This is a genomic window from Bacillus sp. ES1-5, from assembly GCF_022487605.1.
GTDB classification, from domain to species: domain Bacteria; phylum Bacillota; class Bacilli; order Bacillales; family Bacillaceae_G; genus Bacillus_A; species Bacillus_A wiedmannii.
The window spans coordinates 57,672-115,342 of record NZ_JAKVPU010000004.1 but is presented as its reverse complement, the minus strand read 5'-3'; the positions used below and the strand labels follow the sequence as shown (position 1 = coordinate 115,342).

Genomic DNA, 57,671 nt, shown 5'->3' with positions numbered 1-57,671 from the left:
CTGTAATAAAACAAGGGGTATTCAGTTTTGACTTAAACGGTGAAGTGCAAGAAATTAAAACAGGAGAAGATATTCCAACAGACATATTAGATGCCTTGTGGCAAGACCATAAACTCAATGCGATGGACAACCCTTATGGAACGTGTCACGCTCGTTTGAACGGAAATTGTCCTCATATGGAAGCCCCGCCTTGTCTAACTTGTGGTGATTATCAAACTCCATGTAAAGACTTAGCGGTGGGTTTTTCAGAGTTAGATAAACAAAAATATGAACTTCACATTAAAACCACTACGAAAGCAATTGAAATAGCAAAACAACGTGGTAGAGAGGATATTGCGGAGAGGAACCAAAAGAATCTACAACGTTACCAAAATATTTTAAATACCCTCCAAGATGGCAATGTTATCTTTGGTAGACAAGATCGGATGAAACGAAAGTTAGGTGTTAAAAATGGCTGAATATGACCGTTCTACACATTTGAAAGAGATTCATGTCAACCGTAAGGCTAACACCTATCAGAAGGTAGATGAAGCCATTAAAAGGCTTATAAAAGCTAATGAAAAGATAAACTTTAACAGTGTATCCAGTGAAGCTAATGTATCAAAAGCAACACTCTATAACAACAAGGACTTCCGTTCCAGGATCGAAACATTACGAGAACAGCAATCACAAGTACCTACACCCAAACAAGTAAAACGAGAAATGAACGAAAGCAATAAGGATGCCCTTATCGCCTCTCTAAAAAGGAAGAACAAAAAATTGGAGGAAGCAAACAAGCAACTTAGAGAACAGCTGAAAGTTGCTTATGCAGATGTTTACAAAAAGTTATGAAGGAGAACGTTGTTCTTCATAACTACCGAAGCATAGTCGAAGAGTCCTGATTGATTTTTGTTCCACAAAAGGGCCAGATTGTTGAGTAACGTTTTCAAGCAATTAGATTATTCGAGTTTGAATATATCATTGAGATTGTGAAGGTTATTTACTTAAACTGACGAGCAATAATGATCAATTAAAAAGAATGGTAAAGTTAGCGAAAAGAACAAGGATTGAAGATCGTATTGATTCATTCATTGTAATATATTTTAAGGTTTTGCGTGGCATGTTATTTGAGAAGTAAGAATGATTTCATCAAAAAAATCCATTGAGGCTCCAATGGATTTATATATAACATTTTTCTTCAGACTTCATTCAACATCATAACAAATTATAAATAAACAGTCTATATTTTTGGTTAGATTTTTTATATAGTTTGGTTGACAGCAAAACCTAAGAAAAGGGGTGTTATTCATTGAGAAACACTTGTCACCTTGATCAATCTGATTTACAGGAGTATATGCAAAAGGTCTTTGGTACCAGTTATTGGGTTTCTAATGTAACGAAAATGCATGGCGGTGCACAAAAGGTAGTCTATAAGATTGACTGCAGCAATGGGTTTTCTAGCGTTCTGTATGTGTGGGATCTTACCATGAATTATTTTCAAGAAGAAATAGCAAACGGAGATACACATGAGCAATCCTATAGTAGTGATTTATTTGAATTAAATAACAAGTATTTAATCCAACAAGGAATTCAAACTCCCATTCTATATGATCTGAATAAGGAAAGAAACCGTTATCCTTATGATTATGCTCTCGTTGAATATGTAAATGGACAAAAGGCAGAAGTGTATTTTCAACATTCCGATTCATATGTAAAAGATAAAGTGTTTCAGCGGATAGGAGATATGCTAACAGACATGCATGCCAATGAGAGAAATACTCATGGGAAAGCGAATCAAAGTGGGATCAACACGGAAAAATGTCATCACTTGCAAATGAAGCATGCAAAAAAAGATTTAGATTACGCATCCCAACATATTGACGGCATCAAGGCAAGTCATAGCAAGCTACTCGATACATTGTACGAGCTTGAATCAAAAATTAAACCAAGAAGTCGATATGGATTTATACATGGGGAACTAGGCCCTGATCATGTATTAATTAATGACAAACTAGAACCTTATTTGATTGATATCGAAGGAGCAAAGTTCTTTGATATTGAGCATGAGCACAGTTTTTTACAGTTTCGATTTGGGGAGTATTATCGATATTTAAAGAATGATACTCTCGATCCCAACAGGATGTTATTCTATCGATTCCATCATCATATATCCTTAACTTCAGGTGGGTTGAGATTGCTTCACAGAGGATTTCCGAATCAACAATTTGCAAAAGATCTAACCGATTACCATTCCCGTTGTGCACTGCGTTTTATTGAAGGTTGAACTTATGTCCTTAAGTTAAATATTATCTTTCCTTATAACGGAAAAACTACCATGTTAGAAAGTGATTTTCTTACATTTCCTGTGGTGAAGCTCTGTTTCATGGTTGGCTAACGGCATGTTTCTTTAAGAAAACAATCTTTTTAAATACAAATTTAACTAGAAATGATCTTCCGCAATTACTGAGCAAGAAGTAAAAGGGTGATACATATTATATATAACTAATATGTATCACCCTTTATTTTTTATGACTTTTTACAATTTAGGTCTTGATAATTTATAAAGAGCCGGCCTCTTCACTTCACATATTCATTAACTTTACATACAGTATCCCTAACTGTTATGTACTTTGTACCAAGTATAATAAAGAATCTAGATGGTATTATAGGTAAAAGCCAACTTAAACTAAAGTTAATTCATATACATTTTGCTTAGAGTTTCTGCCTTTAAACCGTTCGTTTAGGCTTCTATGCCTATATTCAATAATATTTCAGCAATGCTTGTATTTTTCATCTTTAATATTTTTATTTCTTAGCCATGATTATAGTTAGAAAATCTCTAAAAACTATTTGATAATCTTTTAGAATCTAACTTTCTTATAATACTATTTGCTATTTCTTCAATATTTTCATTTAGAAAGAAATGATTACCTTCAAAAGAATGAAAAGTACACGTTTTATTTGTGTATTGTTCCCATTTTAGTACTTGATCATATGTAGTAAATTCATCATTTTCCCCATTAAATATAAGAAAATCAATATCACATGGTTGTATATTATTGTCATGAATATATGTCTCGACAATTTTAAAATCTGCTCTTAGAATTGGGAGAAAAATCTCCATTAATTCTTCTGATTGAAGTACCCCAGATGGTGTACCTCCCATTGCAATAACTTCTCTTTTAAATTGCTCATTAGAAAGATTATGTCGGATATTTTTTATTTTACTATTTGGATGGTTTCTACCGGACAAAACAAGAAATTCAGGCGATACGTTTTTAGAATCTTTTATTTTTCTGGCTACTTCATAGGCGATCAAACTTCCCATGCTATGCCCGAATAGAATGTAGGGCAAATCATCTATCTGCATAACTATTTTATTGTAGACATCATTTACGGCCTCTTCCATACTTTGGTACAAGTTTTCTTCAATTCTATATCCTCTACCAGCTAACTCTATCGGGACTACCTCAATATATGGATTAAAGTGATTTTTCCATTTTGCGTAACTAAACGCAGATCCCCCAGCATGTGGAAAGCAAAAAAGTTTAGTCTTCTGCATTGATTTTCTCCTTACTTTCAAATTTGTATATATTTTGGCAAATTGAATAAATGTCTTTAATTATTATCCTTTGCGGAAATTCATCCCTTGTTGCACAAGCAGATATCTTATAATTTGGCTCAATGTTATATTGTCTAAAGTAAAAGTTTTGAGGTATATACTTATATGAAATTAAAGTTCGTGACTCTTTTTTTATAGAGAATGAATTTAACGGGATATAAAGCCCTTTTCCAATCGTTTTTATATAACTTTCTTTTAATGTCCATAAATCATAAAAATAATTAATTTGTTCATCAGAATTTATATTAGATATATCATAAAATTCTTCCTCTGAAAAAAATTCATTTGCTAATTTAAGAGCCTCTATTTCTGAAACCTTTTCTATATCAATACCCACATTAAAATTAGCAGTAGTACAAACCACCCATTCTCCTGAATGTGACAGATTAAAATGAAAGTCAGAAAAATTTTCAACAAAAGGTTTTCCATACTCATTATATATAAATCTAATTTCTTCATTATTAATTTTATACTTCTGGCAGATTAGAGATCGGATTAGTAAATCCCCTATCAGGGTCCTATTAATGTCGCATGAGTTTAATAAACGCTTCATTCGTTCTTTCTTCTCATTTGAAACCAAGTTACTAAGTTGCTTAAACAAATGACTTTCAATATTCTTTGGTATTTTCACAGCTTGAATGTGTATGATAAATCACTTCCTTTTTTAAAGGATGGCTTCATATATGTACGTTACATAAATTCAAATTAACTTTATTAAATTGCAAATACAATAGAAAAGATGCATATTTACATGTCAATGAAAATATACACCTTTCCTAAGTAATATCATCAAAGCATTAGCTTCTATTACAAAAAATGGAGAGCATTTACATCATTCTATGAGCAACTCATATAGGTTTCTATGTCTCTATCAAGTAATTTTTCCATTATCCTCTTAAAAAGTAATACTCTTGATATATTCATTATTGCCTACACTTTATTTGCAGTTATTGGGCTGCCCTTTTCGTTCATAGCGTTGCATCTTTTGCACTCTCTACTTTTCAGTTAATGAAAGGGATGTTTCTTTTATTCCTTCAAATTCATTTAATAGGTACTTAGCTATCTTTTCAACTGCGGGGAAGTCTACTATTTCTTCATGTGATCCAGGGACAGAATACTTATTTACTCTTCCTTTTAATAAAGGTCCCCAATCTGTAAACAACTCTTTTCCTTCCTCAGCACTAAAGTAGATAACTTCTCCAAAGTATGGTATCAAATCATTCTCTGCCATTAAGTTCAGGCATTTCCTATGAGCATTGATAACTTGCCTCAAATTCATAAGATTTGCATCAGGCGGGAGTACTCCTTCCATAATTAATCGCTCCACAAGCATATCTTGTTTATGGACGAGGCCTTCTTCCTGCTCAGTAAGATCTCTAGGAATGAAATGTTCAGATATATATGAGAGCATATCCTCCCTTGTTTTACGATCTTGCTCTGAAGGTACTTTAGTATCCATTAGTACCAACAACTCAACTTCCTCTCCTTGATTCCTTAATACAGTTGCGATTTTATAAGCAATTGCACCGCCTAAAGACCATCCTCCAAGACGATATGGGCCTTCTGGCTGAACACGTTTTATTTCTTCAATGTAAAGTTGAATTACTTCCGGCAAGGTCAAATCATCAATTTCTCTCTTTTCTATGAGAGGATTCTGTAAACCATAAAATGAACAGTGGTTCTTAAGCAATCTTGCTAGTTGAATGTAACAAAATACATTTCCCATAAACGGATGAACGCAAAAGAAAGGTCTTTTCTCTGATTCTTGTAGTGGAACCAGCGCTGATACAGATTTTGTCATATCATGCTTATCACGAATAAGGCATGCGATTCCTTCCAATGTTGGATTCTTAATCAATGTAGACACCTTAATCTCTTTTCCAAACTTCTCCTTAATTTTTGAAATCAATTTAATTACAAGGAGAGAATGTCCCCCTCTATTAAAGAAATCATCATTTACATAGACATCTTCTATCTGTAACACATCCTGCCAGATTTTAATCAACTGATATTCAATTTCATCCCTTGGAATGATTGTTGTAGACAAATTATTTTCTCTTTGAATTGTTAAACTGTTCAATGCCTTTCGATCAACTTTTCCATTCGGTGTAAGAGGAATCTCGTCTACCTTTATAAAGTGTGCGGGAACCATATAATTCGGTACTTGTGTCTTGAGATATTCACGCCATTCATGCATACTTCCATCTCCAACTACATAAGCAACCAATCTCTGCTCTCCTAATTTATCCTCTGTCACCAAAACTACTGCTTCTTTTACCAATGGATGACCCTCTAGATTCGCTTCAATCTCTTCAAGTTCAATACGGAATCCCCGAATTTTCACTTGATTATCAATTCTTCTCAAGTAATCTAAATTACCATCAGGTGAATAACGAACCAAATCTCCCGTACGATATAAACGCTCTTCTTCATTAAATGGATGACGGATGAATCGCTCTGCTGTTAATTCTGGACGATTCAAATATCCTCGCGCTATACCTGCACCACCAATATATAGCTCACCTGTTACACCAACTGGAACAGGTAACAAATTTTTATCTAATACATAAGTTTGAACGTTCGGCAACGGACGTCCAATTGTAACTTTCTTACTATCTGTTTCGATATGATAACACGTTGCATCAACCGTACATTCTGTAGGACCGTATACATTATAAAAATCAATTTTTTCAGTCTCTACTAGCTGTTCCCATAATGACGGCATGATTGCTTCACCACCGACCAATATCTTACTTGGTACATGAACATCAGCACTTATTTCTAGCAATCCTCCATCTATAAGTAATTGAAGTAATGAAGGTGTCATATCAAACATTTCCAATTTATTCTCCCTAATATAGGACACAAATTGTTCCGGATTAGTGCGAACTTCACTTGGGATAATATATAAACTTGAACCATAAAGCAACATTTGTAATTGCTGAATAGATACATCAAAGGCAATTGACGCATTCAAACCGACGCGCATATTACTAGGTATCTCATGTGAGAAAACTTCTTTTTGTAAACCATAGGATAGGTTTATTACAGAATGGTGCTGTACTAAAGCCCCCTTTGGATTCCCTGTCGAACCAGAAGTATAGATAACATACGCTAAGTTTTCCCCTGTTACCTCACATATTGGTGAAAGTTTGCTTTCTTGAGAAAGCATTGCTTGGTCCCTATCTAGGCAAACTGTCTTGATGTCTTTAGGTATCCATCCTAGTAATACCTCATTTGTAACTAACACTTTAATTCCCGTGTCTTCTAAAATATATTGCAGGCGGCTTTCCGGATTCGATGGATCTAATGGAACATAGGCTGCTCCAGCCTTCCAAATTCCCATGAGACCAACAACCATCTCAACTGAACGCTCAAAACATAGGCCAACCAATGACTCTGTTCCAATTCCATATTTCTGTAGATGATGGGCCAATTGATTAGCTCTTTCATTCAGCTCCCGATACGTTAGTTGCTGTTTTTCATCCACTATTGCCACCGCATCTGGTGTACGATTCACTTGCTCTTCGAATAGTTGATGAATCACATTCTCACGTGGATAGGATATTGCATTATCATTCCATTCGTCCAAAACTTGCCTTTGTTCAGCTTCCGTAATATATACTAGTTCCGACAGAGTTTGATCAATGTTTTTGAGCATTTGCATTAATACTTGGCGTAAATGACCCAACATTCTTTTAATAGTTAATTTATTAAACTTACTACGGTCATACATTAACTTTAACGATAACTGGATTCCTGGAACTACAGCCAACCCTAATGGGTAGTGGGTTTGTTCTACTCCTTCCAATTCACCAATTTCCAGATTTCCTGAAGACTCCTCTTTCACCGGATAATTTTCAAACACATATAAACTATTGAACAGCGGTGTTCCTCTAGGAACTTCACTCCACCCCTGAATCTCTGTCAAAGAAGCATACTCATATTGTCTTCTCTCTATCTCTTCCTCTTGTATCTTCTGCAACCAATCCATTACTTTTATATCATCCATCAATTGAATTCGCGTCGGTGACGTTGTAATGAAAGGACCTACGATGTTTTCAACATCAATAATCTCCGTAGAACGCCCTGAGCTTGTTACACCAAAGACAATGTCATTTTCTCCACTATACCGGCTCATGAGATATGCCCATGCACCTTGAATTACTGTGCTCAAAGTAAGTTTATTGCGTTTCGCCCAGCCTTGTAACTCTTGAGTCTGCTCTTCTGATAAATACGTAACCTTCTCTGTGTAACCTTTTTCTTCCTCTTTACTTTCTAAGCCCAGCAAAGTTGGTGCAATAAAACCTTTAAGCTTTTCTCTCCAGAATTGTTCCGCCTGCTCTTTATCCTGTTCTCTTAGCCATTGGATATATTTCTTGTATGGCGATGACTTAGGTAAATTCACAACTTCTCCATTCATTTTCTTCTGATAGACTGTAAGTAATTCGTTAAAGACCAGTGGTAAACTCCATCCATCCAGTAAAATATGGTGATGTGTCCAAACAATCCGATATTCTTCCTCACCTTCTTGAATGACCGTTACCCGCATCAATGGCGCTTCATCAAATTGAAAGGCTTGTTTTCGATCTAATGCCAAAAAGACTTTTCTTTTTTCCTCTATCTCTTCAGTTGTCATTGTACGCCAGTCTTCTTTGTTCACTTTAAATGGGATATTTTCATACACCACTTGTAAAGGTTCTTCAATTTTGTCCCAAACAAATGCTGTACGAAAAATTTCATGCCGCTGAATTACAGATTTCCACGCCTGCTCAAAAGTAGGAATATCCATTTTCCCTTTAATCCTAAAACTTAATTGCACTATATACGGTGCAACATGTTCATCCTCCTGGTCATGCAATGTGTGAAAAATCATACCTTCTTGCAAAGGCGATAGTGGATATAAATCAGTAATTGGATAGTTCTTTCCACGATTCATTTTGGTTAATACGTTTGTCAAGCCTACTTGGTTAAGATTAGCCATTGCAAAATCCGAAACGGTCAGCGCAGATTCTCTATCTGAGGATTGAATCAATCTGCTCAGTTGGTGAAGCATATTCTGTGCAATACTTTGAATCGTTGATTTCGCGAATTGTCCAACATTGTATACCCAAGTGAACTGAAGTTTTCCATCCGTTACAACCCCCATTACATCAATTAAATGCGATCGCTTGGAACCAGAAGCATGATCTAAACGCTTAAATTCGTTCTCCGGAATAAACATTGCATCGTTAGAAAACATTTGGTCGAATTGTCCAAGATAGTTAAAACTAATAGACGGTGTATGTTGAGAGTCCAATTGCTCACACAGTGTTGCGTTCATGTAACGCAACACTCCATAGTCAACACCCTTATTAGGAATGTTGCGTACCTGTTCTTTAACTTCTTTTAATGCTGCAATTGGCGTGTTGGCACCAGTAATATTTAAGTGAACAGGATAAATACTTGTAAACCATCCCACGGTTCTCGATAAGTCAACATCTTCAATAATCTCTTCTCGACCATGTCCCTCTAGATCCACGCTCAATATCGGCTGGCCTGTACATACTGCCGTAGCTTGTACCAATGCTGCTAATAATACTTCATTAATTTGGACACGGTGAGCGCTTAAAGTCTCTTGCAATAACTTACGGGTCTCTTTCTCATCTAAAACCACAGAAAATTCCTCAGTTACTGCGCTTTCTGAATCACTTATAGTAACATCTACTGGTAGCATAACTACTTCCTTTTCGGACTGCTGCTCCCAGTAATGCAGCACTTCTTGTGATATTCCTGATTCAGCGTAATAATATAATTTCTCCGACCACTCTTTAAAGGATGTACTCTTCATAGGTAATTGGATTTTTTGCCCCTGAATTGCTTGAGTATAAGCTGTTTGCAGATCTTCCAATAAAATCCGCCAAGAAACACCATCCACAACCAAGTGATGAATCGTCCAAAATAATCGGCCAGTCTTCTCACCTTCATCAAAATACACCATTCTCATTAACGGACCTTCATGTAAATTTAAACCTTCTTGTGCAATATTAATCTCTTTTTGAATAACCTCATGCCAATCAGCTTCCGGCACCTCGTCTAATGAAATGACAGTCAGTATCAATTGTTCTTCTATTCCTTCATTCCACTGTTTCCAAGCCCCATCAGGTAAACATTCATATCTTAAACGCAGGGCGTCATGATGAAGAAGAAGATTACGCACCGACTTCTCCAGTGATACTATATCCAGTTTCCCTTTCGTTCTAAAGAACATGGATTGATTCCAATGATGTGGGTTAGGATGATTTTGTGCAAAAAATCTTTGCTGAATAGGTGTAAGTATCGTCTCTCCAGTTATAATTCCTTGTTCGGCTTGTACACCTTGTTGTTCTTTGACTACTTGTGCCAACTCTGCAATCGTTTGGTGTTCAAATATTTGTTTTGGTGTCAATTGTAAACCAGCTTGCTTCGCACGAGAGACAATCTGAATGCTAAGAATTGAATCTCCACCAATTTCAAAAAAGTTATCATGAATACCAATACGTTTTGAACCCAGCACACGTTCCCAAATGATAGAAAGCTTATGTTCACGTTCATTTCTTGGGGCCACGTAGCCTTCTTGTGTTCCTTGATAGTCTGGTATAGGCAACGATTTCCGATCAACCTTTCCATTTATAGTTAGCGGTAACTCTTCCATTTCGACAAAGTAGGAAGGTATCATATGGATTGGCAGTTTTGCTTTAAGATACTCGCGCCATTCTTCTAAACTGCCTTCGCCCACTACATAAGCTACCAGCCTCTTATCTCCCGACTGATTTTCTCTAACCATTACAACTGCCTCTTTTACCAAGTAATGCTCCTGTAAGGTCGACTCAATCTCCCCAAGTTCAATTCGAAATCCTCTAATCTTCACTTGATTATCCATTCTTCCTAGATAGTCTATATTACCGTCAGGAAGATATCTCACGAGATCTCCCGTTCTATATAACCTCTCGCCTTCTTTGAATGGATGTGAAATAAATCGCTCGGACGTTAATTCTGGACGATTCAAGTATCCCCTCGATAGGCCTGCTCCACCGATATAAAGTTCACCCATCACACCAACTGGAACAGGTAACCAATTTCTATCCAATACATAGGTTTGAACGTTCGGCAACGGACGACCAATTGTTACTCTCTTACTATCTTTTTTGATATGGTAGCATGTTGTATCAACGGTACATTCTGTAGGACCATATACATTATAAAAATCAATTTTATCAGCCCCTACCAGCTGTTCCCATAGTGACGGCGTAATCGCTTCGCCGCCGACCAATACCTTACTTGGAACATGAACACCTTCGCATGTTTCTAACAACCCGCCATCTATAAGTAATTGAAGTAATGAAGGCGTTATATCAAAGATTGCTAATTTGTTCTCCCGAATATAAGCTACAAACTGTTCTGGATCGCTTCGAACTTCGTTCGGAATAATATACAAACTTGAACCATACAACAGCATTTGTAATTGCTGAATAGATGCATCAAAGGCAATTGACGCATTTAAACCGACATGCATGTTAGATGGTATCTTATGTTCGAAAACCTCTTTTTGTAAACCATGCGACAAGTTTATTACAGAATGATGCTGTATCAAGACACCCTTTGGATTCCCCGTCGATCCCGAAGTATAGATAACATACGCTAGGTTTTCTCCTGTTACTTCACATTTTGGTGAAAGAATGCTTTCTTTTGAAAACATTGCTTGATCCCTATCTAGACAAACTGCCTTGACTTCTTTAGGTATCCAATCTTCTAATGACTCATTCGTAACTAATACTTGAATTCCAGTGTCCTCCAAAATATATCGTAGGCGACTTTCTGGATATGATGGGTCCAATGGAACATATGCTGCTCCAGCCTTCCAGATCCCCATAATACCAACAATCATCTCAACTGAACGCTCAAAGCAAAGTCCAACTAATGATTCAGTCCCAATCCCACATTGCTGAAGATAGTGGGCCAATTGATTAGCTTTTTCATTCAGCTCTCGATATGTTAACTGCTGTTTTTCATCTACCACTGCCACCGCGTCAGGTGTACGATTTACTTGCTCTTCAAATAGCTGATGAATCGCACTTTCCTGTGGATATGCTGCGGCATTACTATTCCACTCTTCTAACTGTTTTTGCTGTAATCCTGATAGTATAGGCAACTTCTCTAATGATTTATCAGGATGTTCCACGATTACATTCAACCAGTTTCCAAAATGTTCAGCCATAGATTCAATAGTTACACTGTCAAATAAATCAGTCCTATAAACAAAAGTAAGCAATAAACCGTCTTCCACTTCTGCAGCAGTTAAACTTAAATCAAACTTAGCGATTGGAGCGTTGCTCTCTATTACTTCTATATTTCGCCCATATAGTTCTGGTAGCTCCTGTCCCGTATTTTGCAAAGTAAACATGGTTTGGAAAATCGGGGAATGGCTTGTATTTCGTTCAGGTTGGATAACCTCTACAATTTTCTCAAACGGAACATCTTGATACTCATAAGCCTTCAATGCTTTTATCCGCACTTGAGACAACAACTCTTGAAATACCGGTGTATTACTTAAATCAGCTCGATAAACCAATGTGTTGACAAAGAAACCAATCAGCCCTTCAATTTCTCGATAATTTCGATTTGCAATTGGGCTGCCAACAATAATATCCGATTGTCCCGTATAACGGGCAAGGAAACTTTGATACGATGCCAATAAGGTCATGAAAAGCGTGGCCCCTTCTTGACGACTTAGTTCGTTTAATTTATCCAGTAATGAGCGTGACAACAGCACATTATGAGTTAATCCATGGTGGGTTTGCACTGGCGGACGCGGACGATCCATTGGCAACATTAAGACTGGTAACTCACCAGATAATTCTTCCTTCCAATATGCAAGCTGTTGATTTAGTACTTCATCTTTCAACCATCCTCTTTGCCACTGAGCAAAATCGGCATATTGAACTGGTAGTGGTTCCAGCTCTGCTTGTTTTTCACCAATCGCATTCTCATAAAATGTCATCCATTCTTGAAGCAAGATTTCCATCGACCATCCATCTGAGATAATATGATGCATATTACACAGAAGAACCCATTCTTCTTCTGAAATTCTTATGATTTGTCCACGGAACAATGGCCCTTGTTCTAAATCAAATGGAGATTCAACTTCAGTTTGAATCCATAGCTCCAACTTTCTTTCTCTCTCCTCTAATGAAAGCTTAGTTAGGTCCATTTGCGGAAGAGGACGGAAAATATAAGGTTGAATCTGCTGTACAGGATGACCTTCCTCTTCATGAAATACCGTCCGCAAAGATTCATGACGCTCTATTAACTGATTCCATCCCAACTCCAATGCTTCAGGTAACCAATTCCCTGTAAGGCGGCATACCATTGGCATATTATAAAGTGCACCATTAGGTTCAAACTGATCAATAAACCATAAGCGCTGTTGGGCATATGACAGCGGAATATTATTCCCTCGTTCCACCGGCATCAATTTTGGAATTTCTCGTTTTTCACTCCCCTTACGTAACTGATCCATTCGTTTCGATAGTGCCTCGACCGTTGGATATTCGAACAGTTCACGTACCGGTAATTTGATTTGAAAGACTTCTTGTAAGCGCGAGACCACTTGTGTAGCAAGTAGAGAGTGACCACCAAGCTCAAAGAAAGAATCCTGAACACCAATTTCTTTTATTCCTAGCACTTGACTCCACACTGAAGCGATAAGTTCTTCCAGCGGAGTTCGTGGGTATACAGTATTTTCGGCGGATTGTTCACCAAGTATAGGCAATGCCTTCAAATCAAGTTTTCCATTCGGTGTAAGTGGTAAAAATTCCATCTCAATAAAGTTTGTTGGGACCATGTAATTTGGTAAATGTGTTTGTAGATGTTCTCGCCATTCATGTACACTTCCTTCACCAACAACATAAGCTACTAATCTCTTGTCACCTGGATCATCCTCTCGTACCAATACAACTGCTTCTTTCACAGAAGAATGTGCCTGCAAAACTGCTTCAATTTCTCCCAATTCAATCCGGAAACCACGAATTTTCACTTGGTCATCTATACGACCATGGAACTGGAGAGTACCATCAGAAAGATAACTTGCTTTGTCTCCGGTGTAATAGATATGTTCTCCTGATTTGAATGGATGCGGAATAAATTTTTCCTTTGTAAGATCCGGACGATTAGCATATCCGCGAGCAAGACTCTTTCCTCCAATATAAAGATCTCCAATCACACCAATTGGTACTAGCTGAAGATGAGAATCTAACACATAAACTTCTGTATTCGCAATCGGTCGACCAATCGATGGCGTACCTGTTGTTACTCCTACAGGTACATAACAATCCGTGGTAACAACGGTATTTTCCGATGGACCGTACTGATTGATTACCGCAAAAGGAATATGTTTAGATGGATACTGCGTTAATTGATCCCCGCCCGTAATGATAAAACGAAGATCCGTCTTCTCTGGCCAAGATAATTTCAAGAGTCTTTCCAGAATAGGCGTAGGTGCAAAACTAGCTGTTATTCGCGAATCAATGAGCCAGTCTCTTAGTGCTTCTGGACTAATTCTCAGTTCCTCTGTTGATAAATAGAGTGCTGCACCTGCAGTTAGATACGGCCAAATCTCCTGGACAGCCGAATCAAAAGCAATCCCCGCAATCTGAGTCGCACGATCCTCTGCTGTAATACGATAAACTTCTTGATGCCAAGAGACCATATTCATTAATGAACGATATTCAACCATGACACCCTTTGGCTTTCCTGTAGAACCAGAGGTATAGACGATATAAGCTAAGTTCTCTGGATTTATCTGCCGTGTAGGTGCGATTACACTTTCCACTGTTACTTCTTCTAACCTCACCATTTCGACCTGTTCGAAAAGGCCTTCTTGCCCTTCCGCCGTCACTACAATTTGAATTCCTGCATCTTCAATCATGTATTCTAACCTTGATTTGGGATACAACGGATCTAAAACGACATAAGCTCCACCAGCTTTTAATATGCCTAGTAAACTTGCCATGAGCTCAGCCGACCTCGGAAGATAAACTCCCACGACTGATTCTGGAGCAACTCCTTTTCTCTGTAAAACATTTGCCAATTGATTTGCTTGTGCATCCAGTTCACCGTAAGTCCACTCTTTTGTTTGATCAACCACCGCAATCGATTCAGGATTCCTTGCTACTTGATCCTCAAATCTATCGCAAATAAGACCCTGCGGGGGCATTTCCATTACGGTGTCATTCCATGTTTCTAATAACAAAGTACGCTCAGATTCAGATAGCATGCTCAGACTGTGCAATGGATTTTGCGGGTGATGGGAAACTTCGTGTAGCCATTTCTCAAAGTGCCCTGCCATCCGTTCTATAGTTGTAGCATCGAATAAATCCTTATTGTATTCAAAAGTAAAAAGTAAGCCCTCTTCCGTCTCAGCCACCATTACACTTAAATCAAACTTTGCAATTGGATTATGGCTTTCTATCATTTCAATATTTCTATCAGAAAACACCGGGAATTCTTGTTTCATATTTTGCAAGATGAACATAGTCTGGAAGATTGGCGAATGACTTGTACTCCGCTCTGGTTGTACAACTTCTACAATTTTTTCAAAAGGAATATCTTGATATTCATACGCCTTCAATGCCTTTTGACGAACCTGGGACAGAACATCCTGAAATGTCGGTCCACCACCCAGATTAGCCCGATAAACCAGCGTGTTGACGAAGAAACCAATTAGTCCTTCAATTTCTCTGTAATTTCGATTAGCAATTGGACTTCCGACCAAAATATCTTCTTGTCCCGTATAACGTGATAGAAAACTTTGATATGCGGCCAACAACGTCATGAAGAGTGTAGCCCCTTCTTGGCGACTAAATTCGTTCAATTTGTCATGTAGCGTGCTTGGCAGAGCCAGTGTATATGTCGACCCGTGATGAGTTTGTATTGCGGAACGCGGGCGATCCATAGGAAGTTGGAGTACAGGAAGCTCTCCAGACAATTCTTCCCTCCAATATTGGAGTTGTTGATCAAGCACTTCTTCCTTTAACCATCCTTTTTGCCACTGAGCGAAGTCAGCATATTGAACCGGTAATGGTTCAAGTTCTGCTACCTTGCCATCGGTGGCTTTCTCATAGAATGCCATCCACTCTTCAAGTAGGACTCCCATTGACCATCCATCTGAAATGATATGATGTAGAGTACAAAGGAGAATCCATTCTTCTTCTCCCACTTGCACAATACTTGTCCTGATTAGCGGGCCCTCACCTAAATCAAATGGCACTTCTGTTTCTTGTTGAATCAAATGTTTGACTTCTTCTTCTCGGTCTTCAGGAGAAAGCATAGTTAAATCTATTTTCGGAATTGATCGAAAAATGTACGGTTCAATTTGCTGCACGGGGTGACCGTTCACTTCATGAAAGACCGTCCGCAATGATTCATGCCGCTCTATTAAGTGATTCCATCCCGTTTCCAAAGCCTCAGGTAACCAATTACCTGTAAGGCGGCATACCATTGGCATATTGTAAAGCGCACTATTAGGCGTAAATTGATCGATAAACCATAAGCGCTGTTGGGCATAAGAAAGCGGAATAGTTTCCCCTCGTTCCATCGGCTTTAGTGGAGGAGCCTCTCGTTTTCTATTTCCTTTACGTAACTCATCTAATCGCTTTGCCAGCGACTCCACCGTTGCATACTCAAATAGTTCACGTACTGGTAATTCAATTTGAAAAATTTCTTGTAAGCGTGAAACTACTTGAGTAGCTAGCAGCGAGTGGCCACCGATTTCAAAAAAAGAATCCTGAACACTAATATTTCTTATACCTAACACTTGACCCCATACAGAAACGATGAGCTCCTCCACTGGTGTTCGTGATGAAGTAATATCTTCACTTATGAACTGTGCCTCCAATTCCAGTAAAGCTTTCCGATTCACCTTACCATTTGGAGTGAGTGGCATCGATTCAACTTGGAAAAAGTATGCTGGAACCATATAATGTGGCAATTGCTTCTTGAGATATTCACGCCACTCTCCAGTATTCCCTTCACCCACTACATAAGCTACTAACTGCTTATCTCCTGGTCGATCTTCCTTCACCAACACAACAGCCTCTTTTACAGATGAGTGATCATGTAAAGATGCTTCAATCTCTCCCAGTTCAATTCGGAATCCTCTGATTTTCACTTGGTTATCTATTCTTCCGATATACTCCAAGTTACGATCATTCATATATCTCACTAGGTCACCCGTTCGATATAATCGTTCTCCTTCCTTAAAGGGATGCGGAATAAAACGTTCAGTAGTTAACTCTGGTCGATTGAAGTAGCCACGTGCCAAGCCTACTCCACCAAGGTAAAGTTCCCCCGCCACACCAATCGGTACCACCTGTTGATGTTGATCCAGCACATACAACTCTGTATTATCAATTGGACGACCAATTGGAATAAGTATGGGTTCTTTTTCTAAATCACAATCATAATAAGTCACATCCACAGTCGCCTCAGTAGGGCCATACAAGTTAATTAACCTTGTTTGCTGAACATCGTAAAATACCCCCTTAAACCGGCGAACCTGTTCAGTATTTAATGCTTCTCCACTAGTAAAAACCTGATTTAAAGATGAAACATTCCTTTTTGAGTTATATTGTTCCATGTAATCCAAGAAAGTAGATAACATCGACGGAACAAAATGCATGGTGGTCACACGATATCGTTCAATATACTCCTCAATCACCGCAGGATCTTTCTCCCCGCCTGGTGGAAGCAAACAAACACGTGCCCCTACAAATGACCACCAAAATAATTCCCAGACAGAAACATCAAACGAAAACGGTGTCTTTTGTAGAATTATATCCTCCTCAGATAATGGATATTTTTTCTGCATCCACTGTAGACGGTTGATAACCGAATGATGTTCAATCATTACTCCCTTCGGATTTCCTGTCGAACCCGAAGTGTATATGATATACGCTAAGTTATTTGCTGTTACTCCACTCACCGGGGCCAGATTACTCTCTTTAGAAATCATTACTTGATCCCGGTCTAAACAAATTGCTTGAATATCTTTAGGTAACCATTCCTGTAGTGCTTCTTTTGTTAATAGCACTTGAATTTGTGAATTCTCCAAAATATATCTCAGGCGATTTTCGGGATAACTTGGATCCAGTGGGACATAAGCCCCACCTGCCTTCAAAATCCCAAAGAGACCGATAATCATATCAGGAGAACGTTCAATACATATACCGACCAATGATTCAGGTCCGATACCTCGTTTTTGTAGAAAATGTGCCAATTGATTCGATTTTTCATTAAGTTCTTGATACGTTAGCTTTCCACCCTCATAAACTACCGCCACTGCATCAGGTGTCCGTGCAACTTGCTGCTCAAATAGCTCATGAATCATACAATCATGACCATAAACTACGTCCGTATCATTCCATTCTTCTAGGAGTTGTTTTTGCTCGGTATCCGATAACATTGACAGCTTTGTATATGATTCATCTGGATGATACGTGATTTCATTTAGCCAGTTCTCAAAATGTCCTGCCATACGTGCAATGGTACTACTATCAAATAAATCCGTGTTGTATTCAAATGAGACAAATAGACCTTCTTCCACTTCATAGGCAGTTAAGCTCAAATCAAATTTAGCAATAGACATATTACTTTCTACCATTTCAATACTTCTATCAGGCAAATCTAGTCGTTCTTGTTTTATATTCTGTAGCGTAAACATGGTCTGAAATATAGGGGAATGACTCATGCTTCGTTCAGGTTGCACAGCTTCTACCACTTTTTCAAATGGTATATCTTGATATTCGTAAGCTTTTAACGCCTTTTTCTTTGTTTGGTTCAAAATCTCCCGAAAAGTAGGGGTGCCACTCAAATCTGATCGATAAACCAACGTATTAACAAAGAAACCAATTAATCCTTCTACTCCCTTATGGTTCCGATTTGCAATCGGACTACCAACTAGAATATCTTTTTGTCCCGTATAACGAGCAAGAAAGCTCTGGTATGCGGCCATTAAAGTCATAAATAAAGTAGATCCTTCTTGTCGACTTATATCCTTCAATTGTCTGAGCAATTTATAAGGAAAAATTACATGATACGCAGCCCCAGAGTAAGTCTGCTTAACCGGTCGAGGTCGATCCACTGGCAGTTGTAAGATAGGAAGCTCACCAGACAATTCTTCCTGCCAATACGTAAGCTGACGATTTAGCACATCACCTTGCAACCACTCCTTTTGCCACTTCGCAAAGTCTGCATATTGAATGGATAATGAACTTAATTTAGCAGGATTTCCGCCCGTTTCTTCTTCATAGAAAGCAAGTAATTCATTCATGAATATACCAATGGACCAAGCATCAGAAATAATATGATGCATCGTACACAGTAATAACCATTCATCCTTCTCTAATTGAACAAGCTGATTACGAATTAAAGGATCATTCATTAAATCAAATGGTTCTTGCGCTTCTCTCGCAATTAAACTATCTACCTCTTTTTCTTTTACTTCTAGAGGAAGTTGAGAGTAATCCCTTACAGGTAATGCTCTAGGAAGGAATTCGACAATTTGTTGCACAGGCTGTTCTCCTATTTCTTTAAAAACAGTTCGTAATGATTCATGACGTTCAATGAGTCGATTGAATCCCTTCTCTAATGCTTCAGGTATCCAATTTCCTTTTAGATGCCATACTGTTGGAATATTATATAAAGAACTGTTTGGGTTAAATCTGTCCATAAACCACAAACGTTTTTGTGCATAAGACAACGGGAGTGCTTCTTTATTCTCCTTTTTTTGCATTTGCTTCTGAAGCCATGCTCTCTTCTCAGGAGAAAGTGAACTCAGCTTTGCAAGTAAATCACTTTTCATTTTTTTACCCCTTCCTGAATCAAATTACTCTCGAATATCCCTTGTGCTTCTTCCTCTGATAGCTCTTCTAATTGCTTAAGCAGTTCTAGTAATTCTTCATCATTACTGACTTCTGCTTCTTTATGAATATAGTCTTGAAGACTTACATTCTCCTTACTATCATTCTGCATTTCTTGATTTTTGTTATAGAGCAATTGATCAATCTGTTCTGCCAATTGCTGCACCGTATGAAACATAAATAAATCATGCAATGGTAATTCGATTCCAAAAGCCTCTTTAAGATTGGAAACAGCTTGCGTAGCAAGTAATGAATGGCCACCTATTTCAAAAAACGAATCCTGAATTCCGATGTTTTCCATACCCAAAACTTCATGCCATATCGAAACGATTGTTTTTTCCGTAGACGTACGAGGAGCAATATAACCACTTGCTATCTCCTTTCTCTCTGGTGCTGGTAAGGCCTTCCTATCAATTTTTCCATTTGGAGTGAGTGGAAATGCATTCATTCCGACAAAATAGGCTGGTATCATATAGTTCGGTAGCTGGGCCTTGAGATAATCACGCCACTTTTGAGCATCCCCATCTCCCGCAACATAGGCAATCAAACATGGATCCCCAAGATAATCTTCCCACACCATCACAATAACGTCGTTAACTAAAGTATGTTTTTGTAATGTCGTTTCAATTTCTCCTAGTTCAATACGGAACCCACGAATTTTCACCTGATGATCTATTCGGCCAAGATATTCCAAATTCCCATCCGGCAGATACCTTACTAGATCTCCAGTCCGGTATACTCGCTCTCCTTCTTTAAATGGATGCGGTATAAAACGATCTTGCGTTAAGTCAGGGCGGTTTAAGTATCCACGTGCTAATCCTGATCCACCAATGTACAGCTCACCAACTACACCAATTGGAACCATTTTTTGTTCAGCACTTAATACATATACTTCTGTGTTGAAGATTGGTTTACCAATTGGTGGTACCCTATGCATGACACCCTTTTCTAATTCCATATATGTGGAATACGTAGTATCTTCGGACGGTCCATATAGGTTGTACACCTTCTCAACCGTACTTCCCTCGTATAAATCTTGAACAAGTGAATATGGCAATGGTTCTCCAGCCAAGTTCATCACCTTTACCGAAGAAGGAATTGTTTTTGCTCGAACCAGTTCCTTCGCAGCCGATGGCACAGTATTGACTAAAGTCACACCCTTGGTAGACAACTTGTCTAGATGTAGAGCATTTTCAGCAACAATCACCTTACCACCCATCGTTAAGGGAACAAACACTTCAAAAATAGATAGATCAAAGGATAGCGAAGTTGAAGCCAATACTCCCGCTAAATCCTTTCGGGAATATGTGTGATGCGCCCAATGAATCATTGTTACTGTATTCCTGTGCTCAATCATTACTCCCTTTGGATTTCCAGTGGAACCTGAAGTATAGATAATATAGGCTAAGTTATCACCCGTCACTTCACTCGTACACACCGTAGTTACTTCTTGTTCTATTTCTGCTCGATCACAATCAATACAAATCACGTCAACGGATTTAGGTATAACCATTTTTTTCTGTACCTTTTCCTGTGTCACCAATACCTTTATATGAGCATCCTCTAAAATGTATTGCAGTCGACTTTCCGGATACGCTGGATCAATTGGAACGTATGCTCCTCCTGCCTTCATAATCCCTAAGAGTCCTACAATCATCTCGGATGAACGTGTAACGCAAATCCCAACTAATGATTCGCATCCTACACCGTTTTTCTGTAAATAATGTGCCAGCTGATTCGAGCGTTCGTCCAACTCTCGATATGTTAGTTCTTCATCTTCGCACACTACTGCAATTGCTTCTGGTGTTTTTTCCACTTGTTCTTCAAACAATGTATGAATCGTGCTCTCTCGTATATCTTCTATAACACCTGTTTCATTCCATTCCTCTAGTAGTTGCTTATATTCTACTTTCGATAACATATTCATTTCCGATAATAAATCTTTTGGATGAGATACAATTTGATATAACCAATGTTCAAAATGACTTGCCATACGCTCAATGGTTGTATCATTAAACAAATCAGTATTATATTCAAAGGTTAGCGATAATCCTTCTTCCGTCTCAGAAGCAAATAAACTCAAATCAAATTTTGCAACAGAAGTATGACTTTCCATGAGTTCCATGTGTCTTTCAGATAGCTGAAGAAACTCTTGTTTTGTATTCTGTAAAGTAAACATGGTTTGAAATATTGGTGAATGACTTGTATTCCGTTCCGGTTTTACGGATTCTACTACTTTCTCAAATGGAATGTCCTGATACTCGTATGCTTTTAGTGCTTTTTTTCGTACCTGCGATAAAAGTTCTCGGAACGTCGGATTTCCACTGAAATCAGCTCGATAAACCAACGTATTTGCAAAGAATCCTATTAATCCCTCAATCTCTTTCACATTTCGATTAGCGATTGGGCTTCCAACTATAATGTCGTCCTGTCCTGTATAACGAGAAAGGAAGCTTTGATACGCTGCCATCAATGTCATAAATAAAGTGCATCCTTCTTGCAGACTTAAATCTTTGAGCTTTTCCTGTAGGGAATTCGCCACTATTAAGGACTGACTTGCACCACGATGGGTTTGAACTGCAGGTCGAGGACGATCCATCGGTAATTGTAAAACCGGTAGTTCCCCAGATAATTCTTCCTTCCAATATTGAAGGTGCTGATTCAAATTCTCTTCTTTTTGCCATTCCATCTGCCACATGACAAAATCTGCATATTGGATAGATAACTCCTTCAATTCCGCCGGTTTTCCGCTTAATGCTCCTTCATAAAAAGCCATCCATTCTTCAAGTAAGATTCCCATTGACCATCCATCTGAAATAATATGATGCATCGTACAAATGAGAATCCATTCTTCCCTGTCCACTTTCAATATTCGTGTTCGAATCAGAGGACCTTGCCCAAAATGAAATGGTTCCTCAGCTTCGTTTTGAATGAGCCGTTTCATTTCTCTTTCCCTATCTGCCAAAGAGAGATCTGTTAGATTCTTTTGAGGAATATGTCTGAATACATGAGATTGAACTTGTTGAAAAGGTTCACCCTCTTGTTCTAGAATTGTCGTCCTTAATGATTCATGACGCTCCAATAATTGATTCCATCCGACCTCCAATGCTTCAATTGACCATTCACCTGTTAAGCGACACGCTGCATGGATATTGTACATAGCACTATTTGGCATTAATTGATCAATAAACCATAGACGTTTCTGCGCATAGGAAAGTGGGATAACTTCTTCTCGTTTCATAGGTACAAGGGGAGCAATCTCTCGTTTTTTATCTTCTTTTCGTAACTGATCCACTCGTTTCGCCAATGCTTCCACTGTATCGTGCTTGAAAAGTTCACGTAATGGAATTTTAATTTGGAACAGTTCTTGCAATCGAGAGACGATTTGAGTAGCAAGTAGTGAGTGCCCACCACGTTCAAAGAAGGAATCCTGAATGCCAATATTTTCTGTTCCTAACACTTGACTCCAAACCGAGGCAATAAGCTCTTCCGATGGCGTTCGAGGTAGCACATTTAAATCTTCAATAGCTTGCTCATCAGGTGCTGGCAAGGCCTTTCGGTCAATTTTCCCATTCGGAGTAAGCGGGAAGTGTTCTAACTCTATAAAGTGCGCTGGAATCATATGATTCGGTAATTGGTTTTGTAAATACTCTCTCCACTCTTGGGTATTTCCATCGCTTATTACATATGCAACCAATCGTTGATCACCTGGACGATCTTCTCTAACTAATACGACAGCCTCTTTAATAAACGAACATTTTTCTAAAGTCGCCTCAATTTCTCCTAGTTCAATCCGAAAACCACGCATTTTGACTTGATGGTCCATTCTACCTATAAATTCTAAATTTCCATCAGTTAAATATCTTACTGAATCTCCTGTTCGATATAGACGTTCTCCCAATTGAAATGGGTGCGAAACGAATTTTTCGGCAGTGAGATTCGGACGATTTAAGTATCCACGCGCTAAACCAGAACCACCGATATATAACTCACCCTCTATCCCTATTGATTGCAAGCGTTGATTTTGGTCTAATACATATAATTGCGTGTTCTGTATCGGCTGCCCAATAGAAACAAATTCTTGATTTGGCTGAATATCAAATGCATTCACATAAATAGTGGCTTCAGTTGGTCCATAAAAGTTGGTTAATTTCACTTGTCCACTATGATTCCATTTCTGTTGAAATCGTCTAACCAACCCTGAACTTAGTTCTTCCCCACCAGAAAATACATGGCGTATGGAGGAACAATTCATGTTCAATTCAATATGATTGAAGTGATCTAAGAAAACAGATAACATCGAAGGTACAAATTGAACTATAGTAACCTGATGTTTTTTAATCACTTCAGCTATAATAGAAGGATCTTTTTCTCCACCTGCAGGCAGGAAAGATACACTTGCACCAACGTGAATACCCCAAAACAACTCCCAAACAGAGACATCAAATGAGAATGGCGTTTTCTGCAAGACCACATCCTTTTCAGAAAGTGGATATTTATGTTGCATCCATTCTAGATAATTGATTACTGAATGATGCTCAATCATTACTCCCTTTGGATTCCCTGTAGATCCTGAAGTATACATAACATACGCTAAACTTCTTCCTGTTACACCACTTATACATGGGGTTGTTTCTTCTTTTTCAATTGCAGTATAATCTTTATTCATACAAATCGTTTCAACATTTTCAGATACAAACAAATTTTTAGAATTCTCTTCCGTCACTAGTACTTCGATTCCAGCATCCTCTAATATATATCGAAGCCGACTCTCTGGATAAGTAGGATCAAGTGGAACATACGCTGCTCCTGATTTTAGAATACCTAATAACGCTATCATCATTTGTAATGAACGTTCTATATATACCCCAACCAGAGACTCTGGGCCTACACCACGCTTTTGTAAATAATGAGCTAGCTGATTCGCACGCTCCTCCAACTCTTTATAGGTAATTTGTTCATTTTCGTAACTAGCCGCGATTGCTTCCGGCGTTTTTTTAACTTGCTCCTCAAACATCGTATGAATCATGCCTTCAGCCGAATAATTTACTTGAGTATGATTCCATTGCTCTAATAACTGTATCTGTTCTTCCGCTGTTAAATGAGTAATTTCAAAGAGTTTTGAATCTAGGCTCTTCGTCATCTGAATTAATATTTGCAATAAGTGATTCTGAATCCGATTTATTATTTCTTCATTAAAATAGCTTCGATCATACATCAACTTTAAAGTAATTTTCTTACCAGGCATTACAATGAGTGTTAAAGGATAATTTGTTTGTTCCGCGCTTTTAACATCTAGTAATCTTAAATCATCATTTCTCTCACCTTGAATTGGATAATTTTCAAACACATACAAGGTATGAAATAAGGAGCTATTTCGCGGAACCTCACTCCACCCTTGAATATCTATCAATGAATTATACTCATATTGTCTTCGTTCCATTTCTTTCATCTGTATTTTACGAAGCCAATCTACTACAGATGTATTATCCGTTAATCGAATTCTAGTAGGTAATGTGTTAATAAATAGGCCTACCATATTCTCTGCTCCTATCAAATCAGTAGGACGTCCAGAGCTAGTTACGCCAAATACGATGTCACTTTCACCGCTATACCTACCCATCAAATAGGCCCAGGCTCCTTGTACTAATGTATTCAATGTTAATTGACTATTTCGTACCCACTCTTGTAAATTCTCAGTGAGTTCCTCAGATACCTGATAAACACACTCTCCATAGCCCTTCTCCTGCCCTTGATCCTTTCTTTCCATCGCTAATGGCGTAGGTGCATAGAACCCTTTTAATTCTTCTTTCCAAAATTCCTCTGCTTGACTTTGATCTTGTTTATTTATCCACTGGATATACTTTTTATAAGGAAGAGATTTAGGAAGATTCAACAATTCTCCCTTTATCATCTTGAGATAAACTTCCATCACTTCACTAAAGACCAATGAAACACTCCAACCATCTAGCAAAATATGATGATGTGTCCAAATAATTCTCGTTTCCCCTTCTGCTTCTTTAATCGCAGTAACTCTCATCAATGGTGCTTCATCCAATAAAAATCCTTTCCTACGATCTGCAGTCAAAAACTGGTGTAATTTCTTCTCCTTCTCCTCATGCGAATGGGTACTCCAATCCTCTTGATGAATAGTAAAAGGAAGACGTTCGTAAACTGCTTGTAGAGGTTTTTCTACTTCCTCCCAAACAAATACTGAGCGCAGAACCTCATGTCGTTGAATAACATATTCCCAAGCTTTTTCAAAAGTAGCAACATCCAATTGCCCCCCGAGCAAGATACCTACTTGTACAATATAGGAAAAAGAATATTCATCATCTTGATCGTATAAAGTATGAAACAGTATTCCTTTTTGCAAAGGTGATAAACCATATATATCAATAACGTCTCCCATTTTTACACCCTCTTCTTTGTTAATTTAAGTAATACTTTGCTCAAGCTTTCTTCCGTAAGATCCTCTGCATCAGTAAAATCTGATACCGTAAAAGCAGACTCTGTTGTTGGTTTATTTATAAGTTGGCGAAGATGCCTTAACATACCATCTGCTATCACTTGAATTTTTAATTTAGAAAACTGTTCCCTACTATACATCCAAACAAAATGTAACTTTTCATCTTTCACCATTCCAATAACATCAATTAGATGAGATGGTTTGGAATCTGGAGCATGATCTAAAAATGTAAACCCTGTCTCTTGCATAAACAAAGATTCCATTGAAAACACCTGATCAAATTGGCCCAAATAATTAAAGCTTATTGAAGGCTTTTGCTGATAAACCGGAATTAACCCTTTATTCAAGTAACGTAAAATACCATAGTCAACTCCGCGATTCGGAATTCGACGCAATTGTTCTTTGACAGCCTTTAACCCTTCTATAGGTGTTTGAGTTCCTTGAAAATTGAGATGAACGGGATAAATACTGGTAAACCAGCCCACTGTCCGTGATAAATCAATACCTTCAATCATCTCTTCTCTTCCGTGTCCTTCTAGATGAATAGAAACCGTTTGCTGATTTGTAAAATCGACGATAGCTTGTCCTACTGCCGTTAATAGTACCTCATCAATCCTTGTCTTATGAGTCACTGGAACTTCGTGTAACAATGCATATGTTTCTTCTATTCCTAAAGTCCTCGTCACTTGATCAATCGATTCTTCTGTTGTTTCTTGTATTGGATAGTCCATTGGAATTGTCATCGTTTCTTTTTCTACTTGTTCATTCCAATAATCCTGTACTTCTTTTGAAATACCCGAATCACTGTATGTCTGGAGTCGTTCAGACCATTCTTTAAAAGATGTACTTTTCGCAGGTAAGCGAATTCCTTGACCTTGTTTCATCTGGTTATATACCACCTGTAAATCTTCCAATAGAATTCTCCACGATACTCCATCTACTACTAAATGATGAATCACCCAGAATATTCGATCATTTCCAGTCAAGTTATCCTCAAAGTAAACTACTCTCATTAACGGACCAGTAACTAAATTGAAACTATCTTGATTAATGTTCATCTCTTCTTGTATTATTTTATTCCACTCTTTTTCATTAACTTTGTTCCGTTTTACAACATGGAGTACTGACAGCTCATCAGTCCCTTCATTTCTCTGCCTCCATGTTCCGTTTGATAACTGCTCGTACCGAAAACGTAAAGCATCATGATGTTTGATTAAATTTAATATTGCTCCCTCTAGTAACTTCACATCCAATCTCTCTTTTACTCTTAAAAGCATTGATTGATTCCAATGCTCTGGATGTGGATGTTCTTGCTCGAAGAACCAGTACTGAATTGGAGTAAGAGGCACATCTCCTGTCACAATCCCCTGCTCCGCTTGTACTCCCTGCGTTTCTATAGCCACTTGTGCCAGCTCGGCAATAGTTGGGCATTCAAACATTTGCTTTGGAGTAAGTTTTAACCCTACTTGACTTGCTTGAGATATGATTTGAATACTGAGAATCGAGTCGCCACCAATTTCAAAGAAATTATCATAGATTCCCACCTTTTTAATACCTAATACTTGCTTCCAAATTGTAGCCAGTATCTGTTCATTACTATTCCGAGGGCCAACACATTCACTATTAATCTGCTTTTCCTCTGGCATAGGTAAGGCCTCGCGATCAACTTTTCCGTTAGCTGTAAGTGGAATGGCTTCCATCTTCACGTATCCTGAAGGTACCATATAGCTCGGTAGTTTCGCTTTAAGATACTCTCTCCACGCACCTACATTTCCATCTCCTACAACATAAGCTACTAATCGTTTATCACCCGGTTGATCTTCTCTTACAATTACAACTGCCTCTTTTATAGATGCATATGCATTTAAAGTAGACTCAATCTCCCCAATCTCAATTCGGAAACCACGTATTTTAACCTGATGATCAATTCTTCCACGATAATCCAGATTACCATCTGGCAAATACCTCGCTAAGTCTCCTGTCCGGTATAATCTTGCTTTCGGATCACTACTAAATGGATGAGATATAAAGCGCTCTGCTGTTAATTCAGGTCTATTTAAATACCCACGCGCAATCCCTGCCCCGCCAATATAAAGCTCACCATCTACACCTATAGGAACAGGTTGTTGATAAGCATCTAATATATACACTTCTAAATCTGGAATCCGTTTTCCGATATTACTTCTCGAAGCATGATGCACATCATCTAGAGTAATTGGATAATACGTAACATGAACTGTAGTTTCTGTAATTCCATACATGTTAATTAGCTGTGGTTCTTTATCCCCATATCTTTGAAACCACGGTAACAAGCTAATGGGTTCTAACGCTTCTCCGCCAAATATCACATAACGCAGCAAGTTTTTATTCTTATCTTCATGTTCACACACTCGTATTAATTGTCGAAATGCGGAAGGTGTCTGATTTAGAACTGTGACTTCTTCCTCCACCAATAATTGATAAAAATCTTTTGGCGATCGACTAATCCAGTACGGAACAACAACTAATTTTCCACCATATAATAATGCTCCCCAAATTTCCCATACTGAGAAATCAAATGCATAAGAATGAAAAAGCGTCCAAGTATCTTTTTCATTAAACTGATACCAACAATCCGTCGATTTAAATAACCGAATGACATTGTGATGCTCTATCATAACGCCCTTTGGATTCCCTGTTGATCCTGAAGTATAGATTACGTAAGCTAGATTTTGGGAATTCACATCAGAAACCGGCAAGGTCTTACTTTCTTTCCCAATCTCTTCTTGATCACGATCCAGGCAAATCGATTCAACATTTTCTGGTAACCATTTCAATTCTTTTAAACTTTCTTGCGTTACGAATAACTGAATGCTAGCATCCTCTAAAATATATTGAAGTCGCTGCTCTGGATATGTTGGATCAAGTGGAACATAAGCCCCACCAGCCTTCAAAATCCCTAAAATACCTACAATCATTTCGAGAGAACGTTCAACACACAGTCCAACTAAAGTATCAGGTCCTATTCCCTTTTTCTGCAGATAATGAGCTAACTGATTTGCACGTTCATTAAGCTCCTTATAAGTAACTTTTTCTTTTTCATACGTAACTGCAATAGCGTTTGGATAAATCATTGCTTGTCGTTCGAACAATTCATGAAGAGTTTCCCGAGGTGGGAAATCCAGCTTAGGATTGTTGAACTCAACTAAACTTTTTCTTTTATCTTCATCAGAAATAATTTCGATTTCAGCTACCTTCTGCTTTGGGTTTTCAAAAGTGTTTTCCATTATCGCTAACATAACGTTAAAAAAGCGTTTTATCTCTTCCTTAGAATATAGCTCCTCACGATAATCAATATGTACATGTAAAGAGTCTATATCAATTAGATTTTCAATATGCACTGCAAAATCTTGTACCTCTTCACGGTTTGCGATCCATAGTGAGTCACCACTTTCATCACGATCCCTATAATCAATCGTAGTTCCGAAAAGTCTCACATTGCTGTTATTCTCTTTATTAATCTGCTTTAATAATAAATCAAATGGATATTTCTGATGTCTTAATGATTTACTTTGTTTTCTGGACACCCTACCAATAAATGAAAGCACTTCTTCTTCTGGATCAATATCCATTCTTAAAGGAACTGTACTCACCATCATTCCAATCAATTTTCGTTCCATTTTAGTCATGCGGTTGCCGTAAGCCATTCCTAATGCAATATCAAGCGAAGAAGTCCACCGATACATGGACAACGAGAAAGCAGCGACAAAAAGAGTATATAAACTAAATTTGTAATTTTGGGAAAATAACTCTATTTTTCTCTTCAAATGCTCCGATAATATAAACGTCTCGCGTGATGCTTTGGTACTAACTTGGTATGTATTATAGGGTTTCAATCCGGTTACAGATGGAAGTGTTTTAAATTCCTCTAACCAGAATTTTTGATCTTTTTGAAAGCGACTACTATTCAAGTATGTTTGTTCATTGGCCAGAAATTGAACATATGAATTTTTAATTTCGCCTTCCTCAGTCTCGTTATGCATTTCATAATAATATTTTGCAATCTGCTCAGTAAATATTTGAATTGATAAACCATCCATGATAATATGATGAACATTTCCAAAGACTGCACATTCATTATCGTTTAATTTTATTAAAGCGAAATAGTATAAATTTGAATTAAGTAATGTAAACCTTTCTTTTGTTTTCTGCTCAATCCATTCCTCAAGCAAATCTGAATTCTCCACATTACTGAAATCGAAAAACTCAAATTCTTGTTCTTCATGTTTAATAAAATATTGTTTAGGTTCCTGATGCCCATTTTCTTTTAATCTAATGCACAGACCGTCATTTTCACTGATAACACGATTCACAACTTGGTTTAATTTTGAATAATTCATTTTTCGATGAAGTTTAAATAAAAATCTTAAATTACATATCCCTTTATCAGAATGAATAACTTCTGTATACCATATTCTTCGCTGCGGGTGACTTAATAGAAAACATTCCTCATTGGTCATAAAAAATCTTCCCTTCAAAAATTATTTGCTCTTATAGGTTCGTGTTTATGTTTAGCCCATAAATATTTCTGCAGTGAAACTCCTATTACTCCAATGACAACAAGCCCAATCCCGCCATAAACATAGAGCTGAGTTACTCCAAACAAATGCACTAATGGGCCACTCATAGCAGGAGAAATAATTAGAACTGCGTTTGTTAAACTGCTTTGAATACCAAATACTCTTCCTACTTGATCTTGATCAGATTCTATTTGTAAAATGACTTGATTAGATACAAGCATCAGCCCACTTCCAATACCAGCGATAAAACTAATCAGATAGGCCAAAACGAAGACCGTACCGGGCGTTATCAAACCAATCCCCCCAAAACCAATTCCCATTAAAACCATGCCTCCACATACTACCCAACCATATTGAAATCGTTTTAATTTCTGAGTTAGTAATGCACCAAGTATTCCGCCAAGACCAATAATAGAAATGATATATCCCATTTTACTTTTATCATGTGGGAATAAGCTCTTAAATAAAGTCGGGAATTGTGAGTCTACTAATTGTAATACTGCCATGGCTATTGTAACGAAAATCATAGTTGATAATATTATTCGATTAGATAACACATAGCCCCACCCTTGTACCCAAGCGGCCCAAGTGCTTTGCTTTTGCTTTTCAACAAGTTCTTTCGATATAGTTTCTTTAAATTTTATTGTGGGTATCAGAACTAACGTAGCTAATAAACAACTTATAGCTCTTATAATGAGGCAGAACTCTGGCTGAAACCAACTCAGCAACATGCCCCCTATAAGTGGGCCTACTATCTTGGTACCCTGCTCTACTATTCCGTTGATACTTACTGCTTTAGTAAGCAAATCTGGGGATACAATCTGTCTTGTTAGTGTTTGTTGTGCAGGATAATAGAAAACAATAAAAATGGAACGAATCATTAATGCCACTAAGAGCCAGTGGATATTTTGTACAAATAAAAGAGCAATTGTTATTAAACCAACCATCAAATTACAGAACATCATAATTGGAATTTTTCTAAAACGATCTGCAATAACACCTGCCCATGAGCCAAAAATAATTCCAGGAAGTGCATATGCAACAGGGATCAATCCAATCATAGTAGGATCTACTTCCCATTCAAACCCAACTATAGTCATAATCGCTAACATATCAATAAAAACACCAAGCATAAGCAATGAATAGGCAGAGAAAACTTGTAAATAAACCCTATTTCCTAATAGGCCTTTTGAATCGGTAGTTTTCATAAAATGTGCTCCTTAAATTTACTAAAACGGATGTTTTCGTGTACACAATACCTCTTTTTTGCACATAATTTATAACTCACATATATCCATCCGAAATTTAATAGTATTCAAACTTCAATAACTATAAAATTCAATAGCTTTGGGATAATTTATGCATTCAAATATACTTATTTTTAGTTTTTATACATTCACTTCTGACTCTAAATAATCTTTTTCACCTATAAACGTGGACAAATTAAATGATTTCTAGTTATATCGTCATTACAACCACAGTAAAAAACGATAATATTTCATTAATTTATCTGAACAACCTTCTTTGATTTTCATATTCTACAAGCTAAAACTCTACTTAATGAAAATAATCCATTAATAGTTATCTAACCCTAACATTTACAATAGTTAAACCATCCAAATTACACCCTCTTTTCAGAATTTTCTTTTTTCTATTTAAAATACTATCACATAAATTTTCTAGCTACTATCTTCATAAAGTTGAAATAATCAAATCGGAAAATTCAGATATAAACAAAGTGAATTTGCAATTATCTTAGTTAATATTATTTTCACAAACGCTATTGAGTCCTAACAAACGATATACTCCTCTTTTTCCACATGTATGTTAATCATAAAAATTACTTCTTTTCCTTAAAACACTCTCGTTACTGTTTTATTTTTCATAAGTAGGTCATACCTGTTTTCCCTTTCATTCCTCTTTATATTTTTATCATACGCAATAAAAATCTCCCTCCTCATCTATTGTTAATGTTTTAAAAACCGCTCTTTGATACTAAGTGTTTTTCTGTCATATACGGTAGTGTCAAAATGTCATGCTTTTTATGACGGAACTATTAACCCAGCCGGATCCCACTCAATTTTTATTATTCTTTATAAATATGACAGAAGTTCACTATCGACTATGACTCGCCGCTTGCTACACTCTGTTCATACGCTAACTCGTTGTGCTAATAAAAATGTGGCTAAAAAACTTACAAAGATAATTCCAAATGATTATAAAAACGCATATCGATCTTTTATATTTGATTCCCCGGTATTAAAATGGTTAGAAAGTAAACAAGTGAATGCGATACTATCTATTCTTAGTGTACTAGTAGGAGTTGTATTTTTTATATTTATAATTATTTTCTTATACTTTCGTTTATTTACAGATTTAGATCGAGATAAAAGCCAATTTCAAATGCTTTCTAAATTAGGGTTAACTAAAAGAGAGATAAAAAAATTGTAACCCAACAAATTAGGATATTATTTTTTAAACCTATTTTGATTTCTGTTCTTCATAGTAGCGTGGCCTTCTTGGCAATAAGTTTTTTAGCGCAGAGCAGGCACATAGACTTACCTATTGCAGGAAATTCTATTCTCATATTCACGAGCTTTATTAGTGAGCTAATTAAATTCTTTGTTTTACTAATGGAGTAGCACCACATCTCTATCAAGCTAAGAAAATAAAATTCCTCTTAAAATGAAAAAACACGCTATTCTTTCTGCAGAATCAGAGGAAGGGATAACGTATTTTTGGCTTTATGGATAGTGTAATGTCTTAGGTTGAAGGCATGTGGTGCTATCCCATTGCTATTAACCTGAGAATTAAAGTGTAATATCATTTAAGGGAGTACTTAAGATACAAATAAAATAACTTTTCCATGTCGTACTGTTTTATTAAAGACTACCCTGAGTTGTAACTAGTTCAAAGCGACTGTAAATTCTGAGTTCGGTGCGCCAGCAAATACAACCGTTCCTTTCTCTGGTAGTTTCACTTTGTTATTGTCACTAAGGACGGTAAATTTGATACATACTCCATTCTGTCATAACCAAAGATAAATCCTCTCTTTTTTACACATATGTTAGTATCATAAATTACTTTTTCATTTAGAATGTTCTTATTACTAGTTTGTTTTTCGTATAAATGTACCCTATTTATCCTCCCTCTTTTACGCTTCTCTATATTTGTATCCTATACAATAAAAATTTCTTTTTTCTTATCCATTTCTTACAATTTCCTTACGTTCAAATCACTTTTATTTGTGGATATCAAGACATTACTATCAAGCTAAAATTTTTTAGTACATCCAGAACAAAATTTTTTGTTAACTTTTACAAAAAGTTCATTTTTTCATTTCGAGGTAATTCTGAATTTTTAAGTTGGTGGGCATGGGGTAGATTTCTATAAAAAAAGACACCCTTAGGTGCCTTCCTCCGACTTGAATCATTTTAATTTTAATAATATAGTGATAAGTTTAAAAACTATAGGGATTTGTAAGTAGTTTTTACGAATTTATGAGTGTTTTTTATTTTGTATTTCAATAAGTTCATCTGGTATCACTTTTGTATAATATTCTTTTTCGATTAGTTCAAATATAAATAATGCTTTTTTCCAGTTATAAACAACATCTTCTACATTGTGTTGTTTAATCTTTAATAAACACTGACCTTTTAAATAGAATAGTTCACCTAATAGGTATAAAGTATTTAGATTAATTGCTAATTTGATGCCCTTATCAATGTATTTTATTGCCTCTTCATGTTGATATGTGGAGGACAAAGTTTTTGCTAAATTGAAAATGATTTTTAACTTAATTTCTTTATCTCTAGGAAAATCTAACTTATTAAAATTAGTTAAACATCTTTTTGATATAGTAATACTTTTTTCATATTCTTTATTTTCCCCATGAAATATAGCCATTGTCTGCATAATATCTATTTCTCTTTCTGATAAAAATCAGAATTGGTTAAAGTTAATTTTAATGCATGATTTAAAAGAGTTAAAGCAGTTTTTGTTGATCTATTCACCATAAATATAGAAATTGCTTCATGCCATATTAGAAATTGTTTCTCTTCTTTTGTTTGAAAATTATTTAAGTTCTTCTCTTTTTTTACTATTTCATAAAGTTCTTTATATTGTTTTTGTTTTAAGCAATCTTTTATTACGTATTTTACATTTTCTGTATATTTAATTTTTTTGTTTTGAGTTAGTGCAAATATATTATTTGGATCAACACCAAGTCTTTCTGATAATTGATATAACAATATGCTAGATGGATAAATCAAACCTTTTTCGATCTTGCTAATTTGACTTTGTGAACATATTCCATGACATAATTCGGATTGAGATATATTTTTTTTCATTCGAAGTTCTTTAATGGTAATACCCAAATCGTTAAATTCCATTTTCCTCACCTACTATTTAGCACTTTATTAGTATAATATTATTTAAAGTTAATATAATATAAAGTTAATTTAGTTGCAATTATTGTTTGTTGTAAAGGCCTTATCCTTTCTATAGGAAGATGAGGCTTTTTGTGCATAAAAAAGACACCCAAAGGTGCCTTCCTCCGACTTGATCAACATAAGACTTTTCTTATAGTACAAATATATTTGGGTTCCCACCCAACTTTGTTTCACCACATCTATTCATAAATTTTAATTAATTTATGGGTTAGACTACACCCATTTATACATTTCAAATATCAAATCGTCTAACTTACTTGTCCATCTTAATCCAGAAATTTCAGGGAAAAGAGATCTATAATTACCCCAGTTTAAGATATGAATATCCTGAAATTCTAAATCCTTTAGCGAGGATATACTTCTAGCATTATATGCAGGTTTATGTACGTAAATTAACAATCTTTCAGCCAAGTCAATTTCAACTGACCATTCAGTTTCAGTTGGGTTTTTAGAACCATGAAACCTTCCAACATATATTTTAGTATTGTTAGAATCGTTAGTGTCCAGCCAATTTTCTTGTGAAATTCTTTTTCCTAGAGTCTGAAAATCGGCTTTTCCAATATACAATAGAACATCATTACCATATATTGGATGATTCCCGTAAATTTGATAAATTCCATAATCGGTTTCTTCATTTTTTAGTTTTACGAGGTCTGTAATATTGTATGGTCCTTCCCAAAGGATTTGAATTAAACTCGTTTTTGTAGTTTCCATAATAAAAACACCCTTAAATTCATAGTTATTTAATATATGTAATGCATTTCTGTATGCCGGGGAATTAGTTACAAGAGATTTCCCTTTAGTAAGCCCTGTAATAGCAGTTACCTTACCTGCTTGGCCTACTTTATCTAGACCTTTGCTATCAACAAAGCCTGTGAGTAGCGTAGTGACTGCGTAAGCTGCATAATGTTCTCTGCTTTCTAGATCTCCATTCCAAAAATTATTCATACATGTATCTGATACAGTATTCCATGCAGCGGGAATAGTCTCCCTATAGTTTACAATCGTATCTCGCATATTTAACCAGGTTTCTTTATCTCCTAAAGCTACGAATCCTTCCCATGCATCTACAGCACCATCTATAAAACCGGTGAAAATACCAGTCCACGCAGAATTTAAATCCTTTTTATTGAAAAATGACTCTTCTGATTTTGGAGGAAGTTTTCCACACATGGCACCTTCTTGAATATCAGAGTCAACTATATTTCCGCAATACAATGCATCCGCCTCTCGGAATTTAACAGCTGCACGTTCTCATTCTTCTGCGATTTTATCTAATTCTTGCAGAACATTGAACATCATTGGTTTTGTTTCATTGAACATTTGATAAAAACGATTACTTATTGCTCCGCTCCATTGAGAGGCTATATACTCTGTTTGATTGTATAAGTCTTTATGTATATGTTCTAATGATGACCTCGTATTTCTTATAATTTTAGCTGCTTGTTCTAATTGTTCTGGTGATACCTTTATTTGAGTTCTCATTCCATCCCTTCTTTTCGTATATATTATAAAAATTATGACATATGCATTGTTACTGCTATAATTTGAAAATTAGTATTTTAAGCACGCTACCAACGCTTGCTTCATAGGACTTTAATAAAGACATTAATGATTGGTTTTTCAATCTGCTAAAATATATAATGAACATGAGCACATAGACTATAAATCATAATATAATTACATACATATTTAATGATTAAATTTATAAATTACTTGCGGGCATTTATAGGAGTTAGGTAATAGAAAGGTCAAATTTTTTAAAAAAAGCGTTAAAGATATTTATCTTCAATACTTTCTGCAATAATAAGTTTTAAAATAAAATATAAACTATAACGTATTCTAATTATGGTATAATATAGCTAGTAACTGAAGGCGTGTGGTGGGAGGTTGCAGCCTTTCTTTCTCTTAATTTAGAGAGAAAGGAGGTGTAACCGATATGGAATTTTTACAACAATTATTACAGGATGCTACGAAACTATTCGTAACAGTGTTCATAACAACTTTTGCTACTGCTTATGCTAACAAGCTAGTGGCAAAACGTAATAATAAAAGTAAAAGAACCACCCAGACGTCTGCCAAACGTAAGAAAGGTGGTTCAAAGAAAAAATAATTAAACTTTGCAATCTACCACCTAACGGCAGCAGTTACAAATTAGACGGGATGTTACCAGCATCTCGTCTTTTATTATTATGCACATAGTTAGTGAGTTAAAACCTTTAATAAAAGGTTTATCTCTACACTCTCATTATACATTTTATCTCATTGGAAAACAATATCATCTTGTTTGGTATTTTTTATTATGAAATAATGATTGATTCTCCTTAATAAATTCCTATTTTAGTGAAGTTTTTTCAATTACTTCTTTCTTTTTATACATGCCTTTTAGTGTTTCCTCATTTGTTTTTAAATCAGCTTTATCAACTAACTTTTCATTTTCATTTTGCAGTTTTTGTTAATCCATATTTTGTTCAATTAATTTGGCAGTAAGTTGAGGTTTCATTTCTTTAAATGACGGAAGTTTTTGTTTATCTAGTTTTTTATAATATGAAAACCGTAATTGGTTTGTATCGGTTCGCTTATTTGTCCAACCTGTAACTCATAAGCTTTGTCTTCAAATGCGAGTATCATACTGCCAGATTGAAGTATCCCTATGCCTCCACCCACGTTTTTAGTTGCACTATCTTGAGAATATTCCATGGCTAACTTGTTAAAATCTTCCCCAGAATCTAGTTTCGCTTTTACTGCTTTAGCTTGTGCCTCATCTGTTAATAGAATATGACTTATATGTAATTTCGTTTTTTTGTATCATATTGTGCTTTGAGTTCACTTTCTGTAACTTTCACATGCCCTTCTGCCAATTTATTTTTTAACAGGTCTAATTTTAATTTCTTGCGTAATTGTTGTTCTGTATCCCCTTATTGTGATGGGTATAAATTTTTTAAATTCAATTTGGTACGTGAAATTATATATACTGAATTAACCCTTTTTTCCCTTTTAAAATTCACATAGCATCCTATATGAATTTTATGTTATTATATAGATAGAAAATTTGTTTCCATTGTTTATACTCTATTGTACGTAGCGTGAAGGACAAACCTTACGCCCTGTTAACTCGGGCGAGGTTTGTCCTTTTTTTATTTTAAGGAGGAATATACTATGAAAAAAATCTACAAAATCGGAGCAGTTATCACAACTTTATGCGTTGCTTGTATCGCGATCTTTACTTTAACTAAGAATGAATCAGTCAAAACAGAAACTATAACACCAGAAAAAACAATTGTATCTGCTGCAGATGTCAAAGGATCACCTGAAAATATAAAAGATATTTCAAAAGATGAATTAAAGCAAAAAATACAATCCCATGAAGAGTTCATTGCGTATTACTATCAACCTACCTGTCATTTTTGTAAAAAAGCTGCACCAGATATTAATAGTATGTCAAAAAAGCATGATAGAAGCATCTATCGTATTGATATCTCTACACCAGAAAATCAAAATGCCTTTGAAGAGTTCGACATTCCAGGTACTCCAGTTGTTGTAGCTTATAACAGGGGTGAAGAAGTTGAACGCCTAGAAGGAGTAGTGTCAGCTGCTACATATGATGGATTCTTTGCAAGACGTAATTCGAGCGCTAGTTAATATAGTGCTCGTTTTTCTTTGGAAGAAAGGAGAATTTACATGCAACAAAGCACTCGTATTCATTCTTTAGATATAATAAGAGGTATAGCCATACTATGTATCCTTTTTGCGAATCTGCCCACTATGACGGGACTAGATCCCTTTAATCAGGCAGGTTACTCCGGTACAGATAAAGCGATTGGTTTTTTAGTAGATTTATTTATACAAGCAAAGTTCTACACTATTTTCGCATTCTTATTTGGCGTAGGGTTTTATATCTTTATGAAAAATACAGAAGCAAAAGGATACCCCATGTATAAGTTGTTTATTCGCAGACTGTGTATTTTATTAGCCTTCGGTTTACTTCACTTCACCTTTCTATGGTATGGAGATATTCTACATGCGTATGCTATAGCCGGATTTATTCTATTGTTCTTTTATAAGCGGTCTACTAAGCTTATTTTTATAGCTGGTTGTAGTTTCCTAACGATTAATTATGTATTACATATTATTATATTTTTACAAGCAAGTTCTTTTATTCCTGAAGTACCAACTTACTATCAATATATGTTTACTGGCAACACTACCAACCACACGGTAAATCTATTTACACATTATTTATATCAAGTAAAAGCACGTTTGTTTTTTCTGATGATAGAGGAACCCCAACAACTACTAATTGGGATTCCGGAATATATAGGCTTATTTTTAATCGGTTTATGGGCTGGTAAGAAAGATATTTTTAAAAGGGTACCGGAATTAATAAAGCACATTATATTTTTACAGTGGAGCTCGTTATGCATTTCATGTCTTCTCTCTTGCCCTATTATCTACTACTTTATAAAAACGGATGTCTATTACTCTTACGATATACAACTATGGATTCTATTTGGAGGGAAAATACTAGCTATATTCTATATTTGTACCCTACTTAGAGTTTGTGAGAATAAAAAATATAGAGAGTGGCTGTACCCCTTTATGAACGTAGGTATGTATGCTTTAACGAATTACATTAGTCAAAGTATACTAACTCTTGTCATTCTTTCGTGGTCCCTTAAAGATATCTCACACGTATATTATTGGAAACTATGTATCTTCGGGGTTTTAATTATCTTTGCTCAAATTATATTCAGCACAATTTGGAGTAAATATTTCCGCTATGGTCCTATTGAGTGGATATGGAGAAAAGGAATTTACAAAAAATAGCCTATTTTTCTCCATTTACATGCAATTAACTGAAAAGAATGATAAAATATCATATGAAAGATTAAGGATATATTTGTGGTTTTGAGATTATGTTATTAAAATTACAGTGGTTCAAGTCAGAGGAAGATACCTTGTGGTGTCTTTTTTTATATACTATTTATAATCCGATTCATCAGTTTTATTATAAACACATTTTGCCTCTCCAAAAAGACCACCAGTATCACCTACATTATACAAAGGCGCGCCTTAAGGAATCGGTCTTCTTGGCTAAAATGATAAATCCCTCTGAATTACCAAGAATGCTATGTTTCTTATTTTTAGCCTTCTTCTTCATCCCCTTCTCTTCTTGAACAAATTACAAATCCACCTTCCATTGTCTCAACAAACCCTTTTTACGTCACATTAAATTTGTATCCCACTTCAGATTGAAATGAAAATAAATAAATCTCATTATATGAATTAATGTGAATTGGGCTTTATCCTGAGCTTTGAATAGGACATGTAGAACTCGTCCTATTACATAATATGCTTGTCCTTATCATAAAGTACAATAAAAAAAGCACCATCGTCCAGGCGCCAAAAGATACATATGCATTGAGGTAACTAACACGTTAGAAAAGATCCTTCCATATCATTGTATGATTATCGATTATCTTTATACCTAGATGAATCATTAAAATATAGATTTTGTTCACTTTTACGATACATTTATGAAACATTTAAATGTTACGCTGTATAAGTCCTTTTTTTGAATCATAATCATTCTGTCAAAAAGTCCTAGTCCCCCTAGGACTTTTTACCCTAAAATAAAGAAGTGTATCATATTTCTCAACATACTAAATTACTTAATATGGTAAAATAATATTTGGATGGGAATCCAATACATATTATTAAAATTAAGATGGTTCAAGACGAAGGAAGGCACCTTAGGGTGTCTTTCTTTATAGAATTTAGGATTACACGTACGGCAAATTGTACGTGTTAATCTGCTGTCTTATTATCCTGTAAAAGAAAAAATTTAATTTCCCATAGATATCTATTTTATAGTTAATTATAAACATCAGTTCATGATATAATTTTATCTATATATATTATTTAAAGGATGATAATAATGAATTCATACACAAATAAGCAAAAAATAGTATCTCTTATAATAGCTTCATTTATCTTTTTCAGTTTTGTATTAACGGGTATATACAATTTTACAAAACCAAATTTCTTTTACTTAAATTTAGCAGGTTTAGCCCTCAACAGTTTCATGTTATTTGTAGCAGCTAAAGCATTAATGAAACAAATTAAAGACTAAGTATATACAATGATAAAATAAATTTAAGCTTATTTGAATGATCGACACATCACAGTCAAGCAAATAAAACTCAGATGGAGGATTCAACATGAATAATCTAAAAAACTACTTAAACGAGAATCTTTTTATTAAGTATTCCCTATATATAATATTAGGAGCTGGCATAATAAGAACAGGTTATGAATTTGGCTATTTCATTACTAACTTCATGTTATAAAACAATACGTGGTGTTAATTAAAATAACACCGCGTATTGGTAGTCAGTAGACGTAGTAATCTAACAAAATCCCCCATAAAAAATTACTCAATGTTTTTTACATGCGACATTGAGTAAGTACTTCATAAATTCTGTTGTCAATATTTAATTTAAATTTGCAAACCATTTAATTGCATAGATGCTATAATTCTCAAAAATATTTCAGGTAACTCTAAAACAAAAATTTCAAATCACTACAACCATTATTCATGAGCATTTAGAACACTTTTGTGATGAAAAATAATTAATTCCTTAACTTGATAGCGATGTGGTAGAGCCCTATATTTGACTCTTTTTCTACACCTAGATATTCTAGAGTTCGTTCTAACATAAATGCAGCCTGTTGACGTGTTTGTGTGCCATATGGCGTAAACTTAGTAGCTGAAACACCTCGGATAATTCCTGTATCGTATAGGGCTTGTACATCATAATACCGGCTGCGAACGTATTTACATCAAGAAGATTAATGGAGCAAATGATGATTGCCCTGAATTGGTATGATAGCTGTTTTTGCAGAGTTTGAGCGTGATATTATTCGTTGAAATTCTCTTCTTAAAGATAATATTTAAATACAAACAAAACCAGCAAAACACCGTTCCTATGTCGTACTGGTTTTGTTGAAGTCCATCTTGAATTGTAGCTAGTTCAACGTAATTGCAAATTCTGAGTTCGGTGCCCCTGCAATTACAACCGTTCCATTCTTCGGCAGTTTTACTTTGTTATTGCCGCTCACGATGGTAAAGTTGACGCATACTCCATTCTCATCATACACCGCAAACGAACCCTTCGATGGCAATGTCACGGTCATCCTTTTTCCTGCTGCCGCTTGCGGGATCGTAAACCATTTAGCATGCCCATTTGCTTGCAGCGTAACTTTGGATGATTGGCCAGCATCAAGTGGTTTTACGTTGGTTCCACTTACGTATAACAACCCGGCCATTTCCATATATTCATTGCCGCCTTCTGTATAGAAATGCGTTTCCGTCGTATCACGGCCATTCATCACGGGGATCTGGAGCTGATGCGTCGCGGTGTTCGGACCTGTAATTTTTCTGCCCTCCCAATAGCCCGCCAGGCCTTCCTTACGAGTAATTTGTGTGGTAATAAGTTTCGGTTGTACGAGATATTCAATAGAACTAAATTTCTCATTCACGAGATAGAACTTAACACCTTCCCGCTTCGCCCATGCGGCAGCGGTTTTCTTCGATAGCACATTGTCTTCTAGTTTCTCGGCTAAATAGTGAGTCATCGCACCTTGCCCTAAGTCTGGTGTCGATTTATATGTGCTCTCCCTCAAATAAGTTCTTCCATTCTTCTCGGTGACAAAGTTGAGCTTAGAAGTACCCTTTTCATTAATAAAGCTTCCATCCGCAGTATATACATATTTTTCTTCTTGATTAGATGGTAAGAACAGTTCTCCATTCTTCGTAATTTCAATTTTGAAATGAGTTTCGCTATTGCCATAAAAGCCCGCTTTCTTTGCCACGTCTTGAGGCATCTTGACCTTGACCGGCTTGCCAAAAGATTTGTTAGGCTTGATGTTCTTAATTGAACCCTTCTCTTTAAGCGCGGCGAGCAGCAATTCCGTTGCCAGCAATTGATTTGTAGAGCTTCGTCCACCGGATGACAACACAGCCGCTGCCATTTTCTGTTCCGGAAGCACGACCAGTATAGCATGTTGCAGTGCCGTGTCGCCGCCCTTTGCCAAGCCTTTTATCCCATATTCACTGAATGGGTATAGTTTCACACTATCCCAGCCAAGACCATAGTTAAAAATATTATCTCCATCCCCCGGCCACATTCCTTTTTTATATTCCTCTTGCTCCATCGCCTTGACTACCTTATCAGAGAGGATCCCTTTTCCCTGTCCCATAAATAATTGTGAGAATCGTACCATATCTTCTGCCGTGGAAGAGACCCCTCCCGTACCAATCACATTCACAGATTCAATTGGAAGCTGCCCTTGGTACGCCGGAAAATAAAGTCCAGCCCGCTTTTCGTCTCTCCATTTGTCCTGCGGCGTTTTTGTATGATTCATCTTTAAGGGTTCTGTAAACCTTTGATGTAGAAATTCGGTAAAGCTCATACCGCTGACTCTTTCCACCAAAATTTCGGCCAGCGTAAAGCCATCGTTGCAGTATACCGAGAACGCGCCAGGGTCTGCTTTCAGGCTCTGGTTGGACAATTGCTGCAACAAGAAATCATGGGAATAGGTATCATTATCGTTAAATAAAAATGCATTACTTAACGTTGAACCTTGCAAGCCGGAGGAGTGATTCAACAACATACGCGGGGTAATGCGTTTGTACCGCACATCTTTCATCTTAAAATCAGGAACATAGTTGACCACAGGAGCATCCAAATCGACTTTTCCTTCGTCAACCAATTTCATTACAGCCGCCGTTGCATACATTTTACTGACTGAACCAATCCCGTATAGAGTATCTTTGGTTAGTGGCTGTTCCCCTTCCATATCGTTCTTTCCAGCCTGCCCCGACAAAGTAAGCTTGCCATTATCAATTAGCGCATACTGCACGCTAGTCGTCCCATGGGACTTCGTGAGTAGCGCAGCCTTCTCTGCTGCAATCTTCTTCAGCTCTTGGCTGGCTACTTCTACGTTAGATACAACTGTAGTCTTACTGTCAGAAAATGCTTTCGCCCCTGTTGGTAGAATCATAGTTAGCGCGAATGTAGCGGCTAATACACCAGTTAGTTTATTTTTCATGAGGGAATTGCCTCCTTAGATAAGTAATCAATTTCATCATTTATTTGTTTAACTATGAAAATATCATAAAACTTATCCGTTCTTCCTTTTGGCCTACTTGCTAAATTCAGCAAGTAAAATATTTTTAAAAGGATCAGGACTATCAGCATTAAGGCTGTTCAAATTGACTGCTAATGTATGCTTGCCTCCAAGTTTACCTCCAGCAAAAGTAACAAACCCTAGAATGCTACCTCCGTGTCCCCATATTGAGACACCGTTTGGAAGTTTAGTTTCATAGATTCCAAGACCATATCTGCCAAGTGCAGCTTCTCCTGTTGGAACTGTAGTAAGCATTTGTTTTAGTTGCTGTTCTTTTAGTAATTGACCCCCTAGTAAGTAAGAGAAGAATTTGTTTAAATCATCAGCAGTAGAAATCATATCTCCAGCCGAGCTCCCCATACTTGGGTTATAATAAGTAACATCTTTTGGCTCACTTGCTCCGTCTAGTTGGATATATCCACGGGCATGCTTGGTTCCTGGAATCACGCTTGAATTGCCAGGTAAGAATGTATTCGATAATTCAAGCGGTTCAATAATCCGATTTTCAATCTCTTCCGCATAGCTGTTCCCGGTTACTGTTTCAATAAGGATACCTAGTAATACGTATCCTGTATTTGAATAAGACCAGCTCTTTCCTGAAGCAAAATTTGGGGGCATCGAAATCCCCATCTTTACTAATTCTTCAGCCCTATACGATTTTTTAGTATCCATTAGATTAAAACTTTTTGACCTTGTGTATTCAGCGATACCACTTGTGTGGTTCAATAATTGCCGGATAGTAATCTGTTTATCATCATACCCGTTTCCTTGAATGACACCAGGCAACCATTTTTCAATAGAGTCGTCTAGATTCAAGCGGTTCTCTTCGGCTAATTGAAGTACAACTGTTGCGGTGAACGTCTTCGTCACGCTACCAATGCGAAAGCGAAAATCTGTTTTCATTGGTTTCTTGCTGCTCAGATTCGCTACCCCAGCGGCATAACTCCATGTTTTTCCACCCTCAGAAGTTTTAGCAAGTATCCCTGGAAATCCAAGTTGCAATGTATCCCGCACTGCTTGCTTGACAGAATTACGATCTCGTTGAGTACTTGTTTGTGACGAACTAGATACACTTTGAGTAGGTTCTGCTTTTACAATTAAGGTTGGCGTTGTGTATAACAGGGAACTTCCAGCTATTAAAAGGGCAAGACTTGCAAATGTAATTTGACTACGTGTTTTCATAGGGCATTCCTCTCCTCTATTCATATTGTATAGGTGGTTTCTTGCTATTTCGTATTAACCACACCGCTACCATCTCCACCAATGAAAAAAGGGCAACATTTAATTCGTAATCATCTTCATAATTATTATTTTTACAAACGTCATTCTGTCCTGGGTAAATCCCTCTTTTTCCACATATATGTTAACCACATAAATTACTTCTTTTTCTAGAAACACTCTTGTTACTGGTCTGTTTTTCATATATAAGTCATATCTGTTCCGCCTTTCACGCCTCTTTATATTTTTATCATACACAATGAAAATTTCTTTTTTCTTACCCATTCCTTACAAATTACTTACGTTCAAAATCGCTTTTATAATAGGATAGCAGGAGCATCTGTGCCGGAAAGTTCAGTAAATATATTAATCAAAAAGAAACACAGAGTTTTTTTACTTCTGTGTTTCTTTTTTCCATCCTTTTAAATATTAAGAGTCGATTTACCCTTAACAGGATGAATTCTGGCTCTTTTCTAATGTGATTTTTCTTCTTGCAATACAACACAAATGACATTGTGCTGCATGAAACACTCCTAACGTTGTTAAAATCACTTGTTTTTAAGTCGAAATTTATTTAACTTAGGGCAGATACTCCATATCCATCAGCTTAAGAAAATAAACGCCCTCAAAACGAAAAAATAAGCTACCTTCTCAAAGTAACTACCTGTAGAAAAAGAAAATGTTCATTTAGGAGATATATTAAAACCTTAGCTTGATAGTAAATGTGGTGCTACCCCACATCCATCAACTTAAGGAGAATAAACGCCACCAAAACAAAAAAAGCCCCACCTTATTTTCTCGAAAATAAGGTGGGGCTTTTGAACCAGAAAAGTATATTTTTAACTATGAAAACTACGTTAAATTTTCCCTTTTTTCCTACTTGCTAAATTCAGCAAGTAAAATATTTTTAAAAGGATTAGGACTGTCAGTTCTACCCAAACTATTCCAATTGACGACCAACGTATGCTTGCCTCCAAGTGTACCTCCAACAAGAGTAGTAAACCCTAGAATGCCACCTGTGTGTCCCCATATCGAGACACCGTTCGGAAGCTTAGTTTCATAGATTCCAAGACCATATCCATCGATTCCTTCTCTTCCTGTAGGAACTGTAGTAAGCATTTGTTTTAGTTGTTGTTCTTTCAGTAATTTGCCACCGAGCAAGTAAGAGAAGAATTTGTTTAAGTCGTCAGCAGTAGAAATCATATCTCCAGCCGAGCTACCTGCACTTGGGTTATAATAAGTAACGTCTTTTAGCTCACTTGCTCCGTCTGGTTGGTCATATCCACGGGCATGGTTGGTGCCTGGAATAACGCTTGAATTGCCAGGTAGGAATGTATTCGACAATTCAAGTGGTTCAATAATCCGATTTTCAATCTCTTCCGCATAGCTGTTTTTTGTTACTTTTTCAATAAGAATACCCAGTAATACGTATCCTGTGTTTGAATAAGACCAGCCCTTTCCTGGGTCAAAGTCTGGGGGCAATGAAATCCCCATCTTCACTAACTCTTCAGCCGTATACGATTTTTTTGTATCCGTAAAATCAGCGTCTTTTGACCTTGAGTATTCAGCGATACCACTTGTATGGTTCAATATGTGCCGGATAGTAATCTTGTTACCATCATATCCATTTCCTTGAATGACACCAGGCAACCATTTTTCGATGGAGTCGTCTAGATTCAGGCGGTTCTCTCCAGCTAATTGAAGTACAACTGTTGCGGTGAACGTCTTCGTCACACTGCCAATGCGAAAGCGAAAATCTGTTTTCATTGGTTTCTTGGTTCTCAGATCTGCTATCCCAGCGGCATAACCCCACGTTCTTCCACCCTCAGAAGTTTTAGCAAGTATCCCCGGGTATCCAAGTTGCAATGTATCCCGCATTGCTTGCTTGACGGAAGTATGATCTCGTTGAGTATTTGTTTGTAACGAACTAGATACATTTTGAGTGGGCTCTGCTTTTACAATTGAGGTTGGTGTTGTATATAACAGGGAACTTCCAGCTATTAAAAGGGCCAGACTTGCACATGTAATTTGACTACGTATTTTCATATGGCATTCCTCTCCTCTATTCATATTGTATAAGTGTTTGCATACTGTTCCTTACTTCCTGACAAGACTTAGGGAAAGGCCCTCACGCATATAGATTAAAGACCCAGTACAAAGGTATCTATTAATACCAACAATTTGAGCCAGTTAAATCTCCATCCCTTCTACAATAAAATTATTCAAAGGTATGAAAGCATATTATGTACCCTTAGTTATTGTTAGGATTAACACAACATGAGACATAGCCCCAATCCATATTTTACTTTATTTATCCATGATATGTATTGAGAAATAATGTAAATTCGAATCCTTTCCGTACTCCAAATATTGATCGTTTTTTCACCTATTATAATTAGTTATTTTGAATTTCATAATAAAAAAACTGTAAAAAAATAACGATTCCCTTAACGTACAGGAAGCGGTTGAAAAATATGTCTATACGCACAATTTTCTTGTTTTGATATGGTGAACCCATCGCCATCAAGCTAAGGTTTTGAAGTACCCTCTAAATGAAATTTTTCTTTCTCTACAGTTAGTTACTTTGAGAAGTCATCTCATTTTTTTGTTTTTGGGGTGTTTCTTTTTCTTAACTTGATGGATGTGGGGTCTCGCCACATCCATCAAGTTGTCTAAATAAAATACCCCCTAAAAATCAAGAATATTCAAAAAATAAAATAGACATTTATTCACTTCGTTTGTTATAATTCAAACAAAATAAAAAATCGTTTACCTTTTACATTTAACGATATCAAATTTACTGGAGGGGATAAAGATGAAAAAAGCACTTTACATCAATATAGGTGGAGAAGGACACTTAAATCCAACATTAGGATTAGTACAGGATTTAGTACAACGTGGAGACAACATTGTCTATTATTCATCAAATGATTTTGAAGAAAAAATCAAAAAAGCAGGTGCACAATTCCGTCCCATCAATCAAGAGGCACAAAGAGAGCTTTCGGAAACTATGAATCTTATGACTTCCCATCCTCAAGAGTACTTATTACACTTCTTTCATGCTATGGAAAGAATTACTGATTCCATTTTTGAAGAAATCTCCAAAGAAACATACGATTACATCCTCTATGATGCACAGTCTTTACCTGGAAAATGGGTTGCTCACCATAGAGGTTTAGCATCTATTGCAACTTGGACCACGTTTGCTTTTTCACAAGAACTAAAAGAAAATATGAACCTGACAGGAACAAGAAACATAGAACAAAAACAGGAACGTTTAGCCATGCTACAAGCATTTTTGCAATTAGAAGAAATAGCAAAAAGGAAACAATATTTAGAAGGAAAATATGAAGTATCCCTATCTGATAATTTTTTACTTTGTCCGGGTTCAGGCGATTTGAATATTGTCTTTACTTCTCGCTATTTCCAAAGAAACAGCAAGGATTTTAAGGATGGCTATATTTTTATCGGTCCTTCCATTGCTGAAAATGAAACTCTAAATGATTTTTCGGTTGATGAATTAAAAGGAGAACGTGTGATTTATATTTCTATGGGAACCATAATTAATAATCAGCCTGAATTCTATCAAAAATGTTTCGTCGGTTTAAAAGATCTCAATGCAAAAGTAGTACTTAGTATAGGCAAACAATTAACAGTGGAGCAGCTAGGAGATATACCTGATAATTTTATTGTTGGTAACTATCTTCCACAATTAGATATACTGCGTCAAGCGGATGTATTTATTAGTCATTGTGGAATGAATAGCACAAGTGAATCACTTTATTTTGAAGTACCTCTAGTTATGCTTCCATTTATAAATGATCAGCATACGATTGCTGAGCGAGTATACGAACTTGGCGCAGGATTTATGTTAAATATCCAGCAATTATCGGCCGAGGATTTAAAACATGCCATTAATGAAGTGTTGCAGCATTCGATTTACAAAAAGAATGCCAAAAAAATTAGTCAATCATTCCGTGAGGCAGGTGGTTATATCAAAGCTGTTGATGAGATTATTACATTTACTCGTTAATTCTGCTATGTATGCCACTCAAGGCCTATTAACTTAAGAATTTTATAACACCCTACAACAAGAATATAGAAGATAGAAGAAATGCTGGCAGTATCCCATACGCATCAAGATAAGAAATTAAATACCTCATTACTATCAATTCTTAAGTTTATAGTAATGGGGTCTCGCCATACATCCATCAACTTAAGAATTCAGAATTACCCCAAAACGAAAAAATGAGCTTTTTTGCTACAAGTTAGCACAAAATTTCGTTCTGGGGGCATTTACCTTTCTTAGCTTGATAGCGATGTGGTGCTACCCCATACCCATCAAGCTAAGATTTTGAATTATTCCAAAATGAAAATTTCATTCTTTCATAGTTGTCCATAGAAGTTCAGTTCGTTTTTTTCATTTATGGGAAGAATGTATTTCTTAACTTGATAGCGATGTGGCAGTACCCCAAAAATAAAATTTTTATCTCTCTACACTAATTTATGAGAATTCAGTTTTTTTGTTTTTAGGATAACGAATTTCTTAACTTGATGACAATGGGGTTGAGTCCCATGCCCTCAAGCTAATATTTTGAAGTGTCCTCAAAACGAAAATTTTCTTTGTTTTGGAGAACTACCAATTTCATAAGTTGATGGGCACAGGATGTAACCTCTATTTAAGAAAATTTTTCATTTCATTAAAAGCCAAGTCTCGATGGCCAGCCTGACAGTGTTGTTCACCACCGGTTTCTTTGGTAAAGACTTTCGTAGTAATTGAAGCTGCATTACACAGTTCATGCTGGATTTGCGGTAGACGACTGATTGGGACATACTGATCATCTTCTCCAGCCAGAAGCAATACATCCTGATTAATAAACTGACTGATTCCAGCCATCGTATGTTTCTCAAAATTTTTAATCAATGTAAATGGTGTTTTCTCACCTGTATTTTCCATACCTTTTGTAATTTTCCACTTTAAGTCGATATTTGTGGCCATCATATTTTCAATCATTGCATTGACATCAGCTGCTTTATTAGCAGTCAAAAGGGTAGTCAGCCTATTCCAGACGTCATCCGGCATCCGAATTTTTAATACATCAAGACCGCTATAGAAAATATTAAATGCAATTACTTTGTCAATCCTTTTTTCAAATGCAGCAGCACGCATTGCTAAATAGCCTCCCCAGGAAGCTCCCATAATGCTGACACGATCTAATTTAAAGTAGTCAATTATTGCAGCAACTGGTTTTTCCCAGTTATGAATGAATTTCAAACCATTTTTTAATGCTGACCCTTGCCCAGGACCATCAAAGACGATAATATTATAGTCAATTCCTCTAATGAAATTCATCATCTTAACCATTTCTTCCATATAGGAATCATAGCCACCAAATACCAGTAACGTTTTATTGGCACCAGGTTCAATTAATTTAACTGCTGGAAGTAAGGAATTCTCATATGGAACTTGATAGGGTTCATAGTCAAAGTCACTAAAACCTTTATAGAAGGTCTCGCGATATTTTTGATACATTCTATTTTTGTTAGGATCTGATGGAGTTAGATAAAATTCAGCAGCTTGATAGTAGACAGATGCAAGATCATAATGGTACTGTTCTTCTCGCTTAATCGCATATTCTAGCCAAGTTTCATACCAGCTTTCTATATCGGTTAGTCTTGGAATAATACCTTTTAAATCACTGTTTGCCCTTTCATCCTCCTGATAGTAATCATTTAAGAAACGATTGATTTGCAAGTTAAATTGTTCATTGTTAACATAGTTTTTAAACATTTTATCCCTCCTCTTATTAATTACAAAACAATGGTAATGGAACCTATCTTGTCTAACAACAAGCAAAAGATTTTAATAAGTAGGAAATCGAACAATTTGTATTCTAATGGTTCGAAAAGCTTCTTTTTAAGGGGGATTGATTTTATGGAAGAGGACGTTCGAATATACAAGACTAAAAAAAATATTTCAGAAGCACTAATTATCCTCTTGAATGAAAAAGATTTCAATCAAATTACAATAAAAGACATTTGTAGCCGTTCGTTAATTAGCAAATCCACTTTTTATAGTCACTTTGTAGATAAGTATGATTTGATGGAGAAAATAGTAAATAAATATGCCGTTTTTTTTAAAAATGAAGTGAAATTACGCTTTAAGTCTGGGAATCAAGGCAATGTTGCTCAAGTACTTGAAATGATTATGGACCAAATTTCTGCAAATAAGACAGAGATTGCTACACTGTTAAATGTACATGTCCCTTTTGCAGATTTACGTGTTGAATTGGAGACAATTTTATACCAAACCTGTCTTTCTTACTTGAACGAAAAACTAAGCGATTCTAGTGCCTCTATTGACTATTTGGCTCAATTGTACACCGCAAATGCTATGGTGCACATAAACTGGACTTTAAAAGGTGATAAGGATAGAAGTGCAATTGAGCTTGCCCATAAAATGCAACAGTATGTTTTTGAACAGGTTCAAAAATAGATTACACTGTGCAAGCGGACTTCAACTACTCATTTTCGCAATTAAAAAATATAACAATAAAGTCGTTTCGAAATCTAGGTGTTAATCAACAATCGCGTCCTATTGTTGATTAACATTGAGATTCATCATCTGTTCCCGGTTTGTTTAAAAAACAGCCCTTGTTATTGTATATTCTTTAATAAGAATTCTGTAATCTCTTCATTTAGCTCATGATGGAAATATTCTCGATTAAATCCATGTGGATCTTGTGAAGGAAGAAAAGATGCATTTGTCATTTCTTTTGGAAATGGACTAAGAAACGAAAAATGTCCTGCGTTTTTAACTATTCTATGCTGAATTTTAGTACTGTCAGTTATCCCATTTAATATAATTTCTGCATGAAAATAAGGTGCAAGTTGATCTTTCTCCCCAACAAGCATTAAAATGGGGATGTTTATGTCTTCCAAAGCACCTTTTGTTTTAAACCAAACTGAAGCTGGTGCTAAAAGAACTAAAGATTTTATTCTGTAATCAGGTGTAATCTTGATAAGATGAGATTTCTCATCAGAAGACTCATAAGAGAAAGAGGTTGGTACTCCTCCCGATGCTGCTAATGCTGTGTATCCTCCCATAGAATGTCCGATGACTGAAACAGAATCAGGTTTTAAAGTTTTTGCAAAATCTTCACTATTAAAGAACCAATCGATCGCCATAGAAATATGTTTTGGCCTAATGGTTAGATTATCTACTGTACCTTCCAAGGTATTGTCGTTTCGATTATTGAATGGATGTTCAGGCATTCCTACTACAAATCCGTTACGAGCCAAGTGACGAGCAATCGTTCGGTAAACTAATGGTGAACCACCGGTGCCATGAGATATTAAGACCAATCTAAACACACCTTCTCGAGGTTCAGCATTACTTGAAACATTCAAATGATAAGGTCCAATATTTTCAAATTTTTCAGGAGTATTTGTTGGATACATAACAAACATAGGAAAAGTTATATCTAATTGTTCATCAAAAAGCTCAACTCTTCGATAGCCAGCGAACATTACATCATTTTTTTCTATTTCTTCATTCATCAAATTCATCTCCTATTAACCTTTAATTATTTATCCTCGTAACCTTATTCAATAATACAATAGCAATAATTCCTTTATAAGCTCAATAGGTCGTAGTTGGAAATAAAAGTAAGACTATGACCTGTTTTTACACGTATCTCGGCTGAATCCCCAATACATATTATTAAAATTAAAGTGGTTCAAGTCGGAGGAAGGCACCTTTGGGTGTCTTTTTTACTATAAAAACCCCCAAGCATTCATACACTTGAGGTTTTATCGATTGAAAGGTAGGGTTGTCTGGAATTCCTTAAATTAAGAACAAAGTGGGATTACTCCTAAACCAATTAATAGAGCTGCAGCAAATGCTGGAATTGGTACAGGAATCTGGATACCTTCTACAACTAAGAAGTATTGTCCACTTACTACTTTAAAACAAACTAATTCCATGGTTATTCCTCCCTTCTGTAAGGATTAATACATTATATTAAATAATCTTATTATTGATATAATTAAATGATTTGTTTTTTAAAATATATGATGCTTTGCTATTCTTAGAGTCCTTATGGTGTCTTTTCAAAAGGACCTGCTCAATTCATTCATATAAGCATAAAGTAAAGAGAATTCATTAAAATACATGAACGACTCCTTGGTTTTCTCCTACTATTTAAAGGAGGAATTATTATGGGCTTTGGTGGTAGTTGCGGCGGCGGTTTTGCTGGAGGCTTCGCTTTATTGGTTGTATTGTTTATTTTATTAATCATTGTTGGAGCTGCTTGCTTCTGCTAAACAAACTATCGGAAAAATCCCTACACAAAGTGCAGGGATTTTCATGCTACGAATATATAAAACTGCTTATTTAATATATAACGACGTGCGCCACGTATCTCTTGGATAATTTATTGAAGTCTTTTGATATTCAAAAGTCCCTTCTTGATGCTTTGATGCGTCCCATTTATATTCCCAACCTACAATAGGGTTACCACCAATTATTTGTGAACCAATACTTTTTACATCAAATCCATTCATTTTGGCAAAAGGAAACTGGCCATATCCTATTTCTTTTGTGTAAACATATAAGTAACTTCCCCCATGATCTTTAGTTGTACTAAAACTATTAGGAGTAATGTATTCAACTCCACCCAATTGTGATTCCACTTTTACTACACTTAAAGAAGTTAGAGGTGCTGCTGGTCCTGCTGATGCCTCCGATGCCATTCCTAACCCAACTACCGCTGCCACCGCTAATGATGATATCCCTAATGTAACTTTTTTAAACATATAAACATCCCCTTGTTTTATAATAAGTACAAGTTTGATATTAGCAGAAATTTATAAGAATATTCCTTATTTTGAAAACGTTAACAAATTCTACTTTTTTCGATATGCAATTTAGCATATTGATTGACATACAGAATATTCCATCCGCTACTTTCGATATAAAAACTATTTTCAAATTTAATACTATTAATTTACTAAATCCTTATTAAAAGACTGGTCGTCTATACAATAGTTTGGTAAAATACAGGTATCTTTTAAGAAGGAAAAGCTAATATAGATCGACTAAATAATGTAAAGAAAATGTTTTATTGCATAAAAAAAGGCTCCGTTTCTGGAGTGCTCAAAAAATAATATAAGTAAATAAATTAAAACAAATAACAGACAATTAAACTATATAGATAAAACATATATAAATCTATATATATGAAATATTACATAAAAAACCCTATTTATTGAAGCTATAATAAACTTACTCAATGATTGTTATATTTTGTTATGGTTTTTAAGTAATAAAATACCTTCTTAACACCAATTGTACAAGGAAAAGAAGACATCGATTAAGATGTCTTCTTTTCTTATATGATAACAACACAATAAAATTAAGATGGTTCAAGTCGGAGGAAGATACCTTTTGATGTCTTTTCTTTATTTTCAAAAGGACCTGCTCAATTCATTCTTCAAAACATAAGGTAAAGTGAACCCATTAAATGTATGAAATGAACCCTAGTTTTACCCTCTGATCTAAAGGAGGCACTATTATTATGGGATATGGTGGTAGTTGCGGCGAAGGCTGCGGTTTCGCCGGAGGATTCGCTTTATTAGTTGTATTATTTATTTTATTAATCATAGTTGGAGCTAGCTGCTTCTGCTAAACAAACTATCGGAAAAGGCACTCTTATATGGGTGTCTTTTCCTTATGCGTTAAAAAGCCCACCTATTTCCGTAGGTGGGCTTTATCTTTATTACACAATACCAAAGTATACTCTGTTTTTCTCATAGACTTAATGCAATTATACATATTCACAAAAATTACACCAAATAAATATTACATATAGTAAAATATAAGTTGTGGATACATTCTATAAAGCAGATTCTTTTGAAAGGCGTAACATATCGATAATTATAAAAGGTGTGGCGTCACTCTAATACTGATCTCAAATCTCTTGTGCTTTGTGAACTAACAATCTGGTGTATATAGACGATTCTGTTTTATAGGATGTGTTTACACGTATAACAAAGGGGTAATACGTGTATATTTATATAAAATTAAAGTGGTTCAAGTCGGAGGAAGGCACCTTAGGGTGTCTTTTCTTTATTTCTCAATATAAGAACTTTAAGGGGTCTCGCCACATCGCTATCAAGCTAAATTTCTGAAATATCCCCAAAACGAAAATTTCATCCTTTCATAGTTGTCCATAGGTTCTTAGGGTGATTTTCATTTTTGAGAAGAATAAATTTCTCAAATTGATGGCAATTATAGAGGGGTAAAAATAATGTTACGATGTTTATAAAAAATATGCGAAGAAATATGTTAATAGATTTTTTAATAATATTCATATAAAATACTATTTTGACTTAGATTAAACTTTGTTTCAAACAAACATTAAAATCTATTTTAAAGAAAGGGAAATATGGTAGAAAATGAAAGCAAACATTAAAATTATTGAAAAGCTTAAAGAAGAATCTTGTACCTTCTACATTCACAAAGTAACATCTTTTATTCTAGATATGGTATCAACACTAGAGAATAGTTCTGATAACTATTTAATAGTTAATTCTACTCACAAAGGTGAACAAGAAAAAATTTCTTGCTCAACTGTTATTTATTTGGAATATCTTGAAAGGAAAATTTTTGTTTATACAAAAGAAAATATATTTGAGATAAAAAGTCCTTTATATAAATTACAATCTGAACTTCCAGATAACTTCATTAGAATTTCAAAAACTATAATTATCAATATTCATTTTTTAAACAAATTCTCCGCTAAAGCAAACGGAAATTTGGAAGCACTGCTTTCAAACAGAGAAAAAGTAATTGTGTCAAGAAAATATGTTTCTTCATTAAAAAAACAGCTAAAAAAACATTCCCAATAACCACTTATGTATTGATTTTTACCACTTATGTTTAAAAGTATTTCTTTATATCTCCTTTGATGTAAATATTAATAAAAACAAAGGAGGATATACAATGTATACTATGATTAAAGAAGTATTTATAAGAACTCCATTATGGGTATGGATATTATTATTCATTTTAATAAAAAGGGGTATTGCTATTTCTCAAGAAAGACCAATTAATTTATCTAAAATGTTCCTTGTTCCCATGATTTTTATGATATGGGGGTTAGATAAAATTATCACTAAATTTTCTTACTTAGGATATTGTTTAATAAGCTATACGATTTTCATTCTTCCAGGCATTTTGATTGGATATTTGTTATATGCAAAATATCAAATTTTTTTCAAGCAAGAGACGGTTACTTTCAGGAAGAAATGTTACCTTCCATTAATAATTATATTGATTAATTTCTTTGTAAAATATGTCTTAAATGTAACTTTAGGAATTTATTCATCATTTTATGGTAATATTTCGTTTAATATAATTTATTCTGCCATAAGTGGACTATCTGTAGGCTTATTTTTTGGAGGAATATTCTACACATTTTATATACAATCAAAATTAAATAAACTTATCTTAAAATCATAAAAAGAAGGGAAAGACTTTATTGAAACTAAAAAATCGACTGTGTACAGGTTTAGGAACTGGTTCATTTATATACATGATAGTTTTGCTATCAAGAAACAATAATATATCTATTACACAAGCTGAGATAATAAGTGTTCTTATAATCTCAGCTTGTGCAGGCATTTTTACATTCATTTTTGATATTGAAAGAATCAGCTATTTGTTCGCCTTGGTAATCCATTTTTTCATGATGATTATAGTTGTCTTTCTTATATCTACATATAACCATTGGATAGAAATATTCCCAACTGCTGATTTTCTTGAAAGTATAGTTTTGATATATGCATTTTCTTGGTTAATATCATTTTCAAATACAAAAAAAGATGCTAAAGAATTAAATATGTTACTAAAAAATAAGAATAACATTTAAAGTGTCCTTCTATACGAGGCTGCTGCATCGATATTAAATTAGCAAAAAAATTTCCCTGAAATTTAAAAATACGCTATTCTTTCTATAGAATCATAGGAAAGGATGGCGTTTTTGTATGTCTATTTCTGTATCTGATGAATTACAACTATTTGCTCAGGAGATTCAAAGATTTTTATCTTCAAATATCTTACTAGATTTTGCTAGAGATGTCGGTTTCGTACAACGGACCAGTAAATACCAAGCAAAAGATTTAGTCGCTTTATGCGTATGGATGAGCCAAAATGTCGCTACAACTTCTTTAACTCAGTTATCT

29 protein-coding genes and 3 pseudogenes (2 of these 32 cut by a window edge) are annotated in these 57,671 nt (G+C 35.7%); 16 read left to right on the top strand and 16 right to left on the bottom strand.

All coding sequences use genetic code 11. The features are described 5' to 3' along the window. The 3 genes from MKO96_RS15275 to MKO96_RS15265 form a co-directional block, all read left to right on the top strand. On the top strand, positions 1-458 hold the end of the coding sequence (locus tag MKO96_RS15275) for a tyrosine-type recombinase/integrase (protein ID WP_240587970.1). Its footprint begins 1,657 nt before the window's first position; 458 of the gene's 2,115 nt are visible here — the last part of the coding sequence; its start codon lies off the left edge, out of view; the stop codon is at positions 456-458. Then, on the top strand, positions 451-831 hold the full coding sequence (locus MKO96_RS15270; protein ID WP_240587969.1) for a DUF6262 family protein: 381 nt from the start codon (positions 451-453) through the stop codon (positions 829-831). Before MKO96_RS15275 ends, MKO96_RS15270 begins: the two co-directional genes overlap by 8 nt. 502 nt (positions 832-1,333) lie before the next feature. Then, positions 1,334-2,263, top strand: a complete 930-nt coding sequence (locus tag MKO96_RS15265; protein ID WP_240588154.1) for a phosphotransferase — start codon at positions 1,334-1,336, stop codon at positions 2,261-2,263. Positions 2,264-2,818: 555 nt separating this feature from the next. Here the strand turns inward: MKO96_RS15265 and MKO96_RS15260 are convergent. The 6 genes from MKO96_RS15260 to MKO96_RS15235 all read right to left on the bottom strand — a co-directional run bounded on the left by MKO96_RS15260 (position 2,819) and on the right by MKO96_RS15235 (position 31,772). Continuing rightward, entirely contained in the window at positions 2,819-3,541 is a 723-nt protein-coding gene (locus MKO96_RS15260; RefSeq protein ID WP_240587968.1) for a thioesterase II family protein, read from the bottom strand. After that, entirely contained in the window at positions 3,528-4,232 is a 705-nt protein-coding gene (locus MKO96_RS15255; RefSeq protein WP_369294517.1) for a 4'-phosphopantetheinyl transferase family protein, read from the bottom strand. Before MKO96_RS15255 ends, MKO96_RS15260 begins: the two co-directional genes overlap by 14 nt. 363 nt (positions 4,233-4,595) lie before the next feature. Beyond that, positions 4,596-19,478 carry a non-ribosomal peptide synthetase gene (locus MKO96_RS15250; protein WP_240587966.1) on the bottom strand — a complete coding sequence of 4,961 codons (14,883 nt, stop codon included), beginning with the start codon at positions 19,476-19,478 and terminating at the stop codon, positions 4,596-4,598. Next, positions 19,475-25,948 (bottom strand): non-ribosomal peptide synthetase, encoded by a 6,474-nt coding sequence (locus MKO96_RS15245; protein WP_240587965.1) that lies wholly within the window; start codon positions 25,946-25,948, stop codon positions 19,475-19,477. Before MKO96_RS15245 ends, MKO96_RS15250 begins: the two co-directional genes overlap by 4 nt. 2 nt (positions 25,949-25,950) lie before the next feature. Beyond that, positions 25,951-30,504, bottom strand: coding sequence for a non-ribosomal peptide synthetase (locus MKO96_RS15240; RefSeq protein WP_240587964.1), 4,554 nt, complete (start codon positions 30,502-30,504; stop codon positions 25,951-25,953). Between the two features lie 14 nt (positions 30,505-30,518). After that, a complete protein-coding gene (locus tag MKO96_RS15235; protein ID WP_240587963.1) occupies positions 30,519-31,772 on the bottom strand; it encodes an MFS transporter in 1,254 nt (417 codons plus the stop codon). 970 nt (positions 31,773-32,742) lie between these two features. On the opposite strand from MKO96_RS15235, the pseudogene MKO96_RS15230 reads away from it, so the two are divergent. Beyond that, positions 32,743-33,206, top strand: a pseudogene (locus MKO96_RS15230) (ABC transporter permease); the annotation flags it as partial. 856 nt (positions 33,207-34,062) lie between these two features. On the opposite strand, the pseudogene MKO96_RS15225 reads toward MKO96_RS15230, so the two are convergent. Continuing rightward, a pseudogene (locus MKO96_RS15225) lies at positions 34,063-34,955 on the bottom strand (helix-turn-helix domain-containing protein). Positions 34,956-35,741: 786 nt separating this feature from the next. Further along, positions 35,742-36,500 (bottom strand): annotated as a pseudogene (locus tag MKO96_RS15220) (WXG100 family type VII secretion target); the annotation flags it as partial. 454 nt (positions 36,501-36,954) lie between these two features. Between MKO96_RS15220 and MKO96_RS15215 the strand changes: the two are divergent. Continuing rightward, complete coding sequence (locus MKO96_RS15215) at positions 36,955-37,128, top strand: hypothetical protein (protein WP_165365607.1); 174 nt, start codon at positions 36,955-36,957, stop codon at positions 37,126-37,128. Positions 37,129-37,547: 419 nt separating this feature from the next. Here MKO96_RS15215 and MKO96_RS15210 read toward each other — a convergent pair whose 3' ends face one another. Further along, on the bottom strand, positions 37,548-37,793 hold the full coding sequence (locus MKO96_RS15210) for a peptidylprolyl isomerase (RefSeq protein ID WP_240588153.1): 246 nt from the start codon (positions 37,791-37,793) through the stop codon (positions 37,548-37,550). A gap of 381 nt (positions 37,794-38,174) precedes the next feature. Between MKO96_RS15210 and MKO96_RS15205 the strand changes: the two genes are divergently transcribed. The 3 genes from MKO96_RS15205 (at position 38,175) to MKO96_RS15195 (ending at position 41,148) form a co-directional block, all read left to right on the top strand. After that, positions 38,175-38,657: a thioredoxin family protein gene (locus tag MKO96_RS15205; RefSeq protein ID WP_240587962.1), complete on the top strand. Its 483-nt coding sequence runs from the start codon at positions 38,175-38,177 to the stop codon at positions 38,655-38,657. A 39-nt stretch (positions 38,658-38,696) separates the two neighbouring features. Further along, positions 38,697-39,842: a DUF418 domain-containing protein gene (locus tag MKO96_RS15200; protein WP_240587961.1), complete on the top strand. Its 1,146-nt coding sequence runs from the start codon at positions 38,697-38,699 to the stop codon at positions 39,840-39,842. Between the two features lie 1,111 nt (positions 39,843-40,953). Then, entirely contained in the window at positions 40,954-41,148 is a 195-nt protein-coding gene (locus tag MKO96_RS15195) for a hypothetical protein (protein ID WP_046955828.1), read from the top strand. Between the two features lie 896 nt (positions 41,149-42,044). Here the strand turns inward: MKO96_RS15195 and MKO96_RS15190 are convergent. The 3 genes from MKO96_RS15190 to MKO96_RS15180 form a co-directional block, all read right to left on the bottom strand. After that, positions 42,045-44,129 (bottom strand): serine hydrolase domain-containing protein, encoded by a 2,085-nt coding sequence (locus tag MKO96_RS15190; RefSeq protein ID WP_240587960.1) that lies wholly within the window; start codon positions 44,127-44,129, stop codon positions 42,045-42,047. A gap of 93 nt (positions 44,130-44,222) precedes the next feature. After that, positions 44,223-45,389: a serine hydrolase domain-containing protein gene (locus MKO96_RS15185; RefSeq protein ID WP_240587959.1), complete on the bottom strand. Its 1,167-nt coding sequence runs from the start codon at positions 45,387-45,389 to the stop codon at positions 44,223-44,225. Between the two features lie 912 nt (positions 45,390-46,301). After that, positions 46,302-47,471 (bottom strand): serine hydrolase domain-containing protein, encoded by a 1,170-nt coding sequence (locus tag MKO96_RS15180; RefSeq protein WP_240587958.1) that lies wholly within the window; start codon positions 47,469-47,471, stop codon positions 46,302-46,304. Between the two features lie 769 nt (positions 47,472-48,240). Between MKO96_RS15180 and MKO96_RS15175 the strand changes: the two genes are divergently transcribed. Then, entirely contained in the window at positions 48,241-49,458 is a 1,218-nt protein-coding gene (locus tag MKO96_RS15175) for a macrolide family glycosyltransferase (RefSeq protein ID WP_240587957.1), read from the top strand. Positions 49,459-50,100: 642 nt separating this feature from the next. On the opposite strand, the gene MKO96_RS15170 is transcribed toward MKO96_RS15175, so the two are convergent. Continuing rightward, positions 50,101-51,216, bottom strand: a complete 1,116-nt coding sequence (locus MKO96_RS15170; RefSeq protein ID WP_240587956.1) for an alpha/beta fold hydrolase — start codon at positions 51,214-51,216, stop codon at positions 50,101-50,103. Between the two features lie 144 nt (positions 51,217-51,360). On the opposite strand from MKO96_RS15170, the gene MKO96_RS15165 reads away from it, so the two are divergent. After that, positions 51,361-51,921, top strand: coding sequence for a TetR/AcrR family transcriptional regulator (locus MKO96_RS15165; RefSeq protein WP_240587955.1), 561 nt, complete (start codon positions 51,361-51,363; stop codon positions 51,919-51,921). A 161-nt stretch (positions 51,922-52,082) separates the two neighbouring features. Here the strand turns inward: MKO96_RS15165 and MKO96_RS15160 are convergent, their stop codons facing one another. Both MKO96_RS15160 and MKO96_RS29400 read right to left on the bottom strand, forming a co-directional pair. Beyond that, positions 52,083-52,985 carry an alpha/beta hydrolase family protein gene (locus MKO96_RS15160; RefSeq protein ID WP_141506616.1) on the bottom strand — a complete coding sequence of 301 codons (903 nt, stop codon included), beginning with the start codon at positions 52,983-52,985 and terminating at the stop codon, positions 52,083-52,085. A gap of 291 nt (positions 52,986-53,276) precedes the next feature. Further along, a complete protein-coding gene (locus MKO96_RS29400; protein ID WP_255260301.1) occupies positions 53,277-53,411 on the bottom strand; it encodes a hypothetical protein in 135 nt (44 codons plus the stop codon). A 234-nt stretch (positions 53,412-53,645) separates the two neighbouring features. Between MKO96_RS29400 and MKO96_RS15155 the strand changes: the two genes are divergently transcribed. Further along, positions 53,646-53,750 (top strand): YjcZ family sporulation protein, encoded by a 105-nt coding sequence (locus MKO96_RS15155; protein ID WP_000505684.1) that lies wholly within the window; start codon positions 53,646-53,648, stop codon positions 53,748-53,750. Between the two features lie 66 nt (positions 53,751-53,816). On the opposite strand, the gene MKO96_RS15150 is transcribed toward MKO96_RS15155, so the two are convergent. Continuing rightward, a complete protein-coding gene (locus MKO96_RS15150; protein ID WP_088047624.1) occupies positions 53,817-54,242 on the bottom strand; it encodes a DUF4879 domain-containing protein in 426 nt (141 codons plus the stop codon). Positions 54,243-55,003: 761 nt separating this feature from the next. Here MKO96_RS15150 and MKO96_RS15145 point away from each other — a divergent pair. The 5 genes from MKO96_RS15145 to MKO96_RS15125 form a co-directional block, all read left to right on the top strand. Then, a complete protein-coding gene (locus tag MKO96_RS15145) occupies positions 55,004-55,114 on the top strand; it encodes a YjcZ family sporulation protein (RefSeq protein WP_000540373.1) in 111 nt (36 codons plus the stop codon). Between the two features lie 769 nt (positions 55,115-55,883). Then, positions 55,884-56,336 carry a LytTR family DNA-binding domain-containing protein gene (locus MKO96_RS15140; RefSeq protein WP_087986214.1) on the top strand — a complete coding sequence of 151 codons (453 nt, stop codon included), beginning with the start codon at positions 55,884-55,886 and terminating at the stop codon, positions 56,334-56,336. Positions 56,337-56,430: 94 nt separating this feature from the next. Further along, positions 56,431-56,949, top strand: coding sequence for a hypothetical protein (locus MKO96_RS15135; protein ID WP_240587954.1), 519 nt, complete (start codon positions 56,431-56,433; stop codon positions 56,947-56,949). Between the two features lie 19 nt (positions 56,950-56,968). Next, a complete protein-coding gene (locus MKO96_RS15130) occupies positions 56,969-57,358 on the top strand; it encodes a DUF3021 domain-containing protein (protein WP_240587953.1) in 390 nt (129 codons plus the stop codon). Between the two features lie 115 nt (positions 57,359-57,473). Beyond that, positions 57,474-57,671: the start of an IS4 family transposase gene (locus MKO96_RS15125; RefSeq protein ID WP_240587952.1), read on the top strand. The gene runs 1,233 nt beyond the window's last position; only the first 198 of its 1,431 coding nucleotides appear in the window; the start codon lies at positions 57,474-57,476; its stop codon lies beyond the right edge, outside the window.

Coding starts and splice junctions, on each gene's coding strand:
- MKO96_RS15205 (WP_240587962.1), top strand. CDS start 38,175: ATGAAAAAAATCTACAAAATCGGAGCAGTTATCACAACTTTATGCGTT.
- MKO96_RS15265 (WP_240588154.1), top strand. CDS start 1,334: ATGCAAAAGGTCTTTGGTACCAGTTATTGGGTTTCTAATGTAACGAAA.
- MKO96_RS15135 (WP_240587954.1), top strand. CDS start 56,431: ATGTATACTATGATTAAAGAAGTATTTATAAGAACTCCATTATGGGTA.
- MKO96_RS15190 (WP_240587960.1), bottom strand. CDS start 44,129: ATGAAAAATAAACTAACTGGTGTATTAGCCGCTACATTCGCGCTAACT.
- MKO96_RS15165 (WP_240587955.1), top strand. CDS start 51,361: ATGGAAGAGGACGTTCGAATATACAAGACTAAAAAAAATATTTCAGAA.
- MKO96_RS15270 (WP_240587969.1), top strand. CDS start 451: ATGGCTGAATATGACCGTTCTACACATTTGAAAGAGATTCATGTCAAC.
- MKO96_RS15200 (WP_240587961.1), top strand. CDS start 38,697: ATGCAACAAAGCACTCGTATTCATTCTTTAGATATAATAAGAGGTATA.
- MKO96_RS15215 (WP_165365607.1), top strand. CDS start 36,955: ATGGAATTTTTACAACAATTATTACAGGATGCTACGAAACTATTCGTA.
- MKO96_RS15240 (WP_240587964.1), bottom strand. CDS start 30,504: ATGACCAATGAGGAATGTTTTCTATTAAGTCACCCGCAGCGAAGAATA.
- MKO96_RS15180 (WP_240587958.1), bottom strand. CDS start 47,471: ATGAAAATACGTAGTCAAATTACATGTGCAAGTCTGGCCCTTTTAATA.
- MKO96_RS15260 (WP_240587968.1), bottom strand. CDS start 3,541: ATGCAGAAGACTAAACTTTTTTGCTTTCCACATGCTGGGGGATCTGCG.
- MKO96_RS15140 (WP_087986214.1), top strand. CDS start 55,884: ATGAAAGCAAACATTAAAATTATTGAAAAGCTTAAAGAAGAATCTTGT.
- MKO96_RS15155 (WP_000505684.1), top strand. CDS start 53,646: ATGGGCTTTGGTGGTAGTTGCGGCGGCGGTTTTGCTGGAGGCTTCGCT.
- MKO96_RS15145 (WP_000540373.1), top strand. CDS start 55,004: ATGGGATATGGTGGTAGTTGCGGCGAAGGCTGCGGTTTCGCCGGAGGA.
- MKO96_RS15150 (WP_088047624.1), bottom strand. CDS start 54,242: ATGTTTAAAAAAGTTACATTAGGGATATCATCATTAGCGGTGGCAGCG.
- MKO96_RS15235 (WP_240587963.1), bottom strand. CDS start 31,772: ATGAAAACTACCGATTCAAAAGGCCTATTAGGAAATAGGGTTTATTTA.
- MKO96_RS15195 (WP_046955828.1), top strand. CDS start 40,954: ATGAATTCATACACAAATAAGCAAAAAATAGTATCTCTTATAATAGCT.
- MKO96_RS15170 (WP_240587956.1), bottom strand. CDS start 51,216: ATGTTTAAAAACTATGTTAACAATGAACAATTTAACTTGCAAATCAAT.
- MKO96_RS15160 (WP_141506616.1), bottom strand. CDS start 52,985: ATGAATGAAGAAATAGAAAAAAATGATGTAATGTTCGCTGGCTATCGA.
- MKO96_RS15185 (WP_240587959.1), bottom strand. CDS start 45,389: ATGAAAACACGTAGTCAAATTACATTTGCAAGTCTTGCCCTTTTAATA.
- MKO96_RS15245 (WP_240587965.1), bottom strand. CDS start 25,948: ATGGGAGACGTTATTGATATATATGGTTTATCACCTTTGCAAAAAGGA.
- MKO96_RS15250 (WP_240587966.1), bottom strand. CDS start 19,478: ATGAAAAGTGATTTACTTGCAAAGCTGAGTTCACTTTCTCCTGAGAAG.
- MKO96_RS29400 (WP_255260301.1), bottom strand. CDS start 53,411: ATGGAATTAGTTTGTTTTAAAGTAGTAAGTGGACAATACTTCTTAGTT.
- MKO96_RS15175 (WP_240587957.1), top strand. CDS start 48,241: ATGAAAAAAGCACTTTACATCAATATAGGTGGAGAAGGACACTTAAAT.